Consider the following 55693-nt stretch of genomic DNA (forward strand, 5'->3'; position numbering starts at 1 on the left):
CAAGGGCATTCCGTTCTTTTTCGTGCGGGTCGATCAGGCGGGCACAATCACCAAGCGCCACTCGGCCACCAGACTACAATTTGCGCGGTTCGGGGGTGCCTGCCCGCTGTGGAACGTTCACCGCGCCTTTGAAACCCCCGGCCATTTCCTTCGACAACTGGCAGAAACGCCCGACGGCGTGCGCTATATCTCACTGGCCAGAGATGTATCAAAGTCCGGTGGCTCATTTGGCGCACCTGTGCGCCGCTATGCCATCGCGCTTGGCTGCGAGGTGCGTCACGCCGAAGCGCTGGTCTACGCCGATAACCTCGATATAAACAACGCCAGCGCCTATGAGCCGATCGGCATCTCATGCCGAATCTGCGAGCGAAAGAACTGCCATCAACGCTCGGTTCCACCACTAGAGCGCCGTCTTTCGATTGACGCCCACACGCGCGGCACGTTGCCTTATGAAGTCACCTGAACTTTGGCATATGTGACAGGACCGACGCAGAGTTGCGGATTGCAGCGGCGGGGACGCGGCCCCGCCCAAGTCTTACGCATTTGACAAAATCGCCCAGATCTCATCCTTCAGCGCAGCACGTTTCTTGCGCAACTCACCTTCGGCCAAATCTTCCATTGGCTCTATGTTTGCTTCGGCGCGATGCACGGTGCGGTTGATCTCGTGATATTCATCCGCAAGCCTTGCGAAATGCGCGTCGGATTGCTTGAGCTGGCTCATCAATTCGACTTTGTCCGGAAATTCTTCGGCCAGTTCATGCGGGGTGTGGGACATTCCTGTTCGCTCCTAAAAGATGTCGTTGCTACCCCGGTTTATACGCCTGTCGCACGCCCCACTTTGACGCGGATCAAATCACCGCTGCGCTGTCGCCCATTTCGGATGAATCCATGGGCGATTGTTGGCCCGTGGCAGAGCCTCTTTCCCAAGCAGATGATCTGAAACTTTCTCACCCACCATGATGGACGGCGCGTTCAGATTGCCGTTGGTGATCTGCGGAAAGATCGAGCTGTCGGCAACGCGCAGCCCATCCACGCCGATCACGCGGCTTTGGGGATCGACCACCGCATCTTTGTCGTCGACCTGCCCCATACGGCAGGTACCGCACGGGTGATAGGCGCTTTCGGCGTGTTCGGCGATAAAGCCGTTCAGCTCCTCATCTGTCTGCATATCCGCACCGGGCTGAATTTCCTTGCCCGCATAAGGTTTGAACGCCTCTTGTCCGAAGATTTCGCGGGTCAGGCGGATGCATTTGCGAAAATCCTCCCAATCCTTTTCATGACTCATGTAATTGAACCGGATCACCGGCGCGTCCTCAGCCCGGTCCGAGCGCAGCCTGACTGTTCCCCGCGACGGAGACCGCATCGGCCCGACATGTGCCTGAAACCCGTGCCCTTCCGCTGCGGCCTGACCGTCATACCGAACGGCCATAGGCAAAAAGTGGTACTGAATATCCGGATATTCGACGCCCGGTTTCGAACGGATAAACGCCGCGCTTTCAAATTGGTTCGATGCCCCAAGGCCGGTTTTCGTGAACAGCCACTGCGCCCCGATCAGGCCCTTACTGATCAGATTCCAGTGCTTGTACAACGTGATAGGCTGCAATGAGGCTTGCTGGATATACAACTCAAGATGGTCTTGCAGGTTCCCGCCGACGCCGGGGCGATCGGTGACAACGTCAATTCCCATCTCGGCCAGATGCGCTGCAGGACCGATCCCGGACAGCATCAAAAGTTTGGGTGAGTTGATGGACGACGCCGCCAGAACCACTTCTCGCCGGGCACGGATAACTTCCTTTTTGCCGCCACGGATCAGCTCGACACCTGTGGCACGCCCGTTTTCAATCACAACCCGAGACGCCAGACCTCGAACAATATCGCAGTTTTCGCGTTTCAAAGCAGGCTTCAGATAGGCATTTGCCGCAGACCAGCGCCGTCCTTTCCAAACGGTTTGATCCATCGGACCAAAACCTTCCTGTTTCTCACCGTTGTAATCCCCGGTGACCTCATAGCCCGCCTGCTGCCCCGCATCGACGAAAGCCTGAAACAGCGGGTTTTGGCGCGGCCCCCGCGAAACATGCAGCGGACCATCCTTGCCGCGCCATTCCGCATCACCTCCGTGACCACCATCGTGCCATGTCTCCATGCGCTTGTAATAAGGCAGCACGTCGGCATAGGACCAGCCATCGGCCCCCATGTCGGCCCACGTGTCAAAGTCGCGCGCGTGACCGCGCACATAGACCATCCCGTTGATCGAGGACGACCCACCAATCACCTTGCCACGCGGGCAGGCCAGACGGCGGTTGTTCAGATGCGGCTCGGGTTCGGATTGATAGCCCCAGTCATAGCGCGCCATGTTCATTGGATAGCTGAGCGCGGCAGGCATCTGGATAAACGGCCCGGCATCCGTGCCGCCATGTTCGATGACCAGAACTGAAGCCCCTGCCTCGCTCAGACGATAGGCCATCGCGCAACCGGCGGATCCGGCGCCTACAATGACGAAATCTGCTTCCATTTTACAACTCCTAGACCCGCCGCTCCAAATCAGGTGAATTACGGCGGAGTGTGTTTTCTTTGGATGGAAAGGTTATTCGCCGCGCGGGAAGCGCTGGCTTTCCTCGACGATGTTCAAATCCATGTGGTTGCGCATGTAGCGCTCTGACGCTTTTTGAAGGGGCTGATAGTCCCAGGGGTAATAACCGCCCTGCCGCAGCGCCTCGTACACCACCCATCGGCGGGCTTGGCTGGCCCGCACGTCCGCGTCGAACCGATCCAGATCCCAACGTGCCTCAGATTTCGCGCGCAGGGTCTGCAACGTCCCGGCATGCGCAGGGTTCGTGGCCAGATTGACCCGTTCCTGCGGATCAGCCTCAAGATCGAAAAGCTGATCGGGGTCCAGCGAACAGCGGTTGTACTTCCACTTGCCATACCGCAACGAGACCAGCGGCGCATATGAAGCCTCGGCCGCGTATTCCATCGCAACCGGCGCAGTACGTTCGACCCCGTGCGCCAAGGGCACAAGATTTTCGCCATCGGTCCATGGCGCAATTGCTGCCATGTCAACGCCTGCAAGCGCGGCAAGCGTTGGGGTCACATCAAGCGTTGAAACCGGCGTTTCGATTCGACCCTCAGGCAAGTCAGGCGCACAGATCATCAGCGGCACGCGCGACGACCCCTCGAAGAACGTCATCTTGAACCACAATCCGCGTTCGCCAAGCATGTCGCCGTGGTCCGAGACGAATAGGATGATCGCGTCTTGCCGTGTGCTTTCAAGCACCTCAAGGATTTCGCCGATTTTGTCATCCAGGTACGAGATGTTGGCAAAATAGGCGCGGCGTGACTTGCGGATGTCATCCTCGGTGATGTCAAAGCTGCGCCAGTCATTGGCATCGAAAATCCGCTTGGAATGCGGATCTTGGTTTTCGTAGCCCAAGTCCGACACTTCGGGCAGCAGGTGGTCGCAATCTTCGTACAGGTCCCAGTATTTCCGACGCGCTACGTAGGGATCATGCGGGTGAGTAAAGCTGACGGTCATGCACCACGGGCGGTCATCCTTGCCACGGGCCAGATCATAAAGCTTGGCCCTGGCGTGATAGGCAACCTCGTCATCATATTCCATCTGGTTGGAAATCTCGGCCACGCCAGCGCCAGTGACCGAGCCCATGTTGTGATACCACCAATCGATCCGCTCGCCCGGTTTGCGATAATCCGGGGTCCAGCCGAAATCGGCAGGGTAAATATCAGTGGTCAGCCGATCTTCGAACCCGTGCAACTGATCGGGTCCGACAAAATGCATCTTGCCGGACAGGCAGGTGTAATATCCCGCCCGACGCAGGTGGTGGGCATATGTGGGGATGTCGCTGCGAAACTCGGCCGCATTGTCGTACACCCCTGTGCGCGAGGGCAATTGCCCCGACATAAAGCTGGCACGCCCCGGCGCGCAGAGTGGGGACGCCGTGTACGCATTAGCAAACCGCGTCGATCGGTCTGCCAGCTTCTTCAGGTTTGGAGCATGAAGCCAGTCTGCGGGACCATCAGGAAAGAGGGTTCCGTTTAGCTGATCCACCATCAGGATCAGAATGTTCGGCTGTGTCATTTTTCAGCCTCAAGCAAGGTATTGAGGACACGCAAGGCATGGTTCACGGCCAGTTGCGGTTCCTTCGGTGCTGTAAGTGCCGCGCGAATATACAAACCGTCAATCAGGGCAATCATGTTTGCCGCTGCCTCGACCGGGTCCTGCATCAACGGACGCAGCGCGTCGACCAGATTGGACCGCATACGGGCCTGATAAATCTGCCACAGGCGCAGCGCGTCGTCGTTCGTTTGTGCCAGAACATAAAACGTCATCCACGCGGTGATGACATCAGGCGTAAAGCAGGACGGTGCAAAGCAAGCACGAATAATCGCTTGCGCCCTTTGATGAGGTGCGGCCGCTTTAAGCTCGGCCCGAGCCTCATTCCCGAAGTCGGACAGGATTCGCCGCATCGCAGCCAGAAAAATCTGATCTTTACCGCCGAAATAGTGATGCGCCAGCGCGCTGGACATTCCAGCCCGTTTGGCAATCTGGCTGACGGTCACATCCAGGGATTTCTTTGACCCAAGCTCGGCAATCGTCGCGCGAACGATCGCATCACGACGGATTGGTTCCATTCCGAGTTTTGGCATAGCCATCCCCTTCTCAACAATTGCCGAGGAGACGCTACGGTAATTTTATTGACTCGTCAATCAACAACAAAGTTACCGATGAGACGACTACAGCTTGGGCGCAATACTGGGCGTGGTCAGGTTGCTGCGATTCAGAACAGCTTCGCGCCAAGCGATAAAGCTGACAGCCGTCAGAATGAGTGATCCACCTGCGACAACCCATATGTCGACGCTTTCGTGAAAAACCAACGCGCCCATGAGCGTAGCCCAGATCAGCTGTAAAAACGTTACCGGCTGGGTTACGGCCACCGGGGCTGCTTGCAGCGCCAGCGTCATCAGATAGTGGCCCCCGGTGGCAAAGCAGGCGACCAGAAACAACACCCCGATATCGCTCAAAGTTGGAGGCTCCCACACTGCGACGGCAAAGGGTATCAAGGCGAGCGTCACCCAAATCGACAGATGCGCCACAATGACCGAAGGCGGGATATCACGCACCAGCAATTTGGCCAGCAAGTATGACCCGCCAAGCAACAACGCAGTGCCCAGCATCGCCAGGTGCCCGGTCGAAACCTCTCGGAATCCGGGGCGCAGGATGATGACAACGCCGATCAAGGCCACCAGAATCGCGGCGATCCGGCGGAAAGCCAGCTTTTCACCCAAAAACAGCGCAGCCCCTAGTGTGACATAAACCGGGGTCATGTAGTTCATCGCCGTAACCTCGGCTAACGGAATCTGAGTCATCGCGTAGAACCACAGCATGACGGCAATCCCGTGAACGATTCCGCGCAACCCGAACAAGGATAGGTGCCGCGATGACAGGCGGGTTGTCAGGATAGAACGCAGCGCAGGCAGAAGAAACACCAACCCCAGGGCGTAGCGTATGAAAGCCGCCTGAATAGGGCTCATGGTCGTTCCCAAGGATTTGACGAGTGCCGTCATCACCACAAAGGAAATCCCCGCAGCAAACATCCAGAACATACCCGCAAGGGGCCGCGATGATACGGCAAGCGTTGTCATGCGCAATTCTGAACACCGAAATCGGATCAGAGACAACCCTTCACATGGCAATAAGCTTAAACGCGATACCCAGCATGACGATTCCGATCACCGTATCCAGAACCTGCCACGCGCGCGGTCGCGCAAAGACGGGGGACAGCACCCCTGCCCCGTAGCCAAGGGAAAAGAAAAACACAAAGCTGGACAACATCGCCCCTACAGCAAAAGCCATGCGGTCATCATACTGGGCCGAGATTGAACCGATCAGCACGACCGTATCCAAATAGACATGGGGATTTAGCCACGTAAAAGCCAGCACGGTCAGCAAGACCGAACGCAGACTGGCGCGCTGACCTTCTGACACGTCCATCACAGCCCCGCCTCGCCAGGCCGATTGCAGGCTGCGCAGCCCGTACCAGGTCAGGAAAATCGCCCCGCCATACCGCATGACCGTTTCAAACCAAGGCAACGCTTCGGCCAGGGCGCCGAACCCTGCGACACCGGCCGCGATCAGGATCGCATCCGACACCGCGCAGGTCAGGCACAGGGGTAACACATGCTCACGCCGCAGCCCCTGACGCAGCACAAAAGCGTTTTGCGCGCCAATAGCTAGGATCAGGCTGAAACCTAAGGTGAAACCGGCGATCAGGGATGTAGACATGAAACCTCCTGTAGTCTGAGGCGTTGACTACGGATATCGACGCGTTCTATCAAATTAAAGATACTGACTACAGTTAAGTTCAACTAATGTTGCTTGATCCCAATCACCTGTCCGCGTTGTCGTCGATCCTTCGCCACGGCAGCTTTGACGCCGCTGCAGCTGAGCTTTCGGTAACGCCCTCAGCTATTTCGCAGCGGATCAAGGCACTGGAGGACCGCGTAGGTGCAGCGCTGATCAACCGGGGGACGCCCTGCACCGGGACCCCCGCAGGGATGCGCATCGCCCAACATGCCGAGGATATTGGCTTGCTTGAGGCCAAACTGGCCCGCGAACTGACCCTGAATCAGGCCACCGGCCCTGTCAGGGTTCGTGTGGCAGTCCCCGCAGATGTTCTGGCAACATGGTTCATTGATGCGATGGCTAAGGTGGATGGGTTGTTGTTCGATCTGGTGGTCGACGATCAGGATCATTCAGCGGAATGGCTACGCCGGGGCGAAGTCAGTGCCGCCATAACGGTGGGCGGGCAGTTGGTTTCGGGCTGCGATGCCACATCTCTGGGGGCGTTGCGCTATGTCGCGACAGCCAGCCCCGAATTCATAGAAAAATGGTTCGCCAAAGGCGTAGACGAACACACATTGGCTAGCGCGCCATGCCTGACCTTCAATCGCAAGGACAGGCTTCAGAAAGCCTGGATTGCCGAACAAACGGGCCAAGCGGTTTCTCCGCCTTCACACTTCCTGCCTTCGCCGCAGGGTTTTGTGGATGCGGCAATCGCGGGGATGGGCTGGGGCATGAACCCTGTCGGCCTGGCGCAACGCGCGCTGGACGATGGCAGGCTGCGGCCTCTGGTACAGAACGCGCCGTTGGATGTGCCGTTGACGTGGCAGGTCGGCCGCGTCTTATCTGCGGCCTTGGCGCCGCTAACCAGTGCGGTCAGACAGGCCGCCCGCACAGCGCTGCTTCCTCCGTGCAGCGAACAATCCAGTTTTTGACCAGTCAGCGCTATGGGAGTTTGAAAAAGCTCCTCGACATCAGAAGGTGGTGATGGCGCAGATCAAAGCTGCGCCATCACCTCGTCCGATGCATCGAAATTGGTGGTAACGCGCTGTACGTCATCGTCGTCTTCTAGCGCATCGACCAGCTTCATCAGCTTTTGCATGTCTTCAAGACCCAACTCTGTCGTGGTGGTGGGTTTCCAGACCAGTTTGGTGGACTCGGATTCGCCCAGCGCGGCTTCCAGCGCGTTGGACACATCGTTCAGATCGGTATCTGCACACCAAATGATGTGGCCATCGTCCGAACTTTCGACATCTTCGGCACCGGCTTCAATAGCCGCTTCAAAGATCGCATCCGCATCACCTGCGGTCGCGGGATAGACAACTTCGCCCTTGCGTTCGAACATGAACCCGACCGAACCGGTCTCGCCCAGGTTGCCGCCGTTCTTGGAAAAGGTCGACCGCACGGTCGAAGCGGTCCGGTTGCGGTTGTCCGTCATAGCCTCAACAATCACGGCCACGCCGTTCGGGCCGTAGCCCTCATACCGGATTTCTTCGTAGTCGTCGCCCTCGCCCGCAACCGATTTCTTGATCGCGCGGTCGATCACGTCCTTTGGGACCGAGTTCGACTTGGCCTCTTTCACGGCCAGACGCAGGCGCGGGTTCTTGTCAGGATCGGGGTCGCCCATTTTGGCGGCGACGGTGATCTCTTTCGACAGTTTGGAAAACAGCTTGGACCGCGCGGCGTCCTGACGTCCCTTGCGGTGCTGGATATTGGCCCATTTGGAATGGCCTGCCATGTTGCGTCCTCGTGATAGTGATTGCGTATTCGGCGCTCATATAGACGTTTGCCGGGCATGGGATCAAGAGAGCGGCTTGCCCAAGCCCGGCTTGAGGGTATGGTGGCGGCATGACGACAGATCAGATTATTCTTTTTGCCCTTTTCACCACCGTGTTCGGAATGCTGCTATGGGGGCGGTTTCGCTATGATCTTGTGGCGTTTTCCGCCCTGCTGCTTGGGGTTATTCTTGGGGTTGTTCCAGTGGACAGGGCTTTTGCCGGGTTCGGGCATCCCGCAACAATTATTGTGGCGCTTGTTCTGGTTGTATCGGCTGGCCTTGTCCGCTCGGGCGCTGTGTTCCTGATTACGCGCACCTTGGTTGACGCCTCGCGGGGGTTAGGGGCGCATATCGCCTTGATGGGTGGGATCAGCGCGATTCTGTCGGCCTTCATGAACAATGTGGCCGCGCTGGCCTTGCTGATGCCGGTCGATATTCAAACGGCTCGCAAGGCGGGCCGGTCGGTGGGGCTGACGCTGATGCCGCTGAGCTTTGCAACCATACTGGGCGGCATGGCAACACTGATCGGGACGCCACCCAACATTATCATCGCCTCAATCCGGCAAGAGACATTGGGCGAACCGTTCGAGATGTTCGATTTCGCCCCGGTGGGCGGGGTGGCAGCCATCGCAGGCTTGGCCTTTGTCTCGTTGATCGGATGGCGCCTGATCCCGGACCGCGGCCCACAGACCGAAAGCACCGAGGCGCTGGCCGAATACATCGCTGAACTGACCATTCCGCCCGAGTCGGCTCATATTGGCAAACGGGTCAGCGAACTTTACGCAGCAGCCGAAAAATCCGACGTTGCGATCATCGGCCTGATCCGCGACGGCAAGCGGCGCTATGGCCGCTCGGCGCATGCCACGCTGCAAGAGGGCGACGCACTGGTCCTTGAAGCACGGCCTGAAGCACTGGATGAGTTTCGCGCGGCGTTGAACCTCGATTTCTCAGACACGCGGCGGCAGGAATTACTGACCGCCGAGGGCGATGGGCTAGAAGTGATCGAAGTTGTCGCCACCGAAAGCGCCCGCATCACTGGCCGCACCGCACAGGGTCTTGGCCTGGCGTGGCGGCAAAGTACTGTTCTGATGGGTATTTCCCGCCAGGGCCGCCGCATCACCGAACAGGTTCGCAAAACCGAGGTCGAAGCCGGCGACATCCTGCTTCTGCTCTGCCCGCGTGACCGCAGCGCGGATGTGACGGAATGGCTTGGGTGCCTGCCCTTGGCCGCGCGCGGGTTGAACGTCACGGCCAATGACAAGGCATGGCTGGCCATCGGCCTGTTCGCAGCAGCGGTATTGGCGGCCAGTCTTGGGCTAATCTATCTGCCGATTGCATTGGGGCTTGTTGTGGTGGCCTATGTGCTGACCAAAATCATGCCGATTGCGGACCTCTACAACCATATCGAATGGCCAGTCGTTGTGTTGTTGGGCTCGATGATCCCTTTGGGCAGCGCGTTGGAGACGTCTGGCGGTACCGAGTTGATCGCCAATGCGCTGGTGCAATTGACCGACGGCTTGCCCGCCTGGGCCATTCTGACCGTGCTGATGGTCGTCACGATGACCCTGTCAGATGTTCTGAACAACACTGCGACGGCCATTGTTGCCGCGCCGGTTGGCATCCAGATGGCACGCACGCTTGAGGTGTCTCCGGACCCGTTCCTGATGACCGTCGCCGTGGCGGCCTCGGCCGCGTTCCTCACGCCCATCGGACACAAGAACAATACGTTGGTGCTGGGACCCGGAGGCTACCGGTTTGGCGACTATTGGCGTATGGGTCTGCCGCTGGAAATCCTCATCGTCGCGGTTTCAATCCCCGCCATCCTTGTCTTCTGGCCGCTTTGACGGGTAAGGGCAGCGCATGAAACGATTTCTGATCCTGCAACTGCGCCCCGAGACCGAGGCGTCGGATGCCGAGTACGCCTCGATCCTGGACAAGACCGGCCTTGCGCCGGACCAGACCCACCGTATCCGGCTGGACTGCGAAACTCTGCCCGAAGGGTTGGACGTGACGGATTACGCAGGCGTTATCGTTGGCGGCGGTCCCGGCTGTGTCAGCGATGATCCCGCAACGAAATCCGCAAGCGACGCGCGGGTTGAGGCATCAATCATGGATCTGATGCCCCAAATCACCGCAAACGATCACCCGTTCATGGGGTGCTGCTATGGTTTGGGCATTCTGGCCGCGCATCTGGGCGGGCACGTCAGTAAGGACCGGTTCGGAGAACCCGTCGGCCCTTCGACCTGCCACCTGACCGATGAGGGTGCGCGCGATCCACTGACCGCCGGGCTGGGCGAGAGTTTCGATGCGTTTGTAGGCCACAAAGAGGCGGTGCAGACGCTACCTGAAGGCTGCGTGCACCTGCTGGCCTCGGACCCCTGCCCGTTTCAGATGATCCGCTGGGGTCAGAATGTTTATGCCACCCAGTTCCACCCCGAAGCCGACGCGCGTGATTTCGAACAACGCATCAAAATCTATAAGAATTATGGGTATTTTCCCCCCGAAGACGCGCAGCGCCTGATTGATATTTGCCACGCTGCCAAGGTTACAAAACCCGGTGAAATCCTGCGCCGTTTCGCCCAGCGCTATATGTGACCTAACGGCGCTGTTGCCTGCGCCGCAATCACTCGCTTAGGCTGATCCGAACGGCTTTGGGAGGAGTTGTTCTTGGATCTGCTCATAAATGTCGGCCTGCCACTTTCGCTGGCCATTATAATGTTGTCTCTGGGCGTCGGGTTGCATGTTGCTGATTTCAAACGTGTGCTGAGCCGGGGATATCCCTTTGCCATCGGCGCGCTTTGTCAGGTTATCTTGTTGCCGATAGCGGCGTTTATCACAGTTACTGCCTTCGCCTTGCCGCCCGAAATTGCGGTGGGATTCATGCTGCTTAGCTTTTGCCCGGGCGGAGTGACCAGCAACATCCTGTCTAAGCTGGCCAAAGGCGATGTTGCGCTGTCGGTCAGTCTGACCGCTGTCATCAGCTTGCTTTCCATGATCACGGTCCCCTTTCTGGCAGCATGGTCAATCGCTCATTTCATGAGAGACGACGCACCCGAGGTTTCGATCACTGGCCTGGCCATCGCTTTGTTCCTGATCACAACTCTGCCCGTCGCAATCGGTGTCAGCCTGCGCCACTTCGCAACCGGGTTTGCGGAACGGGTCGATGCCCCGCTGTCCAAACTGGCAACCGCCTTGTTTGTCCTGATTGTCCTCGCCGCGCTGGCTGGGAACTGGCAACTGTTCATCGACAACCTCGGGGCTATGGGTGCTGGTCTGGTCTCACTTAACATCGCATTGCTGGCAATCGGGCTGGGGATCGCGCGTGCCGCGAAACTGTCGTGGAACGAGAGTAAAACGATCTCAATCGAAACCGGCATTCAGAACTCGACACTCGGGATAACGCTGGCCGCGCTGATCACAGGGACGGAAAGCGGGTTCAGCCCATTGGCCCTTCCCTCTGCCGTTTACGGGATCATGATGTATGTCGTGGCCCTGCCGTACATCGCCTGGCTGCGCGGCCGCTGAAAGGACAAGTCATGACCACTAACACTGCCGATGCCATTGTGGTGGGTGCCGGTTTGGCTGGCCTCGTAGCTGCGGCCGAGTTGGGGGATCGCGGCAAGAAAGTCATCGTGCTGGATCAGGAGCCCGAGCATTTTCTGGGCGGGCAAGCATTCTGGAGCCTGGGTGGTTTGTTCATGGTCGATACCCCGGAACAACGCCGGATGGGAATCAAAGACAGCCACGAATTAGCCTTACGCGACTGGATGGGCAGCGCGCAGTTCGACCGCGATGAAGACGCCTGGCCGCGCAGATGGGCCGAGGCCTATGTGGAATTCGCCGCCGGAGAGATGCGCCCCTGGCTGCATGAGATGGGTCTGCGCTGGTTCCCCATTGTCGGCTGGGCCGAGCGTGGCGGATCATATGCGGATGGTCATGGCAACTCGGTGCCGCGGTTTCACATCACATGGGGCACCGGGCCGGGCGTTCTGAAACACTTCATCCGCCGTGTGCAGGACCATGTCGACGCCGGGCTGATCGAGCTGAAATTCCGTCATCAGGTCAGCCATATCATCATGCAGAACGGCAGCGCCAAGGGCGTTTCAGGCGAGGTTCTGGCCGATGACACTGCCCCCCACGGTGCCAGAACCAACCGCGATGAGGTGGGTGAGTTCGAGGTCTATGCGCCTTCGGTCATCGTGACCTCGGGCGGGATCGGTGGCAATTTCGAGATGGTGCGCAAGAACTGGCCCCGCAACCGACTGGGTGAGCCACCAAAAGAAATGGTCGCAGGCGTCCCCTTTCACGTCGATGGGCGTATGATCGGCATCAGCGAAAAAGCCGGCGGTCACGTCATCAACGGCGACAGGATGTGGCATTACACCGAAGGCGTACGCAATTGGAACCCGATCTGGCCATCACACGGCATCCGCATCCTGCCCGGCCCAAGCTCTATGTGGTTCGACGCGCGCGGCAACCGGTTGAAACCACCCTGCATGCCCGGATTCGATACCCTTGGCACGCTGAAGGAAATCCTGAAAACCGGATATGAATACAGCTGGTTCGTCCTGACACAGAAAGTCATCAAAAAGGAATTCGCGCTTTCTGGTTCGGAACAGAACCCCGACATGACAGACGGAGGATGGAAAGAGGTGCTGTTTCAGCGCGTCCTGACCGGGTCAAAGGCAACGGCACCGGTCGAGGCGTTCAAGGAACATGGCGAAGATTTCATCGTCGCCAACACCCTGACCGAACTGGTCAGCGGCATGAACCAGTTGGGCGGAGGCTTGATCGACGAGGCACATCTGAGGGCTCAGATCGAAGCGCGGGATTCGCAGGTCGACAATCCGTTCACCAAGGACGCGCAAATGGCTGCCATATTGGCCGCGCGCAACTACCGGGGCGACAAGCTGATCCGCACTGCCAAACCGCATAAATTCCTCGACCCGGCCAATGGCCCGCTAATTGCAGTAAAGCTGCATGTGCTCACGCGTAAGACGCTGGGCGGGCTGCAGACGAACCTGGACAGCCAGATGATTGGCGCGGACGGTCAGGTGGTCCCCGGTCTGTTCGCGGCCGGAGAGGTCGCCGGGTTTGGTGGCGGCGGTTATCATGGCTACAACGCCCTTGAAGGCTCGTTTCTGGGCGGCTGTATCTTTTCGGGCCGCAATGCCGGACGATCAAGGGCCGTCGCGTAACCTCCAAGCGTTATTGGGTGCGGGTGAAAGTGACAATCGGTTCACCCGCTGCGTCCAGAAAAGCCATCGCATCCCCTTCCATTGCGTAGGTGGTAACCTCTTGCAGCAATGAAAAGAACTTGCGCTCTACCTCTTCAAGGTCCGGGGGACAGGCCATAAGCGTCGCCGCCATATTGTCCGGGAATGAGATATTCGAACCCGAGATTTCAGCCTGTCCGTTGAACCGGTTGCACCCGCCGCTGCCGGAAAAAGCCCCGCCCTCGGCAAAGGAAATCTCGGGGCGGCGCTCTGTCTCAACCTTCGTGCCACTCAGGGCGACGGCGGTCCATTGCGTGTTCTCAAGCATGGCTGCCCCTTGCACCTGCACCAAAACCAGATCGGTAGAGTTTCCCGCACCGTCCGTCAGAACAGGATATGCCGTATCCGTGGTAAACAGCAGCTTGCCGCCCTGGTTGATTGAAGCGCGCACAACATAGCGGCGACCGTCCTTGATCAGGTTATCGTCGAAAACCAACTCGAACTGCGCAGGCACGCCGCTCATCGCGTAGCGTTTGGTGGCAAGCGACACTGCGGGCGCATCCGCCCGCGAAACGTCCTGAAGTTCGACATACAGCGTGGCATCTGGTGGCACAGCGATCCGTTCGCGATAGGTTGCTGTCCCTTCGATTGTACCCGCGGTTGCGGCGGCGCTTAGCGCAACCGAAAATGAGGCGACTGCCAATGCTGCCTTACCGGTTCCGAGCATGGGGATGCTCCCTTCTTCATAATCACTTGATGAAACATTGTATTTGCATGTGATTTTACAAGGACTGTGCCGAAAAACCAGCGGTTCCGCGCTGAGGTCACAGCGGCCAGAGCAGCGGAATCAATAGCGATGCCAAAAACCCAACTGTCAGGTTCAGTGGAATTCCAACTTTCATGAAATCTAAAAACCGATAGCCACCCGGGCCATAAACCATCATGTTCGTCTGATACCCAATCGGCGTCGCAAACGAGGCCGAAGCCGCCACCATCACAGCAACCACCAACGGGCGCGGATCGATCCCCACCGCCTGCGCCAAGCCGATGGCAATTGGCGTGACCACCACGGCCACAGCGTTGTTCGAAACCAGCTCTGTCAGCACCGAAGTCAGCAGGTAAACGGCCCAGACAATCAGGAACGGCGGCAGCTGACTAAGGCTTGGCGCAACCGTTTCGACGATCAGCGACACCGCGCCGGATTTATCCAGCGCCGCGCCGATCGCGAGCATCGAAAAGATCAGCGCCAGCAGGCGGCCTTCTATAAACGAAAACGCCTCATCCGCGTCAATACAGCGGGTCAGCAGCACAACCGCCACCGCCAGAACCGACAGTAACAGGATGGGCGCCACGCCCAATGCGGCAAGCGCCACAATGCCAATAAGTGCGCCAATCGCAATCGGCGCATGCGATCGCCTGAACGCGCGCGCCGACGGTTGGGTCACATCAACCATTTCCATATCGGCGGCCAGTTTCTGAATATCCGCCGGAGCGCCTTCCAGCAGCAAGGTATCACCAACCCGCACAACCAGTTGATCGAGCTGACGCCCAATATTCTGGTTTCGACGGTGCACAGCCAGCACATAAACACCATAGCGACGCCGCAAGCGCATCGCGCCCAACGTCCGCCCGACCATGCGACAGCCTGGCGTAATCAGAACCTCAACGGTCTTGGTCTCAACCGCAGAAACCTGATCGACACGTTTTAGTTCCTTATTGCGCTGAAGGCCCAGGAGTTCGGTCATTTCGGTACGCAGAACCACCCTGTCGCCCAACTTCAACTCCACACCCTTCAGGTTGCGGCGCAGCGACTCGTCCCCACGGATCACGTCGATCAGCCGGACACCCGGGCGTTTGAACAGTTGAACGCCTGTCACCTCGCGCCCGATCAGGTTGCTTTCGGGGGGAATGACGGCTTCGGTAAAGAATTTCATTCTGGACCGATCCGACAGAAGCGAGGCCATGCTATCACGTTCCGGCAGCAGGCGCGGCGCAATGAAGCGCAAATAGATCATACCGTAGATCACCAGCGCGACGCCCAGCGGAGTGACCTCGAATATCGTGAAGGGCTGCATCCCTTGCGACCGGGCCACGCCATCCACCAAAAGATTGGTCGAGGTTCCGATCAGGGTCAAAGTACCCCCCAGAATCGCTGCATAACTCAGCGGGATCAGTAGTTTCGAGGCCGCCACGTTCAGCGTACGCGCGATCTGCACAAAAACAGGGATCATCACAACCACGACCGGAGTGTTCGACACAACGGCAGAGGCCAGCACGACGAAAGCCATCAACAATCCAATGGCAATCCGCGGATTCACCTGCGCCTGTTTCTGAGCGACAGATGTAAACGCATCCAGCGCACCGGTGCGGACGAGCGCACCCATGATGATGAACATCGCCGCAATGGTCCACGGGGCTGGGTTAGACAGCACCGCCAGAGCACTCTGATAGGGCAAAATCCCCGTAACCAGCATGAACGCAACACCACCGATGGCGACAACCTCGGTTGGGTACACCTCGCGCAGGAACAGCGCGAACATGCCAGCGACCACCAAAAGCGCCAGAACTGCGCTGCCCGTTTCTGTCAGTAGAAGGAATTCCATTCTTGGTATTCTGTCCGAACCCTGGTCAGGCTTACGCGCCCATCGGGCAGTTTCACGCATTGCGCGCGACAGAGCAAGCCTGACGTGACCCTATTGCAGTCTTGTCTCTTGCAAACGCCCGCCCACACGCACCATCTGTACGGATTTTGCCTGCCCATCACGATCATCGGTCTCGACGAACACGCCGCTCAGCGTCGCCTCGCCATCAGCAGGAGAGAACCGCGCTTTAGGCATGCCCGTAATAAAGCGGCGCATCGGCTCGACCTTGTCCATCCCGATGATCGAGTCATAATCGCCGCACATCCCGGCATCTGTCAGATAGGCCGTACCACCGTTCAATATCTGCGCATCCGCAGTCGGTATGTGGGTATGAGTGCCCACGACAAGGCTGGCGCGTTTATCGCAATAGTGCCCCATGGCCATCTTCTCGGACGTCGCTTCGCAATGCATGTCAACGATGATCGCCTGCGCCTGACCGCCGCGTGGGTGGGATTTCAGGATCGGTTCGATCGCCGAGAACGGGTCATCGAAGGGCCGCTTCATAAAGACCTGCCCAAGCACCTGCACCACCAGAACCTTGCGCCCGCCCGGCGCAGTATACAGGCGATGCCCCCGCCCCGGTGCACCCTTGGCAAAGTTGACCGGGCGCACAATCCGGGGCTCATTCTCGATGAATTGCAGCATATCTTTCTGGTCGAATGCGTGATCACCCAGCGTCAGGCAATCTGCGCCTGCGTCCAGCAACAGCTTGGCGTGATCGCCGGTCAGACCCATGCCGTTTGAGGCATTCTCGCCATTGACGACAACGAAATCCAACCGCCATTCATCGCGCAGACGCGGCAGATGCTGTTGAACGGCCGCGCGTCCCGCACGACCCATGACGTCACCCAGAAACAGTATTCTCATTCCACCTGTCCTACGTGTGGCATTATCCGAGTACAAGCGCTTAAGCTGCCTGTACAAACCACCAAAGCGAATTGAAGGAAGATTCTTGATGAGCCGCGCCCTGATAGCCTTGATTGGACTGACTACACTCGCAGCGTGCGATGACACCCCGCCCCCCAATACAACCGCCGAATTGGCAAACCCTGCCGCTACGTTCTGCGTCGAAAGCGGCGCGCAATACGAAATCCGCGACGGTGAGAACGGGCAGTCAGGCGTATGCATCCTATCCGATGGGCGGGAAGTTGATGCCTGGGAGTATTTCCGCGAAAACAACCCGGACTGAAGAGATCAGGCAGGAAAGGTCAGAACCCTACTTTCAGTAACGACCATGTCCAGCGGTTGATCCGTAGGCTCAAGGGGCAGCCCGTCCGACTCTTGTGCGTCAAAGGCAAACCCGATTGCCAGCGTGGGCCGCTTGGCCCGCAATCCTTCCAACGTTCGGTCATAGAAGCCGCCGCCATAGCCCAGCCGCCCGCCCTGCGCATCAAACGCGACCAAAGGGACGATCAGAATTTCGGGATCGAAATAATCATCAACCTCGGGGATCTTAGCCCCGAACGGGCCGTTTTTCAGAATGCCGTCGGGCGTCCAGCGGGAAAACTTCAAAGGCTGACCCGCTGCCTGAATCACCGGCACGCCAACGGGTCCATAAGCCGAAGCTTCGGCCATCGCGGCCAGCGGATCAATCTCGGTGCGGATCGGCATGTAGCCGGACAGCGGCACGCCCCGGTGCCCTGCCAGCACCTCGGACAAACGGCCTGCCGCGCCGGGCGGGTGCGCGTCAAACGCGGCTTTGCGGCGCGCAAAGGCCGCCTTGCGCGCGGCGGCCTTGATTACAGTCATATCGGTCACAAGAGTACCACGCTGGCAAGCCCAAGGAACAGGAAGAACCCCATGACATCCGTTGTGGTCGTCACAAAGGTACCGGACGCAAGCGCAGGGTCAGCACCCAGACGGTCCAGCACCACAGGTATTACCGTACCAACGAAACCCGCGATGATCATGTTCACGACCAAAGCTGCCCCTATCACGACACCCAGCAGCGGAGAGTGGAACCAAAGCATGCCGACCACGCCCATCACGATTGCAAAACAAATCCCGTTCAGCATCCCAACCAGCAACTCCCTGCGGATCACGCGCAATACGTTTGCACCCGTCAGGTCACGCGTTGCCAATGCGCGCACCGCAACCGTCAGCGACTGTGTTCCCGCATTGCCGCCCATCGACGCCACGATCGGCATTAAAACGGCCAGCGCCACCAACTGATCAATCGACGCCTCGAACTGCGAAATCACCAGCGAGGCGCAAATCGCCGTGCATAAGTTTACTGCCAGCCACGGCAAACGCCGACGACTGGTTGCTGCTACGCTGTCCGAGATCGAGCTATCGTCGCTCACACCCGCAAGGCGTAGGATATCCTCTTCGTGCTCTTCATCCAGAACGACCATCGCATCGTCGATGGTGATCACGCCAACCAACCGCCCATCCGCGTCCACCACGGGGGCTGAAATCAGGTGATACTGATTGAAGGCATAGGCCACGTCTTCCTCGTCCTGGTCGACGGGGATTGTGTGAAACTCATCTTCGGCGATGTCCCGCAATGCAACCTCGCGCCGCGTGGCCATCAGCTTACCCAGCGTGACCTGCGCGACGGGTTTGAGCCGCGGGTCCACCAGAACGACATGATAAAACTGCTCGGGCAGATCATCATTTGCGCGCATGAAGTCGATGGCCTGTCCGACCGACCAATGCTCGGGGGCCATGACCACCTCGCGCTGCATAAGTCGACCGGCCGAATTCTCGGGGTATGAAAGCGCCTGCTCGGCCGCGACCCTCTCAGAATCCTCCAGCGCGCGAAGGATCGCTTCTTGTTGCGGTTCCTCAAGATCCTCCAGCAGGTCGACAACGTCGTCGCTTTCCATCTCGCGCACGGCGTCGGCCAGAACGTCCGGACGCAAAACACCGATGACTTCTTCGCGAATTGCTTCATCCAGCTCTGACAGGATGTCACCGTCGAATTCCTTATCGTACAGACGAATCAGGCGGGCGCGGTCGTAGGCGTTGATCTGTTCCAGCAGGTCGGCGATGTCAGCCGGGTGCAGCGGCTCCATCAGTTCGACCAGTTTGTCGCGGTCGTCTACATCGACCGCGTATAAAATGGCCGCCACGGTCCGCCGATCCAATGCGTAGGCGGCCTCGTCACTGGCGGACTCGGTTGCGGGTTTTTCATAGCCTGTCGTCATATCCGCCCCCGTTTCTTCGGTCATTGCCCCCTAATTAGAGGAAGCAGCTACCGGAAAACAATGACAATGCACCGATTTACCGGCAGGTTTCGCGAGCCTATGCTGTTTCGCAGTCCCATACAGGCGGAGATGACGAAAAATGGCGCAAAAAACGCTGCTGAAAGGGCGCGTTCTAAGCTTTACGGGGTCCCCTTTCGAAGGTGAACCAACCGAAGCCGTAAAAATCCACGAGGCGGTTCTGATCGAGGGCGGCCGCATATCCGCAGTTGCTGATATCGCCAGTCTACGCGCTGCCCATCCAGACGCAACCGTTGTGGACCAAAGCTCGCACGTGATCATGGCCGGTTTCGTGGATGCCCATGTACATTACCCGCAAACCGCCATGATCGCCAGCTGGGGCAAGCGCCTGATCGACTGGCTGAACACCTATACCTTCCCCGAAGAGATGAAGTTTGGCGATCCCGACTATGCCTCTGAAATCGCCAACCGCTACCTGGACCTGACAGCGGCGCATGGCACCACGACCATGTGCAGCTTCTGCACCATTCACCCCGAAAGCGTCGACGCTTTTTTTTCGGCTGCTCAGCACCGCAATCAGCGTGTCGTCGCGGGCAAAACCTGCATGGACCGCAACGCGCCCGATGGTCTGCGGGACACGGCGCAAACGGCTTATGACCAATCCGCAGCCTTGCTTGAGAAATGGCACGGCATCGACCGCTTGTCTTACGCCATAACGCCACGTTTTTCGCCCACCTCGACGCCAGAACAGCTTGAGGCGATGGGCGCGCTTTGGGCCGAGCATCCTCACTGCCTGATGCAGACCCATCTGAGCGAGCAAACCGATGAAATCTCATGGGTTCGCGAGCTGTTTCCTGAGGCACGGGATTACCTCGACACTTACGAGAAATTTGGCCTTCTGGGTCCAAATGGCGTTTACGGCCACGTCATCCACCTTGAGGCGCGTGAGCGTCATCGCCTGCGCGAGGTTGACGCCGCGCTGATCCACTGCCCGACCTCGAACACCTTCATCGGCTCGGGCCTGTTCGACATGGACGGGCTGATGCGCGACGGGCACCGGGTTGGGCTGGCAACGGATACCGGCGGCGGGTCGAGCTTTTCGATGCTGCGCACAATGGCGGCGGCCTATGAGATCGGACAATTGCGCGGGGCACCGCTGCACGCTGCGCAATTGTTGTGGCTGGGAACTGTCGGATCAGCACGGTCCCTGCGCTTGGATGATTGCATTGGCAACGTCGCACCAGGGATGGAGGCTGATCTGATCGCCCTCGACCTCGCCTCAACCCCCGCCATCGCCCAGCGCGAAGCCTGTGCGGAGGACCTGTGGGAGGCGATCTTTCCCACCATCATGATGGGTGATGACCGCGCTATCGCTGCCGTTTGGATCGGTGGAGAACGCGTCACGCTGTGAAGTGAAGGGGCGTCCAAGCCGCTGGGCTATAGCTTTAGCCCCATTTTTCGGGCCCTTCGTTTCTTCTGTGCTTTGAACCTGTCGCCCTTCAGAAGGCCTCTGTCGCCAGACATCGACCACCACTCGGATTCATCTGGCCAACTGCGCCAGATCGACCCGTCCGGCGCGACCACGTGTTCGATACAAACAACACCGTCTGATTTTGAACGTATGGACTCACCTTCAGGCCAGTGCCATGTGATTTCACGGCAAACGCGTGCGTTGCGGTCAACTCGCCATGTCCCAAGGGCCACGATGTGTTTGTGTTTTCTGCACCATGCGCTCGCTTGCCCGTCGGTTCCGTAGTACAAACCGCCCCCGCAGACTTTCCAGATTTGTGTTTTGCCCCGATACAGTTCGACAACCCTATTGGGGTCTGCCGCTTTTGCGCCCCTTGGTTTCGGATCGGCCCACGCTATTCCGTGGGTGAAAACAGTCACAACAGCGGCATTCACTAAAAGAACTCGTAAAAACATCAAACCTCACCATCACTACAGAGCAGAAAGATACCATGAAGCGCGCCGTTTCCCAAAAAACCACTGCAAGTATGGCCAGAACTCGCAGGTCACATGGCATCTTGCTTTGCAGGCCGGACATGGGCCAACCACTTGGCCGGGAAGACAAATCGCCCCTACTGTTGAAGCGCGCGGGCCAGAGAGTTTTGGCGTTCAACCGTTTTTGGCAGGTCTATCGTTGCTATCTGCCCGTCACGCACGATCTGGCGACCTTCGACAAACAAGTGCTTCACTTTCATCGGCCCGGCAAGCAAAAGCGCCGCTGGGTCCCAACTGCCCGCGCTTTCAACGCAACGTGTGTCCCAGATGGCTATGTCAGCGCGTTTCCCCGGCTCCAGACGCCCGCAATCAGGACGGTTTAGAACGTCAGCCCCGCCGCGTGTCGCAATTTCCAACGCTTCCCGCGACGACATCGCGTCGGCACCATTCACAACACGCTGAAGCAGCATCGCCTGCCTTGCTTCGAGGATGAGACTGCCGTTGTCATTGCTTGCCGAACCATCCGCACCCAGTCCAACCGGCACACCATGGTCGCGCATGGTTCGAACCGGTGCAACACCCGACCCCAGACGGCAATTCGAACACGGGCAATGGGCGACGCCGGTCTGCGTTCTGGCGAATAGATCGATTTCAGCCCCGTCCAGCTTGACGCAATGGGCGTGCCATACGTCTGAACCGGTCCATCCCAACTCTTCGGCATATTGTCCGGGCCGACATCCGAACTGCGCCTGCGAATAGGCGATATCCTCGTCATTCTCGGCAAGATGGGTGTGCAGCATGACACCCTTGTCCCGCGCCAGAACGGCCGCATCGCGCATCAACTCGCGACTAACGGAAAACGGAGAACACGGTGCCAGACCAACCCGGCACATTGCGCCGTCTGACGGGTCATGAAACGCATCAACCACGCGGATCATGTCATTCAGGATTGCTTCTTCAGCCTCAACCAAAGCATCCGGGGGCAGGCCGCCATTGCTCTCACCTATGCTCATCGCGCCGCGTGTCGGATGAAACCGCAGGCCGATCTCCGCTGCGGCGGCAATCGTATCATCCAACCGGGCACCATTGGGATACAGGTAGAGATGATCGGAACTGAGCGTGCAACCGGACAGTGCCAGCTCGGCTAGGCCAATTTGGGCCGAAACGAACATTTCCTCAGGCCCGAAATGGGACCAGATGGGGTAAAGCGTTTTCAACCAGCCGAACAACAGTGCGTCTTGCCCACCGGGAACTGCACGCGTCAGGTTTTGGTACAGGTGGTGATGGGTGTTCACCAGACCCGGCGTCACCACGCAGCCCGCGGCGTCATGCACCTCGCCCGTCGTTTGCAGACCTCGGCCCACCTTGTCGATCTGCCCGTCGCGGATAAGGATGTCTGCGTTGGACAACTCGCGGCGCGTGTCGTCCATCGTCAGGATGGTGTCTGCATTTTTGATCAGGATTTCGGTCATTTCCGGCCCCTTGCAACAGCCCGTTTCGTGCAAGATGGCAAGGGCTGGCGGAAAACGGACGTAAGAACCAGCCTGTTAGATCATATTCGACCAGCCCAAACCCGGCAACCAGTTTCAGGCGTCGCGTAATAGCGCCAGCGCAGCCGCGTGCAGGCTTGCATTCGCTGCGGCAAGCACGCGCCCGCCTTCATGGGCCGGACCGCCCTGCCAATCAGTGACAATACCGCCTGCAGCGTGGATCACAGCAATCGGCGCATGAATGTCATAGGCGTTCAGGCCAGCTTCGATCACAAGATCCACCTGCCCTGCTGCCAACAGAGCATACGCGTAGCAGTCCATTCCATATCTCGTCAGCCGCACCCTTTGTGCAACGGCTTCAAACCCTGAGCGTTCGTCAGCCGTGCCAACTTCGGGGAACGTGGTGAAAAGAATGGCCTCGTCCAGGTTTAGCGTCGGACGGGTTTTCAATGACATCGACCCTGCCGGGCCGGTTGCTACGGCGATATCGGCGGACCCAACAAAACGCTCACCGATGTAGGGCTGATCAATGACACCCATCACCGGACCATCTTGGGTGCTGAGTGCAATTAGAACGCCCCACGTGGGCGTGCCGCTGATAAACCCGCGCGTCCCGTCGATCGGGTCCAGTACCCAAGTCCGGCCAGAGCTGCCTTCAACACGACCGAACTCTTCCCCGAAGATACCGTCATCCGGGCGGTGCAAGGCCAAGACATCGCGCATCGCTTTCTCGGCATTGCGATCAGCGACCGTGACCGGATCAAAGCCTTTTGACAGCTTGTTGACTGTTTCGATGTTCGATTGCCTGAAAAACGGCAGAATGGCCGCGCGCGCAGCGTCGGCCATTTCTTCCGCAACTTCCAAATCGGTCAGAGTGGTCTCATGCATGCGCTACCCGTGCGGTCCGCGCGCAGCAGAGTCAACCCCGTTCGCTTATGCAACGTCGCTAAGGACCCTTGCCAGCTCGAACAGGCGGCGGCGCTGGTTTTCGGGAATCGCATAGTAAGAGCGCACCAGATCCAACGCCTCTTTGTCGCCCATCAGATCCGCGGGAACCGATTTCTTTCCGGACGCATCTTTCTCAGGCTCTTCAAGGCCCTCGAAGAAAAAGCTGACGGGCACATCCAAGGCTTCGGCAATGTCCCACAGGCGTGACGCGCTGATCCGGTTGGCCCCCGTCTCATATTTTTGAATTTGTTGAAACTTGATACCAACCTGTTGCGCCAACTGCTGTTGGGTCATGCCAATCAGCCAGCGGCGATGCCGGACGCGCTTGCCCACATGGACATCGACGTGATGGGTCATTGGTATTCTCCTCTAACTAAACACACAACCAATTCGGGCGTGCGACATGCATCCACTACCGCAACACTAGCAAGCCGCACTCTACCAATCCCTAATCAGGACGATGCCCCCCAAATTAGAACTTCACACAATATTGCGCTTTTTAGGTTTTTTTTCAAGAAGGTTGAATCTGTTTTGGCGAACAAAGGACTGCGGTTGTGTCAGATTGACATGTTGCACGTGGTTTCCGTCAGGGCAGCTTCCACGACTGGCCGGACCGACTTTTCAAGCCCCAAGAGGAAGTGATTGACATTCACCAAACCGCACGAACCATTGCGAACAGTGACAGGAGCACGCGTATGCTGGCGTATCGAATTGCTACCAAAGGCGAGGCACCCAGGCTTTGCGAAATCGACCTGCCCCACCCGCAGGTTGGTCAGGTGCGGGTTGCAATCAAAGCCTGTGGTTTGAACTTCGCTGATCTGCTGATGCAGAAAGGGACGTATCAGGATACTCCCCCCGCTCCGTTCACGCAGGGGATGGAGGTGGCTGGCGTGGTCGATGCCATCGGACCCGGCGTTGCGCATCTGAAAGCCGGAGATCGGATTGCGGTATATGCCGGCCAGGGCGGTCTGGCGGAGTATGGCGTTTTTGACGCCGAACGCGCGATTCCATTGCCTGATGCCGTGAGCTTTGAAGAGGCTGCTGCCATCCAGATCGCTTATGGCACCAGTCACCTTGCTCTGGATCACCGCGCCCGTCTGCAAGCCGGGGAAACCTTGCTGGTCACAGGTGCGGCGGGTGGTGTCGGGCTAACGGCTGTCGAGATCGGCAAGCTTATGGGCGCGACCGTGATAGCGCAGGCCCGAGGCGCAGAAAAACTGGCCGTCGCTAAAGCCGCTGGTGCCGATCACTTGATTGACGCATCTGAGGACCTGCGCACGCACGTCAAGGAGTTGGGCGGAGCAGATGTGGTCTATGATGCCATCGGCGGCGACGTTTTCAAGGCGGCCTTCCGCGCCACCAACCCCGAAGGTCGCTTGCTGCCAATCGGCTTTGCGGGTGGAGACGTGCCGCAAATCCCCGCCAACCACCTGTTGGTCAAAAACCTGACTGTCATCGGCTTTTACATCGGCGGCTATTTGACGTTCCGCCCTCAGATCGTGCGGGACAGTTTTGAAACGCTGTTTCGCTGGTGCGCCGAGGGGCGGATCAAGCCCCATATTAGCCATGTACTACCGCTGTCGGAGACCGAAAAGGGCCTGCAGTTGCTGCGGGATCGCAAGGCAACCGGCAAGGTCGTGATTACGCCCTAACCTACGACTGCCTTCAACGGTGAACTGCCCAGCATGCGGAAGTTCTGGCGGACTAAAGTCGCCAGCGCCTCAAGCAAAGGACCCCGGCCAGAGTCCCCTCCGTACAGGTTGATCACATGCGCGGGCAGCTTGGGCAACGCGCCGCCATCGTCAATCTGGACCAGATGCGCAGCTTCGGTTCCGTCCAACACGGCGTGAATCGCAAGGTCAGCGGCCACGGTGGCCTCGATGGTTCGGTCATTCTCGGTTTCTACCGCCAGCTCCCACGGGATGCCAGCCTCATCCAGCGCCGCGATAACCTGCGGCCGGAACATGCAGCGGCGGCCCATGGCAATTGGGATTGGCCGTTTGCGCCACGCCGACCCGCCCGGCGCCCCTATCCAGCGCAACGGTAGCTGGGCAACGGTTTCCGCCGCCTCATTGCTGTTGGCCTCGGTCGTCAGGATCAGATCGCATTCGCCGCGTTTGTACATTTCTTTTAATTGCAGCGAGTAGGAAGACACCAACTGCACGCGCACCCTAGGGAAATCCACGTTGAAACGCTGCAAGACACGAGGGATCGCGGGATAAACGATATCGTGCGGCACACCTAGAACGACTTCCCCTTCATACGCCTGGTCAGTCAGCTTCGCGATCACCTCATCATTCAAGGCAATCATGCGACGGGCATAAGCCAAGAGTTGTTCTCCGGACGCGGTCAGCGCAATGGTCCGACCGCTGCGGTCCAGAAGTTCAAGCCCCAAAAGCTCCTCCAACCGTTTCAACTGCATTGAAACGGCGGATTGGGTCAGGTGCAGGAATCCAGCCGCGCGCGTCACGCCGCCCTGATCCGCAACCGCCACAAAAGACCGCAAGGTGGTAATGTCCAAATTTCGCATCTTCACGAATCCTTATGGATCACTTCATAAACATTCATTTTTAAAATGTGTCATGTCGCGCCATATAAATCAAGGAATTTGATGAGAAGCAAGGAACTCATCGAATGCAGATGAAAGGACAAAGACTATGACCCATATTGCAATTCACAGACCGCGTCCGCCGCATCGTGGTTTTGGCCCGTCTCTGTTGTGGGATGCGCTTGCGCTGCGCCATCAGCGCCGCACCCTCGCCAAGCTGGACGACAGAGCATTGGAAGACATTGGAATCACGCGCGAACAAGCGAGGGCCGAGGCCGCTCGCCCAGTATGGGATGCACCGGAATACTGGCAAAAATGACTCTAAAATTCATCTTTTTTCATCAAATGGCGGCCTGCATCTAAAGGTCGCCATTTTTTGTTGCCTGATTTTGGGCGGATTCCACCGCTAAAGCCTTGAAACATTGCCCGCAGTTGCCGATATTTGCGGGGAACGGGGTTTGATTTTCAGACCACGAAAAGAAATATGTGAAGGGAGACCCTTATATGGCACAATTTGACACAATCCGGACGGCGGCCGGTGCGCGCGCTGCCCAGATTGACGAGGGCCTACGCGCCCATATGAATAAAGTCTACGGCACGATGTCCGTGGGCATGTTGATCACCGCGCTTGCAGCATGGGCTATTGCCGGACTCGCCGTAACCTCTGACCCAACCAATGCCGTGGCGCAAATCGGTGCAGACCGTTACCTGACCAGCTTGGGTGGCGCTCTGTTCTTGTCGCCGCTGAAATGGGTCGTGATGTTCGCACCGCTTGGCTTCCTGCTGTTTGGCTGGGGCGCTCTGATGCGACGCGGCTCTGCGGCGGCGGTCCAACTGGGCTTTTTCATCTTCGCCGCTGTAATGGGCGTGTCGATGAGCTCGATCTTCATGATTTTTACCCCCTACTCGATCACGCAGACCTTCCTGGTGACGGCTATCGCCTTCGCGGGTCTCAGCCTGTTTGGCTACACCACCAAGCGTGACCTGAGCGGTATGGGTACATTCTTGATCATGGGTGTCATCGGCTTGCTGGTTGCTATGGTCATCAACCTGTTCTTGCAATCGGGCCCGATGATGCTGGCGATCTCGGCCATTGGTCTGCTGATCTTCGCCGGTCTGACCGCGTTCTACACACAGGACATCAAGAATACCTACGTTGCACACGCAACCCACGGTGATCAGGAATGGCTGGACAAAGCTGCCATTGATGGCGCGCTGAGCCTGTACATCTCGTTCCTGAACATGTTCCAGTTCCTGCTGATGTTCATGGGGCAGCAAGAATAGCGCTTACTGCACATAATGGATAGCGGGCGGGTCGACAACGACCCGCCTTTTTTGTGAAACAAGCACGTTGATTTGTACGCGACAAAGCATCCACTGCTCGAACAAAAAAGGCCCCGTCCGCTTGGACGAGGCCAATGTTACAAGAAAAAAACGACCTTAGCTACAGTCCAACAATACGGCAAACCCCGAGCTGCTGCTGGACGAGCCTTTGCGGAAAACTTCCCCCGCTGGCAGGCAGCCGGTGAATTGCTCCGCATTGCGGCCAAAGCCCGAACCGATCCTGTTATCGACGCGCGTGCTGTTGCTCTCGGTGCGCAAAACGCCATAGAGGGCGCCGTTCACGCTGACCGTGCTTAGGAAAAGGTTGGTGTCTTGGCCAGTCAGGACAACCGAGTCCGTGTCGCTGCGCCCACCATTGTCGATTGCAACCCTGGCAACCTTCTCAGCCTCAACCTGATCCGTCGTCACTGCAATCGTGGGCAAAGCCGCCAGTTCTGCGGGTACGTTTGTTGCAGGGGGGAGGAAGGCAACCGCCCCGGGCACATCTGCCAAAGTGCGCGGCTCACCATCGATCCCGGTGAAACCGATACCTTCACGGTTATACGGGTCCTCACAAGCCGCAAGGGCCAGAATGGTCACTGTGGATAACAAGATTTTTTTCATGACGGCCAACATTTTGGAACGAGTTGTTGAACCGTAGGGGCAAGCCCTTCTAAAAAGCAACCCATGGCAACCCCGATTGGTTTACCCGCTGATGCTTCGTTGCAACGGAGTAATTCGCAAACCGACCAGACCGGTGCTGCGTCGCAAACAAAGAAAAAGGGTCCAGCCGAAGCAGGACCCTTTGGAACTGTCCAAGATAGGCGGCAGATTACTTAATCTTGCCTTCCTTGTACTCGACATGCTTCCGAACAACCGGATCGTATTTACGAATGGTCATTTTCTCGGTCATGGTGCGCGCGTTTTTCTTGGTCACGTAGAAGTGGCCCGTGCCCGCGGTCGAGTTCAGACGGATCTTGATTGTCGTCGGCTTCGCCATGGTTATCTCCTGCGTCCGAAAAGGCAGGGGCCTTTCGGTTGAATTCCTATGAGCGTGCGCTTTTACGCGCTGCACCGCTCGTGTCAAGAGGTATTACACCCTCTGCGCAGGGTAAGGTGGACCGATATTACGCAGGCAGGGTTGGCGCCCCCATATAGGCATGAATCTGATCGCGTTCAGCCTCTGACAGGCCCAAGGCCCCGGCCAGTTGCCTCAGGTAGGATGCCTCGGCCTCATTATCCAGACGAATCGCCGCCAACGAGGTGGCATAGATCTGAGTCTTCATGGGTGCTCCGGAGTCAGCGGCAAGGCCCATCACATCAATCGGGGCGCTCAGTTGCTCTTGCACAAAAGCGCGCTCTTCGGCGCTGATGTCGTCACCCAGCTCTGCTAGGATTGTTTCCTTTTCATGCGCGTCCAATTCCCCATCTGCCTTGGCAGCCTGAATCATCGCGCGCAGCATCAGCTTGGCCTGCTCTTCCATGACAGCACCGCCCGGTGTGCCCTTGAAAACAGTTTCCATCATGTCCACCGTTTGCTGGCTTCCGGTCTTGGCGGCACTTTGCATGGCGTTCATGAGCCCACCCAACCCGGCCGCGCCCGCAGTGTTCGTCATTCCCAGTTTCCCCATCATGTCCTGCAGACCAGCGGCCCCACCGGGCATTCCGAATTGCTCGGCCATTTTGCCAAGCTGATCCATGCCAAAGCCCCCTCCCGACCCCTGCATCATGTCTTGCAAACCAGCCATGCCGCCCATTTGCTTGTATTTCTCCAACCCCTTCGCGGCAGCAAATCCAACAGCAACCGAGGCAAGTGCTTTCATAAAACTCATGACAATCCTCCCGACTTTCAAAGTATCTTAACTCATCCCAGCGGATGAAACTGAACCTAGATTTCCAATCTTCGCCCACGATAGGGGGTTTTAGACATCCAGATCAGACTATCCGAAACATGGCTGCGCGGCGGGGATTTCGAAAATCAGCCTGCAAACAAGCACTTCCCCGCACATATTGGCCCCGAAATTTGAACGGGCTGCGAAATCATGATAAGTTCGTGTGAGTTTTTGGCCAGAAAAACCTTGTTGGGGTTCGGTCCGGAGGCATCACAGACAGGCAAACACCTCTGTCAGCAGAGTGTTAATGCATGTTTTGGGGGCTATCATGACCGAATGGGAAATTCAGGGCGAAGAACTTGCCAATTGCAACTGCAACTTCGGTTGCCCGTGTCAATTCAGTGTTCTTCCATCCCACGGCAATTGTGAAGCAGTTGTCGTGTTCGATATCAAAACCGGTCATTATGGCGACACCGATCTTGCCGGGGTGAGGGCTGCCGGAGTCTACCACTGGCCGGGACCAATCCATGAAGGCAATGGCCAGATGCAGTTGATCGTGGACGAAGGCGCCAGCACCGACCAACGCGCGGCGATCGAGGCTATCATGAAAGGTGAAGACACCGACGAGATGGCAACCATGTGGTACGTCTTCAGCGCGATGGCACCGACCAAGCATGAAACGCTGTATGTTCCGATCGAACTTGACTGGAATCGGGACGAGCGCACGGGATACGCCAAGGTCTCAGGCGTTTTCGATGTCGAGGTCAGCCCAATCCCGCATATCGTCTCTGGCATGCCACACCGCGCCTCAATCCACCTGCCCAACGGATTCGAATACCGCCATGCCGAGGCAGCCTCGGGCAGTGCCAAAACGACAGGTGGTGCAATCAGCCTGACCTTTGATGCGACGCACGCCCATTTGGCGCATCTCAACTTATCAGGTCACGGCGTTCTTGGCGCTTGATCCGGCGCTGACATGGAAACGACCCCACCCCGCACCGGTGTAGTGGACCGAGTGCTGCGACGCGACAGCGGCATTGTACTGATCTGCGTTGCGGTGATCATTCTGGGGGCTTGCTGGTACACGGTTGCGGGCATCGGCATGAACATGACCGCCATCGACATGACCAGAATGGCCGGACCCGTCGGCAACCCGATGCGGATGGCGTCCGAGGTTCGTTGGACACCGACCTATACCATCCTGATCTTCCTGATGTGGTGGGTCATGATGATTGCAATGATGACACCCAGCGCGGCACCAACCGTGCTGTTGTTCACAGCTCTTAAACGCGTCGGACCAGATGCGGCGCGCGCCACAAGGCTCAGCCTGTATTTTCTGGCAGGCTATCTGGTGGCCTGGGGTGTGTTCAGTGCCATCGCAACAGCAGGTCAGTGGGGGCTGGAACTGATCGGATTGTCAGATGGGCCGATGATGACCATCCGGTCGGAGGTCTTTGCGGGATGCGTGCTGATCGCTGCTGGGCTGTACCAGCTGTCCAGCCTGAAATCTGCTTGCCTACGCCATTGCCGCAGCCCTGCACGGTTTCTGGCCGAACACAACCGCCCCGGACCCTATGGCGCGTTTCGCACAGGTGCGTTGCATGGCGCGTATTGCCTGGGGTGTTGTTGGGCGCTGATGCTTCTTCTGTTCGTAGGCGGCGTGATGAACCTCTACTGGATTGTTGGAATCGCTATCTATGTCGCGCTGGAAAAGCTGCTGCCGCGCGCGCGCTGGCTGGTTCCACTGACCGGGGTGGCGTTGATCCTAGCGGGCCTCTGGTTGATTGCAAGGTCGGCAACCGCCGTTGGTTAACAGACGCGGACAGGCCAAGGGACCCGGCCCAAGAAAGGGTCCCACTTCAAACTGAAACAGGAGGTCGACATGCCTATCTTCATTACCTACGCGTCCTATTCGCCAGAGGGTGTCAGGGGCATGCTGAAAAAACCCAAAGACCGCACTGCGCCCGTTCGCGCGTTGCTAAAAAAGATGGGGGGCAAGATGCTGGCGTTTTATATGACCACCGGCGACAATGATGTTGTCGTTATAAGCGAAGCCCCCGATGGAACGGACGCCGTCGCCGTGGGCATGGCTGTTGCAGCCTCAGGCGCAGTGTCGAGGCTCGAGACTGTTCAGGCTTGGAAAGCGAAAGATTTTGCAGCCATCGCGAAAAAGGCAGCCAAACTGACCGGCGCTTACACGCCACCGGGTCGCTAATCAGGAAATACGCGCGGAGGGCCTGTAAGCCGGATCTTGTTCCGGGGTTGCCCCCTTCGATGACCATTCCTCTAGGCCGTGCATTGCTGCGCGGCTCAAGCTGCCAACCCGGTCCCTCTCGGCCAAGACGCGCTTAGCGGCGGTATCGGCTTGCGCCGACCGGCCCGCGCGGGGACCCTATTTGGCATTGCTCCCGGTGGGGCTTGCCGTGCCGCCGCTGTTGCCAGCGGCGCGGTGGGCTCTTACCCCACCGTTTCACCCTTACCCCGGGCCGAAACCCAAGGCGGTTTGATTTCTGTGGCGCTTTCCGTCGGGTTGCCCCGCCCGGGCGTTACCCGGCACCGTTGTCTTGTGGAGTCCGGACTTTCCTCTCGGGCTTACACCCCAGCGGCCATCCGGCCCTCCGCGCGAGGGATCAATTATGCCTCATCTTTCAGCCGGTCAACGCCAAAACGTGCGCCAAGTTCACGCGCCATTGCCAGCTTATCCGGACCGAAGCCCCGGAATGCCGGAGCGAATCTCTGGCAAAACGCATCCAGCAATGACAGAGACGGCAGACCGTCGACAGTATAACCAAAGCGGGCAAGCTCGTTCCCAAACTCTTTTAGTCGCTCTGGTGTAGCGTACCCTTCAACGGCCTCGGCTGCGTTGACCTCTGGCCAAACCGACAGGTTGGCACGCGCCAGTCTTTGCCAGTCGAACTTCCAACCGGGATCTTTCTTTCGGCTCGGCGCCATGTCGGAATGGCCGATTACGGCATCGGGTTCGATGTGCCATCTCGACATAATTTCAACGAGCAATTTCTCAAGCACCGTCATTTGCGGCTCGGAGAACGGATGATCTCCGCGGTTATCAAGCTCAATCCCAATCGAACGCGAATTGATATCGGTTCGCCCGCGCCAACTGCCCGCACCCGCGTGCCAGGCACGTTCTTCCTCGTTGACCATCTGCCACAGCGTCCCGTCCCCACCGATCAGATAGTGGGCCGAGACCTCGTGGGATGGATCACAAAGTCGATCCAGCGCGACCTGAGCGCTGTTCATCGCGGTATAGTGGATCACGACCATTGACGGCACTAAACCATCCCGACGCGGGCCGAAATTGGGCGAAGGGTGCCAGATCGGTGTCAGCGGTTCAGTTGCTGACGGCACTGCGAAACGGGCTTGGATCCCAGCTACACGCATATCCATCCCCATCCGGATCAAGACCCTTGCGATCGCGCTGTGGACCACCGTTTGCCAGGAACTCAATCTGAGCCTGATCGGGCGACGGATACCGTGCGCAGTTGCGCTGCGCCTTGGCTTGCAGGTTGAACCCTGCACGGCTGTACAACTGGGTTCCCACCGGGTTCGACGTGTCCAGCGCGTATTGCACGATATTGGGTTGACCCTCCGCTCCGCGCTGCGGAACGGCAGTGGGTGTGACAACCTCGTAAGTCTGGCGATTCTGCTCGATCCGGGCCGCGTCCGACTCAATCGTGCGACGGCCCGAAACGGCTTCGAAATCCTGTTCGTCGGATATTCCCGTGTTGATGGGGTCTTCGACAGGAGACACGAGGGGAGTGATCGTGGCTTGCCCGGACGTGCTGGCCAATGCCGCTGCTGTTGCCGACGCGATATCCGCATTGTCACCGCTTGGCAGCGTTCCATCTGCACCGGGTGCGCCGAGCGGCTGTTCAGACACGTCAACCGGACCAAGCAGAGGGTTTCCAGTGAACCCCTGCCCCGCCAATTGCGCCTCACGTTGGGCCTGGTAAGCGGGCGTGTTGAAGTCCGTGCCACTCACGGGGGCCACCGTATCACAGGCGGCCAACAATCCGATTGCGGGGATCAGAAGCGAAAAGCGCATCCAGCTGCTCCGTCTTGTGTTGTCTTGCCTGATGTCAGGATTACCACCATTTGGTCGGCTTGGCCACAAATCCGGCGGCGTTTTCGAGCGCATAGGCTGTGTTCAGCAGATCGCCCTCTTCCCACGGACGCCCGATCAGCTGCAGGCCAAGGGGCAAACCCTGCTTGTCGAGACCCGCAGGAACCGAAACACCCGGCAAACCGGCAAGGTTCACCGTCACGGTGAACACGTCGTTGAGGTACATCTGAACCGGGTCCGCCTCGGTCATTTCTCCCAAGCCAAACGAGGCCGATGGCGTCGCCGGGGTCAGGATCGCATCAACACCCGCTGCGAAGGCATCCTCAAAGTCCTTTTTGATCAGTGTCCGCACCTTGCGCGCCCGGTTGTAATAGGCATCGTAGAAGCCTGCCGACAGAACGTAGGTTCCGATCATCACGCGGCGCTGCACTTCGTGGCCAAAACCCTCGGCGCGGGTCTTTTCATACATCTCGGTGATGCCGTCCCCCTGCGCCAACTGCGCCCGGCGGCCATAGCGGACACCGTCGTAGCGGGCGAGGTTCGAGGACGCCTCGGCCGGGGCAATCACGTAATAGGCAGGCAGCGCGTATTTGGTATGCGGCAATGAGATATCGACGATCTCGGCACCCGCATCTTTCAGCATCTCCGCGCCATCGGCCCAAAGCTTTTCGATCTCGGCGGGCATGCCGTCCATGCGGTATTCCTTGGGGATACCGATTTTCTTGCCCTTGATATCGCCGGTCAGCATCGCCTCGAAATTCGGGACAGCCAGTTCTGCGCTGGTGGAGTCTTTGGGATCGTGACCGCACATCGCCTCAAGCATAATGGCCGCGTCGCGCACGTTCTTGGTCATCGGACCAGCCTGATCCAGCGAGGACGCAAAGGCCACGATACCCCAGCGCGAGCAACGCCCGTATGTCGGCTTGATGCCTGTGATGCCGGTGAAGGCAGCAGGCTGACGGATTGAGCCGCCGGTGTCGGTGCCAGTTGCAGCCAGACACAGATCGGCAGACACCGCTGACGCAGACCCACCCGACGAGCCACCCGGTGTCAGTTGAGCATCGTCGTTGCCGCGACGCCACGGGCTGACCGCGTTGCCGTAGACTGATGTCTCGTTGGACGAGCCCATGGCAAATTCGTCCATGTTCAGCTTGCCCAGCATGACGGCACCGGCATCGGCCAGTTGCTGCGACACGGTGGATTCGTATTCGGGCTTGAAGCCTTCCAGAATCTTCGAGGCCGCTTGCGACGGCACGCCCTTGGTGCAGAACAGATCTTTGATGCCGATTGGCAAACCGCACATCGACGGAGCATCACCACCCTTGATCCGCTCATCCGCAGCCTTGGCACGTTCCAAAGCAATCTCGGGCGTCTTGTGAACGAAGGCATTCAGCGCATCGGCAGCGTCAATCGCCGTGAGGCAGGATTCTGTCAACTCGACCGAGGTCACTTCACCCTTGCGCAGCGCGTCGCGGGCCTCGGCCAGGCCCAGTTTGTTCAGATCGCTCATGTCTTACTCCACCACTTTGGGGACTGCGAAAAAGCCTTCGCGGGCGTCGGGGGCGTTCGCTAGAACCTTGTCCTGCTGGTTGCCATCGGTCACCACATCCTGCCGACGTTTCAGACGCATCGGCTCGACTGAAACCATCGGCTCCACACCCTCGACATCCACTTCGTTCAGTTGCTCGATGAACCCAAGGATGGTGTTGAACTCGGACGCCAGCGCAGGCAGCGCATCATCCTCGACCTTGATCCGGGCCAGTTTGGCCACCTTGGCGGCAGTGCTTTGGTCAATCGACATCGGAAAACCTCATATGCGTTAGGGGGCGTTTACCCGTCTGGTGGCCCGGTCGCAAGAGCGTGCAGTGGTGGATGTAGCCCCCTTGGGCTGGGAAGCGGCGGTCAACCATTCAAAATTGAATAACCTTTAAACGTAAAAATAAACCGAACAGTTCAGTTTATTACTTGAAAAACTAAACTGTACTGTTCATTTCATCCCTATGGCACAGCCGAAACCCGGAGAAAGACAATGAAATCCTTCCTGACCGCAGCCCTTTTGACCGCAACCATCCTTGGCACACCGGCCATGGCCTTTGGCGTCAGCACGCATAACTTGATCCCTAACCTTTCTTTCCCGACGTCCGACGCACAAACGGTCACTCAGGACTCCGCCAAAACTGGCAAATAAGGGGACAACACGGCCGGGTCAGATTTCCCCACTGGCCCGGTCAGGATGCAATTGACTACTGCATCCGACAGAGCACACCGCTACGATGTGAAAAACTAAGCCGGACTGCATCAAGTCCGGCAATCCAACGGAGCGGAACATGAGCGCACGCAAACAAGCGGTTTTCGACGCAATAGATGCGGCCAATAAGCAAGACCCTAATCTTGAAGACAGCCAACCCGCCGAACTGCTTTATGGTCAGCGAATGAGCGCGGAACTGGACAGGCTTTTCCCCGGCGCCTCAGAAACCTTGCAGATCGCCGCACGCGGCCAGCACGTGGAACGCTGGAAACTGGCGCGCAGCGAATACCCCGACGGTCGCGCGGGATACCTGGCCTGGCGCAAGGCGCAGGGTGTCCACCATGCCGAAGTCGTTGCAGAGATGATGACTCAGGCCGGCTACAGCGCGGAAGAGGCCGAATCTGCCTCACGTATGCTGCGAAAGCAGGGCATCAAACGCCATGATGATGTTCAGGCGCTGGAAGACGTTATCTGTTTCGTTTTCCTCAAGTGGTATTTCGCACCCTTCGCGAAAAAGCACTCCGCCGAGAAAATCCAGCGAATTGTTGAGAAAACTGCACGTAAAATGTCGGCAGATGGTCGGGCACGGGTTTTGGCTGAGTTCGATCTTCCGGACCAGCTTGCCGCGGCGTTTCAGGACTGAGGCGCATGGGCCATGTGCCTGCGATAAACCTCGATCATCCAACCCAGCATAGTGGCATTCAGGATGTGCCACATGAAATGTGTCCCCAGTGGCACTTGTGCGCAGATCGGTTCGTCCAAAGCGCGAAAGGTGATCGATGCGATCAGGATCGAAGCGCCGATGGCCAACCCTCGGGCGGTATCTGGTACGCGGTTCCGCAGCAGAAAGGCGTAGATCAGGATCAACAACGGCACCGGTACATAAGCCGCTGATCCGCCAAGCCCCGGAACGTATTGAAACAACGGGACGGTTGCTGCGGCATAGGGAATGAACAGACTGGTCACGATCCCGGCTGTCAGCGGTTTCATATGCCAAACGTCGCGGTTGATCGCGAATATGTAGACCAGAATGTACAACAGAATCGGCACGACATCCGCCATCGCGGCCCAGACCTGCGCATGCGTGTGGAACAAATAGCTGCCGACTCCAATGGCAGCCAGTATCACGACCAACACCATCGCCAGCGGCGTTCCCTGCCCCCGCACCCGCCGCCACATGACAAAAGCCGCGATCAGAAAAGCTGCGTTTGTTACTGCGTTGATCGGTTCAGCCCAATAGTCAGGCGATAACCGTTCACAATACCCGTTAATTTCCTGAAACCAATCCATGAACTTTTACATAGCTGATGCTAAGTTGATGCCAACAGTTTGTTTTGGGAGGACGATTCATGAATATAATCTGGCTGGGGCATGGCAGTTTCCGCATTGAAACCGGGGGGCAGGTTTTGCTGATCGACCCCTGGCTGACCGGAAACCCAGTGCTGCCAGAAGATCACCACGACAATGCCGTGGATGGCGCAACCCACATCCTGCTGACCCACACTCATTTCGACCATGTGGTCGACGTCCTTCCGCTGGCCAAGCATCTGAAGGTGCCGGTTGTCGGCCAATACGATCTTATGGGCTATTGGAGCGAGGCCGAGGAACTGGAAACCATCGGTTTCAACAAGGGCGGTACGGTGAACCTGAACGGTGTGATGGTGTCGATGGTGCCTGCCTCGCACAGCTCGACCTTTTCCACGCCCGACGGCCTGCGGACCGGAGGCAGCGAGGTCGGCTTCATGATCACCTCAGAAGGGCACACGCTGTATGTGTCTGGTGACACCGATATCATGGCCGATATGGATTGGATGGGTGATTATTACAAACCAGACATCGGCATCTTGTCGGCGGGCGGGCATTTCACCATGGACATGAAGGGCACGGCCTATGCAGCCAAACGGTACTTTGACTTCAAGACGGTGATCCCCTGCCACTACAAGACCTTCCCGATTTTGGAGCAGTCTGCACAGGCGTTGATTGATGGTCTGCCGGGGGTGGATGTGATTGAGCCGGAAGTGATGAAACCCATCACTCTCTAGGGTCACGCCGCTCAGCGAAGAAGGTTTTCAGAAGTTCGGCGGACTCTTGGCTGGCGATACCGTCGTAAACTTCGGGAACATGGTGCGCTTGTTTATGGGTGAATACCCGCGCGCCATGCGCCACCCCGCCTGATTTCGGATCGGCTGCGCCGTAATATATGCGCCGGATACGCGCCGCGGCCAAAGCCGCCGCGCACATCGCGCAGGGTTCCAGCGTGACATAGAGATCATGACCGGGCAGCCGTTCGGACCCGGCATCGGCGCAGGCCGCGCGCAGGGCCAGAATTTCGGCATGGGCTGTCGGATCGTTCAACTCACGCGTCCGGTTCCCGGCTGCCGCCACAATACGACCGTCTGGTGCAACAATAACGGCCCCTACCGGAACCTCGCCGCGATCTGCGGCAGCGTGCGCCTCGGCCAGCGCCTTGTCCATATGCGATTTGAACACCATGCCCCTCACTGCATCAGAAACCTGCCTTTCGCAAGCGAGCGGGATGCGCTATGGGCTGCGGATGACCAAAACCCCTCCTCCCGGCGACCGGATCGCCAAAGTCCTTGCCCGCGCGGGCATTGCCTCGCGCCGTGAAGCCGAACGCATGATCGAAGCCGGTCGTGTGAGTGTGAATGGCAAGACCATCACCAGCCCTGCCCTGAATGTCACTGGCAAAGACAAGATCACCGTGGACGGCAAACCGGTGTCCGAGCCCGAACCCTCGCGCCTTTGGCTGTATCACAAGCCGCCCGGTCTGGTGACGACAACGCGCGACGAGAAAGGCCGCGCAACTATCTTTGACAACCTGCCCGAAGACATGCCCCGCGTCATGAGCGTTGGGCGGTTGGACCTGAACTCGGAAGGGTTGTTGTTGCTGACCAATGACGGCGGCATCAAGCGAAAGCTGGAATTGCCCTCGACAGGCTGGCTGCGCAAATACCGCGTGCGGGTAAACGGACGCCCCAAGGACGAGGATTTCGCGCCTTTACGCACGGGGTTGGTGATCGACGGCGAGCGGTTTCTGCCTATGGAGGTCTCGCTCGACCGCCAGCAAGGGGCAAACGCGTGGCTGACCATCGGTCTGCGCGAGGGTAAAAACCGCGAGATTCGCCGCGCGATCGAAGATATCGGCTTTGCCGTGAACCGCTTGCTGCGCGTGTCCTATGGCCCGTTCCAACTGGGCAGCCTGAAACCCGGCGAGGTCGAAGAAATACGCCGCCGCGTGATGCGGGATCAGTTGGGGCTGGACGCGGAACCCGGTGACAAACCCAAACGCCCGCCCCGACCGCAAAGAAAACGGGCACCGGTGGGTAAGAAATCACGCAAGTGACGCCGGTTTCGCAACCTTCCCCCTAGCGCCAAGCCCGCGCATCCTCTAAATTTTCTGCAAGCTGCTGTTCAGGGGGGCGCCATGTCTGGAACCGGAGTGCAAAAACTGGCCTACGCGGCCCTTTTGGTGCTGCTGTTTGGTGTCTGCACCGGCGTGCTGGGGGGCCTGTAGCACATGGCGAAACGGTATGGCGGAAAATTCAGCCCCGAAGGCGGCGGATCAAATGATGATCAGTCGCAGCGTGGGCAGTTTCAAGGTGCGCGGGTTGAACCCGCAGGTGCCCGAGCGAACATTCTGTTTGTTCCAGCCATTCCCTTGGTCTTTCTGTCGCTGAACGACGGCGCAATCGGGATGACCATTGGTCTGATCGCAGCGGGTCTGCTAACAGCCGCGGCGTTTCTGTTGCGCGAAGGATTGCGCGCCGAAGCAGAATACAACGCGCGCCGCACCGCGCGTCGCCCGGCGTTTCCTCGCAAGATTTTCGCAAGCGTTTTAACGGGGTTTGGGGCCGCGCTTGCCGCGTACCGAACCGAGTATCTGGATGCCGAGACTACCGCGCAGGCCAGTCTGCTGGCTCCGATCCTGTTCGGATTGGTCGCAACGGCATTGCACTCCGTGTCTTTCGGCCTGGACCCGATGAAAGATAAGGGCATGGAAGGGATCGACACCTTTCAGCAGGATCGCGTTGTCCGTGTGCTTAAAGACGCTGAAACGCACCTTTCCGCGATGACGGACGCGGTCAAACGGGCGGGCGACCGGCGGGTTGAGGCGCGGGTCGAACAATTCCAGAACACCGCCCGCGATCTTTTCCGTACGGTCGAAGAAGACCCGCGCGATCTGGCCGGTGCGCGCAAATACCTAACTGTCTACCTGCAGGGCGCGCGGGACGCGACGGTGAAGTTTGCCGACGTCTATGCCCGGACCCGTGATCCCCAGGCCTTGGCTGATTACACGTCCCTTCTGGACGATCTCGAACAAAATTTCGCGGCCCGCACCCGAAAAATGCTATTGGATGACCGCAGTGATCTGACGGTTGAAATTGACGTGCTGCGCGAACGGCTGCAGCGCGAAGGTGTTCGGCTGGATTAGCCGTACCGTTTTTTTTGAGAGAGGATTTTTCCCATGTCCGATGAGATCAAGAATAAGGCTGTCGAAGCAGAAACGCTGGTGCAGGAGGTGACGGCCGTGGCCCTGCCGGAACCCAAGGCAGAGCTTATCTCGCTTGAAGAGGCTGACGAGCCCGTCAGCGCCGAAATCCGCAAGCGCATGGATGAGATCGACATGGGCAACACCAACTCGATCGTTTCTTTCGGATCGTCCGCTCAGGCGGAGTTGCAGGAAATCAGCCAGGCTATGTTGGCGGATGTCCGCAACAAGGATGTTGGCCCCGCCGGGGACAGCCTGCGCAGCATCGTGACCACTATCCGGGGATTTTCGGTCAGTGAACTGGACGTGCGCCGCGAACGTAGCTGGTGGGAGAAATTGCTAGGCAGAGCCGCCCCGTTCGCCAAGTTTACCGCTCAATACGAAGAGGTTCAGGGCCAGATCGACAGGATCACCGACAACCTGCTTAGCCATGAACACACGCTGCTGAAGGACATCAAGTCTCTGGACCTGTTGTATGAAAAAACGCTGGGGTTCTATGACGAACTTGCACTCTATATCGCAGCAGGCGAAGAAAAGCTGACCGAGCTGGACAGCCATGACATCCCGGAAAAAGAGGCCGAGGTTCAGGCCGCGCCCGAAGACGAACAGGTAATGAAAGCGCAGGAGTTACGCGATATGCGCGCCGCACGCGACGATTTGGAACGCCGCGTGCATGACCTGAAGTTGACGCGTCAGGTAACGATGCAGTCGCTGCCCTCGATCCGCCTTGTGCAGGAAAATGACAAATCTCTGGTGACCAAGATCAACTCGACCCTGGTTAATACAGTGCCGCTTTGGGAAACCCAGCTGGCGCAGGCTGTCACGATCCAGCGCAGTGCCGAGGCCGCCACGGCCGTGCGTGACGCCAATGATCTGACAAACGAACTGCTGACCTCAAACGCGGCCAATCTGCGCCAATCCAACAAGATGATCCGCGAGGAAATGGAACGCGGTGTGTTCGACATCGAAGCGGTCAAGAAAGCCAATGCCGATCTTATCGGCACCATCAATGAAAGCCTCGCCATTGCGGATGAAGGCAAGGCCAAGCGCGCCGCAGCCGAGCAGGAATTGCAGAAGATGGAGGCCGAACTGCGCGACACTCTTGCAGCTGCAAAAGCACGACAAGACGGGATCGGCGAAAATGCCGGCACGGCAATTCCAAGCTAACGGCGGGCGACGGGTGCGGGTATCGGGATATCACAAGCCATTTCTGGGCTTGGCGTTGCTGTTGGCCCTGGCCAATTGTGATGAAGCGCTGACGTCTTCGGTGGCTCCGCAACCACGCCCGGTTGCTCTTGCGCCTGAACCGATTGCCTATGTCCCTCCCTCTGCGGCCAGTCAGGATCTGGCCCGGTTTTATCAACGGGTCGAGCGTGATCTGCTGACTCGCGGCCTTTTGCGCATAGATGGTGGTGGCCCGGACGCGCCTTATGATGCCGACGATCTGGCGCGCAACTTTGAGGTTATTGCCTTCTACAGCGAATATCCCGACCATGCGGTGACCGTGTCATCCCGGCAAACAGACGGGCAACTCAGCCGCTGGACCGGTCCGGTGCGCATTCAGGCCGAGTTCGCCCCGTCCGTTGCACCCGCCGCGCGCGAACAGGATGCCGCACAGATCGAAGCCTATGCCGCGAGGTTGGCCAGGTTGACGGACCATCCGATTTCGGTCGTGAATCGCAAGGCGAATTTTCACGTGTTTTTCGCGGGCAAAGATGACAGCGCGTTCGTGGTAACGCGCCTCAAACAACTGATCCCGAATATCAGTCAGGCCTTGCTGGACCTTGTCGCCAATCCGCGCGCGAACATTGACTGTTTTGTTTTTGCCTCGGCCACCAGCACCGCACCGCACCGCTATGTACGGGCGGTGACGCTGATCCGGACCGAGTTGCCCGACCTGCTGCGACAAAGCTGCATTCACGAAGAGATCGCGCAGGGTTTGGGGCTATCGAATGACAGCCCTGCTGCGCGCCCCTCGATTTTCAATGATGATGATGAGTTTGCGCTGCTGACCAGCCATGACGAGAAACTGCTGACAATGCTCTATGACCCGCGCCTTCAGCCGGGCGTGACGGTTGAGGCCGCCCGCCCCGTGGTTCGGATCATTGCGCGAGAATTGATGGGCCAACAGCTCTGAGCCCAAGCAAAGGAGATCCAGATGGGTATTTTCGATTTTCTGAGTGGAGAATTTATCGACGTCATTCACTGGGTCGATGACACCCGTGACACCATGGTCTGGCGGTTTCAGCGGGAAGGCCATGAAATCAAATACGGCGCCAAACTGACCGTGCGCGAAGGTCAGGCCGCGGTTTTCGTGCATGAGGGGCAACTGGCGGATGTATTCACGCCGGGCCTTTACATGCTTGAAACCAACAACATGCCGATCATGACAACATTGCAGCATTGGGATCACGGCTTTCGGTCTCCGTTCAAGTCCGAGATCTATTTCGTCAACACGACCCGGTTCAATGACCTGAAATGGGGTACAAAGAACCCGATCATGTTGCGCGATCCGGAATTCGGCCCAACGCGTATTCGGGCCTTTGGCACTTACACCGTCCGGGTCAAGGATCCCGCCCGGTTCATGGTCGAGATCGTGGGCACCGATGGTGAATTCACGATGGATGAGATCAGTTTTCAGATCCGCAATATCATCGTGCAGGAATTCAGCCGCGTAATCGCCGGGTCGGGTATTCCGGTTCTGGACATGGCTGCCAACACAGCCGATCTGGGCAAGCTGATCGCGGCCCAGGTTTCACCGGTTCTTGACGGCTACGGCCTTGAAATGCCTGAGTTCTACATCGAAAATATCTCACTGCCGCCTGCGGTTGAGGCGGCGCTGGACAAGCGGACATCGATGGGGTTGGCGGGCGACTTGGGCAAGTTCACCCAGTATTCCGCCGCTGAGGCAATGACTGCGGCCGCCAACAACCCGGGCCAGAGCGGTGGCATGGGCGCCGGTCTTGGCATGGGTATGGGGATGGCGATGGCCAACCAGATGTCAAACATGGCAGCGGGTCAACCAAGCGGACCATGGGGCGGTTCCGCGCCCGCCGCCCCGCAACCGGCAGCGCATGCGGCCCCGCCGCCTCCTCCGCCAGTTGAGCATGTCTGGCACATCGCGGTGGATGGTCAGACCAGTGGCCCCTTCTCGAAGGCCAAGATGGGACGGATGGCAACCGACGGGGAAATCACGCGCGACACCCATGTCTGGACCGCTGGTCAGGACGGGTGGAAAAAGGCCGGAGATGTGCAGGAGCTGGCGCAGTTGTTCACGATCCTGCCGCCACCTCCGCCCGGAGCCTGACCTTTCAGACGTCAGCGCAAGAATAGGGCTGCCCGATGACCGAAGAGCACAGATTCCCTTGCGAGCAATGTGGCGCTGATTACCGGTTCAACCCCGGTGACGGCAGTCTGACTTGTGACCACTGCGGACATACCGAGGCAATCGGTGCCGGCCCCTGGGGTGGTGCCAGCCTGAAAGAGCTGGATTTCGATGCGGCCATTGCGGATCGGTTACCGGACAGTGAGATCGAGGAAACCCGTGTTCTGTCCTGCCCCAATTGCGCGGCGCAGGTCGAGTTCGACCCTGCCACCCACGCGGCTGAATGCCCGTTCTGTGCAACACCTGTGGTTACGGATACCGGGGTCAATCGACACATAAAACCAAAGGGCGTATTGCCGTTCGCCTTGGATGAGCGTGCGGCACACAAGGCAATGGGGGATTGGTTGGGCCGTCTTTGGTTTGCACCCAACGGGTTGAAGGACTACGCCCGCAAGGGTCGCAAAATGCAAGGTATCTACGTCCCCTATTGGACGTTTGATGCAGACACGCAGTCCAGCTATCGCGGTGAGCGTGGCACCGTTTACTACGAAACGCGCACCGTCATGCGTGATGGAAAACGCGTACAGCAACAGGTGCCCAAAGTCCGCTGGTCGCCGAAATCCGGGCGGGTAAAGCGTTTCTTTGACGATGTTCTGGTTCTGGCGTCCCAATCTTTGCCAAAAACCTATACCGATGCGCTGGAACCCTGGGATTTGCCCGCGCTGGAGCCTTATCAGCCAGAATATCTGGCCGGGTTCCGCGCCGAGGCCTACACGATTGAATTGCCGGACGGATATACCGAGGCGCGCGGATACATGGCGCGGGTGATCGAACGAGACGTTCGTTTTGACATTGGTGGAGACCGTCAGCGCATACACGCGATTGACACGGATGTGCGCAACGTGACCTTCAAGCACATCCTGTTGCCCGTCTGGATGGCCGCTTACAAGTTTCGCGGTCAGACTTATCGGTTTGTCGTAAACGGGCGCACTGGCCGCGTTCAGGGCGAACGGCCCTGGTCGGCGATCAAGATCACTATCGCGGTTGTACTGGGGCTGCTTGTTGCCGCTGGCATCGGCTATCTTGTGGCAACGGGCCAATAAGGCTGGCGCGACCCGTCGCATCTGAAACAAGCGATCTTGGCGCTTGAACTTCTCGTGACCCAGGGCCATTCTGCGCCGCGTCAACGCTGAGGGAGACGCCAGAGTGACGCTATCTGATCTGAACCGATTGCTGACCGCGCGCCACTCGTGCAGGGCGTTTCTCTCTGACCCGGTTCCGAAAGATCAGATCGAACAAATTCTGAACAGCGCGACACGCGTTCCCAGTTGGTGCAACGCGCAACCTTGGCACGTCATCGTCACCAGCGGGGAAGAGACCGATCGGTTCCGGACAGCCATGCTCGCCGAGGCGGCAGATGGCACGCAATCTCCGGACCTGCCCTTTCCGACTTCTTATAGCGGTAAGTACCGGGACCGCCGCCGCGCTTGCGGTTGGGCTTTGTACGAGGCGGTAGGCGTTGAGCGTGGTGATCGTGCAGCCTCGGCCCAGCAGATGATGGAGAACTTTTCGCCGTTTGGGGCGCCTCATTGCGCCATTCTCACCAGCCCGGCAGAGCTTGGGGGCTACGGTGCGCTCGATTGTGGCGGTTTCATCACCGTTTTCTGCCTGGCCGCGCAAGCGCTTGGAGTGGCCACGATCCCGCAGGCAGCACTGGCAACCTACAGTCCGTTTTTGCGGCGGTATTTCGATATTCCGAAAGATCGAATGATTTTGTGCGCAATATCATTTGGCTATGCGGATGCAGACCACCCGGCCAACGGTTTTCGTACTGACCGCGCTGATCTGACCGAGGTCGTCGATTGGGTTGGGTAGAATAAACCAAGCGGAGAACGCCCGTGCGCGCAGTTTTACAAAGAGTTTCCAAGGCCATTGTATCGGTTGACGGTCAGGTAGTCGGTCAGGTCGGGCCGGGTCTGATGATCCTTGTCTGTGCGATGCAGGATGATGATGAGGCCAAGGCAGAGCAGCTTGCCGCCAAGGTATCCAAGCTGCGGATCTTCAAGGATGACGCCGGAAAAATGAACCGGTCGGTGGTTGATGTCAAAGGCTCGGCTTTGGTGATCAGCCAGTTCACACTGGCCGCCGATACATCACGCGGCAACAGGCCCGGCTTTTCCGGGGCTGCGCCGCCGGATATCGGCAAACACCTGTACGAAGTTTTTGCACAGCGGCTGCAGGCCCACGGCATACCTGTCGAAACAGGGCAGTTCGGCGCGGATATGGCGGTTGAGCTGGTCAATGATGGACCGGTCACCATTTGGATAGAAAGTTAATGAACAAAAGAGAACAGGCAATTCGCATCTGGCAGGCTGGTGTTGACGCTGTTGGTGGCCACGCCGCGACAAGCAAGGTTTTGCAGGGCATCCCTGAACCGGATCAGATACTGGCAGTTGGCAAACCCGCAGCCGCCATGGCACGCGCGGCGCTGGAACAATTTGGAGCGCGCCCGACATTGGTTGTCACCAAGGACGACCATGGGCGTGACTTGCCAGACCATGTCACCGTGATCGAGGCCGCGCACCCCGTCCCAGACTCCCGCAGCCTTCAGGGCGGTCGGGCCTTGCGTGAAGCGGTCGAGGCCATGGGTCCGGACTCGCATCTGCTTTTGCTGGTGTCAGGCGGTGCTTCGTCCTTGGCCGAGGATCTGCTGCCGGGAAAAACGTTGGCCGATCTTGAGCAGTTGAATAAAAAGCTGCTGGCCGAAGGGTTGGACATCACTGCGATGAATGCAGAACGCCGCAAGTTGTCACGGATCAAGGGCGGTGGGCTGCTGTCGCATTTCAAGGGGGAGCTGGCGACCGTTCTGGCGATTTCCGATGTGCCGGGTGATGATCTGAATGTTGTGGGTTCAGGAATTGGCGCGCTACCAGATGAGTTTGGCTTTCAGGCCAGCACGCAGATTGTGGCGTCGAACGCGCATGCCCGCGCGGCTGCGGTTGAAATGGCGCAGAGCGAAGGCCTAGCGGTGCGCGCCAATGAAGAATGCCTGCATGATGACGTCCTACGCGTCGCCGAAACGCTTGGAAAACGCCTTCGCGACATGCCAAGCGGTGTCATGGTGTTTGGCGGAGAGCCTACGGTCGTCCTGCCAGAAAATCCGGGGCGAGGTGGGCGCAACCAAGCCCTTGCGCTTGCCTTGGCGCGTGAGATTTCGGGCTGTGATGGCATAACCGTGGTGGTCGGCGGCACAGATGGCACAGACGGCCCAACCCGGGCCGCGGGCGCGGTGATTGATGGCACCACTTGGGGCGACGGCGCGGAAGAGGCTTTGCAGCAGGCCGACAGCGGCACCTATCTGGACAATGCGGGTGCATTGCTGGTGACCGGGCCAACGGGAACGAATGTGATGGACCTGCTTGTCGCAATCCGTGACTGATCTGGCGATTTTGATACCACCCAGATCGAAAACCATCGGGAGAGTAAAGCAATGGCGGCACCTGTAAACAAGCTCCGTAATACCGAAGACCTTCCCGATGTCGGCATTGAAATGCCTGATGGCTGCCGCTTGTCCGCACGAGTCTGGCGTCCGACGGATGCGGTGGAAAACCCGGTGCCGGCTATTCTGGAGTTTCTACCCTACCGTAAACGCGACGGAACCACAGCTCGGGACGCGCTGACGCATCCGTGGTTCGCTGAACGCGGCTATGCCTGCATCCGTGTGGATATGCGCGGCAATGGCGACAGCGAAGGGTTGATGGAGGATGAATACACCCAGCAAGAGCTGAACGATGCTGTTGCAACCATTCAATGGCTGGCCGCACAACCTTGGTGCACCGGGCATGTCGGCATGATGGGCATAAGCTGGGGCGGTTTCAACGCCTTGCAGGTTGCGGCGATGCGACCCGAACCGCTGAAGGCAATCATAACCTTGTGCTCGACCACCGATCGTTATGCAGACGATATCCATTATAAGGGCGGTTGTCTGCTGAACGAAAACCTGGGCTGGGGCGCGACCATGTGGTCGTACTCATCCCGCCCGCCGGACCCGGACCTGCGCCCGAACTGGCGCGCGCTGTGGTTGGACCGCCTTGAACACGAGCCCTTTCTGCCATCTGTCTGGCTGCGTCATCAAAGACGGGACGCGTATTGGAGACATGGTTCTGTTTGTGAGGACTTTGGCGCGATCCAGGCGGCGACCCTGGCTGTAGGCGGCTGGGGCGATGCGTACAAGAACACCGTACCGCTGCTGGTCGAAAAGCTGGATGCTCCGGTCAAGGGCATCGTCGGCCCCTGGGTGCATAAATACCCTCATTTCGCGGTTCCGGAACCAAGGATCGGATTCTTGCAAGAGGCTCTGCGCTGGTGGGATCACTGGCTGAAAGGTCTCGACACTGGTGTTGAGAATGACCCCGACTATCGCGCCTATCTGATGGACGGTGTGCGGCCGCAGCGTTGGTACAACGAACGGGCGGGGCGCTGGATTACCGAACAGAACGGCGCCACCTCTCACCTGCCGGGCCTGACGTTGCAATTGTCGGATGTTGGTCTGGGTCAGGACGGCCCTCTGGATGTAAAAATAAGCTCGCCGCAAACCTGCGGGATAGAAAGCGGTGAGTATTGCGCCATTTGGCTAGGCCCGGACATGCCGGGAGATCAACGTACCGACGACGCACTATCGGCGTGTTTCGATGGCGCCCCCCTGACCAAGGATCTGGATATCGTCGGCGCGCCGCGTGTTCGCCTGCGCCTCAGTTCGGATCGGCCGCAAGCGCAAATTGCCGTACGACTGAACCATTTACATCCCGATGGCGCTTCGACCCGCATCACATATGGTGTACTGAACATGACCCATCGGGACAGCCATGCTGAACCTGAACCTCTGACGCCGGGCAAGGTCTATGATATCTCACTGGAGCTGGACCATATCGCCTATCGCGTACCCAAAGGTCATCGGTTACGGATTGCGATCTCCACCGCTTATTGGCCGCTCATCTGGCCTTCGCCTGAAAAGACCGAACTTCACCTGACCGGGGGGGACGTGACCGTGCCGCAGCGTCCTGCGGGCGATGACTCATATGTCTTCGCACCTCCGTCATCTGCTGCGCCGCTGGAACAGACGATCTTGCGCGCCTCGCAAAATTCAAGACGGGTTGAGGTCGATATGAACTCGGGCCAAACCCATCTAATCATTGAAGACGATTTTGGTCTGGTTCAAAACGAAGACCACGGTTTGATTCACGGCGGCACAGCGCATGAGCGTTGGGAAATACACCCCGACGATCCCCTTTCAGCGCGCGGCATTTGCAGCTGGACGCAAGAGATCCGCCGAAACGACATCCATCTGCGCACCGAGACGTCCTGCGAAATGTGGGCCGACAAGACAACCTTTTACCTAAAAGCAATGATGAAAGCCTATGACGGCGAAAACCTGGTCTCAACAAAGGAACAGGAGGACTCGATACCGCGTGATCTGATATGATTTTCGGGCCAATCCGGGCCAGAGATTTCTCCTTGCCCGCCCGACCGAAATACGCCTACTTTGACTCATGCGTCAAAAAAAAGCCCATCAAGGGCTCATAATCCATTCAACCGGGAGATCTTTGAATGAACGAACAAATCACTCACATGGCCGAACAGGTTACAGCCGGTAAGCTGACCCGCCGCGAATTCATGGGTAAAGCGACGGCTCTGGGTGTCTCGGCGGCGATGGCCAGCACGATGTTCGCAAACGCCGCGCGCGCGGCTGGCCCAAAGAAGGGCGGCGACCTAAAGTTTGGCCTGCAAGGCGGTGAGTCCACCAACTCACTGGATCCGGCAACCTATGCCAGCTCGGTTCCGTTTCAGAACGGCAAGCAGTTCGGTGACCAACTGGTCGAGGTTGCGCCCGATGGCTCGATCGAACCCCGCCTTGCAGAAAGCGTGGAAGGCAGCGCCGATGCCAAGGTCTGGACGTTCAAGCTGCGTCAGGGTGTTGAGTTCCACAACGGCAAAACCATGACCAGCGAAGACGTGCTGAAGACTATGGAGCGTCACTCGAACGAAGACTCCAAGTCTGGTGCTCTGGGCATCATGCAGGGCATCGAGTCGATGAAGGCCGACGGCGACAACTTCCAGGTTACGCTGACTGAGCCAAACGCCGACCTGCCCTATCTGATGGCAGACTATCACCTGATCATTCAGCCAAACGGCGGCATGGATGACCCGGGGGCCGGTATCGGTACAGGACCATATAAGGTCGAAGTGGACGAGCCCGGCGTGCGTCACCTGTATACAAAGTTCGAAAACCACTGGAACCCGGATTTCGGGAATTTCGACAGTGTCGAGGTTGTCGTGATCAACGACGCAACGGCCCGGACGGCAGCGTTGCAGTCAGGGCAAGTACACGCAATCAACCGTGTGGAGCCAAAAGTCGCTGATCTGCTGGGTCGTGCGCCCAACTTGACGGTGCACTCGACGGCGGGTCGCGGTCACTATGTGTTCATCATGCACTGCGACACGGCGCCGTTTGATCAAAACGAGTTGCGTATGGCGCTGAAATTCGCAATCAACCGTCAAGATTTGGTTGATAAGATTTTGCGTGGGTACGGAACTGTGGGCAACGACATGCCTGTAAACGCGGCCTATCCGCTGTTTGACGGATCTATCCCGCAACGCGAGTTCAACCTTGAGAAGGCAGCCGAGCACTACAAGAAGTCCGGCCATGACGGATCGCCGATCATCCTTCGTGTTGCCGATGGTGCCTTCCCGGGTGCCGTGGATGCCGCAGCCCTGTTCCAGCAAACCGCTGCTCAGGCGGGTATCCCGTTGGAGATCAAGCGCGAGCCTAACGATGGCTACTGGTCCGAGGTCTGGAATGTTCAACCCTTCTGTGCATCTTACTGGGGCGGTCGTCCGGTGCAGGATCAGATGTACTCGACCGCGTATCTGTCGACGGCTGACTGGAATGACACCCGCTTCAAGGTTCCGGAATTCGACGAGATGCTGTTTGCAGCACGCGCCGAGTTGGACAACGACAAGCGCAAGGACATCTACAGCAAAATGGGCATGATGGTGCGTGATCAAGGCGGCCTGATTTGCCCGATGTTCAACGACTTCATCGAAGGGGTCAGCAATCAGTTGCAAGGCTGGGAAAGTGACCCGACCCAAGAGATGATGAATGGCAACATGTCCCGCAAAATGTGGTTTGCCTGATACGGAAGACGGATTATGCATCCCATCATCAAACTGGTTTCCCAGCGCCTTGCGCTGGGTTTCCTGTTACTCTTTGGTGCATCGGCTCTGATTTTCGGCCTCACCGAAGCCCTTCCCGGGGACGCCGCGCAAGCGGTCCTTGGTCAAGCCGCAACCCCCGAAGCCCTTGCAAACCTTCGCGAAGAAATGGGGCTGAACCGTCCTGCCCTGACCCGCTATTTTGAATGGCTGGGCGGTATTGTTCAGGGCGATCTGGGGACATCCCTGACCAATAAACTGGATATCGCCGAGTCGGTTGGCAACCGATTGGGCAATACACTGTTTCTGGCGTTCTGGGCTGCTATCGTATCGGTTCCGTTGGCGATCTTTCTGGGCTTGCTGGCCGTGCGCTACCGCAACCGCTGGCCTGATAAACTGATTTCGGCTGTAACGCTTACAACCATTTCGATCCCCGAGTTTCTGATCGGCTATGTGTTGGTCTATTTCGTTGCGGTCAAACTGGGCATGTTCTCACCGCTGGCGATGATCAACGATAGCATGACACTGGGGCAAAAGCTGAACTCGATTGCCTTGCCGGTCATTGTTCTGACGCTTGTTGTGCTGGCGCACATGATGCGCATGACCCGGGCTGCAATCCTGAACGTGATGCAGTCGGCCTATGTGGAAACGGCTGAACTCAAGGGTCTGAGCAATTTTCAAGTCATCTATCGCCACGCCTTCCCCAATGCAGTCGCGCCTATCGTCAACGTGGTGATGTTGAACCTGGCCTATCTGGTCGTCGGCGTTGTCGTGGTTGAGGTGGTGTTCGTCTATCCCGGTATGGGGCAGTATCTTGTGGACCACGTGACCAAGCGGGACGTTCCTGTGGTACTGGCCTGCGGCGTTATCTTTGCCGCGATCTATATCGGGCTGAACATGGTTGCAGACATCGTTGCCATTCTGGCCAACCCAAGGCTGAGGCATCCGAAATGAAGAACATCCCAATCTCGGCTTTAATCGGGCTGGCCTTCACGGCGCTGTACTTCTTTATCGCGATCTTTGCCCCTCTGCTGGCGCCATATGGCATGGCTGAAGTTGTTGGGGATGTGTGGGAACCCTCTAGCGCGCAATTCTGGCTAGGGACGGACAATATCGGACGCGATCTTCTCAGCCGAATGATCTACGGCGGGCGCACGACGATCTTTATTGCCACTGCAGCCACGATCCTTAGCTTTGTAACCGGCTCGATCCTTGGCTTTCTGGCCGCTGTCCTGGGCGGCTGGGCGGATCAGGTTATGTCACGTGCAGTGGACCTGATCATGTCGATCCCTACGCTGATCTTTGCGCTGGTGGTTCTGGCGATGGTGCCTGTAACCGTACCGGTCCTGATCGTCGTCATGGGTTTGCTGGATTCAACGCGCGTCTATCGTCTTGCCCGAGCGGTCGCGGTCGATATCGCCGTCATGGACTATGTCGAAGCCGCAAGGCTACGCGGCGAAGGCCAAAGCTGGATCATCTTCCGTGAAATACTGCCGAACGCCCTGTCGCCGCTGGTTGCGGAACTGGGCCTGCGGTTCATCTTCATGGTTCTGTTTGTCTCGACCCTGTCCTTCCTGGGCCTTGGTGTCCAGCCGCCGCTGGCAGATTGGGGCGGCATCGTGAAAGAGAACAAGGACGGCATCGTTTATGGTATCGGTGCTGCGTTGTACCCCGCAGTCGCGATTGCCACACTGGCGATCTCAGTCAACCTTGTGGCCGATTGGGTTTTGAACCGGACAACATCACTGAAAGGAGGCCGGGGATGAGTGATACACTTCTCAAGGTCCGCGACCTCAAGATCGGCGCGACTGTTTATCCGCCGGGTGAAAAGCCCCATGACATCGAAATCGTGCACGGGGTCAGCTTTGACCTAGAACGCGGCAAGGTGCTGGGGCTGATCGGTGAATCCGGGGCCGGGAAATCCACCATTGGTCTGGCTTCAATGGCCTATGGTCGCGGCGGTGTTGAGATCACCGGCGGCGAGGTCTGGGTTAACGGACGCGACATTCTGAAAACATCTACGGGCGACATCCGCAAGCTGCGCGGGGGTGAGGTGACCTATGTGTCGCAATCCGCCGCGGCCTCCTTCAACCCCGCCAAAAAGATCATGGATCAGGTGGTCGAGGCTGCGGTTGAACAGAAAAAGTTCAGCCGAAAAGAGGCTGAAGCCCGCGCACGTGAGCTGTTTGCAAAGCTGGGTCTGCCCGATCCGGACAATATCGGCGATCGATACCCGCATCAGGTTTCCGGTGGTCAGTTGCAACGCTGTATGACCGCTTTGGCGCTGTGCCCTGAACCTGATCTGGTGGTCTTTGATGAACCCACCACGGCGTTGGACGTGACGACCCAGATCGACGTTCTGATGGCGATCAAAGAGGCCATTGCCGACACCGGCGTTGCCGCGCTCTATATTACTCATGATCTGGCTGTCGTGGCGCAGGTGAGCGATGACATCATGGTTCTTCGCATGGGCAATACGGTCGAATACGGCCACACCGACCAGATCATCAACAACCCGCAAGAGGAGTATACCCAGGCGCTGGTTTCCGTTCGTTCAATCGAACATGAGGAAAAGAAACCGACGCCGGAACCCGTACTCAGCGTCGAAGGTATCACCGCCCGCTACAAAGGGTTGAACTTCGATGTACTGCACAACGTCAATGTCGATCTTCATCCGGGGCAGACACTGGCCGTAGTGGGTGAATCCGGTTCTGGCAAATCGACACTGGCAAGGGTGATCACCGGCCTGCTGCCACCGCGCGATGGCGAGATCACCTTTGCCGGGCGCAAACTCTCAGCTGATTTGAAAGGCCGGACCCGCGAAGACCTGCGTGAGTTGCAGATGATCTACCAGATGGCGGACGTGGCGATGAATCCGCGTCAGACCGTGGGTACGATCATCGGCCGCCCGTTGGAGTTTTACTTCAACATGCGCGGCGCGGAAAAGCGCAAGCGGATCATCGAACTACTGGATGAGATCGAACTGGGTGAGACGTTTATTGATCGCTACCCCGCCGAACTGTCGGGCGGTCAAAAACAGCGAGTGTGCATCGCGCGGTCACTTGCGGCTAAGCCCAAGATGATCATCTGTGATGAGGTGACCTCGGCCCTTGATCCGCTGGTCGCGGACGGCATCCTGAAACTACTGCTGGACCTGCAAAAGATCGAGGATGTCGCATACCTTTTCATCACCCACGATCTGGCGACGGTTCGCGCGATCAGCGACAGTATCGCGGTGATGTATCAAGGACGCGTGGTGCGGTACGGGTCCAAGTCCGAGGTGCTCAGCCCGCCATTCGACGACTATACCGACCTGCTTCTCAGCTCGGTTCCCGAGATGCATCTGGGCTGGCTGGAAGAAGTTGTCGCCCATCGCAAGATGGAAAGCGCAGGGAACTGACGCACTTTTTTGCGACATTGCGACCAGGCATGAAATTCCCGACGTTACACCTTTGGATCGGCGTCGGGAATTTGCCGTTTTGGACGCAAATGGATGACCGCAATACATGCGGTTGCGTAAGATTACCCGCAAGGCAACTGACCAAAGGGCCGAAGCATGGACCGTAAAGTTCTTTTGATCATTCTGGACGGCGTGCCATGGCGCAACTTCCGCCGCTTGTTCGGCAATCTCGAAGGCTGGGTGGACAGCGGCGACGCGCGCGTGTGGAAACACTGCTCGGTGCTGCCGTCAATTTCGGCCAGTTGCTATGCCTCGATCCATACGGGCGTTCCCCCGCAGGAACATGGCTGCACCGGGAACGGCAACGTCTTTCGACTAAGCCACAAGGACGTGTTCAGCCAGGTGCGTGAGGCCGGAGGTGTGACCGGGGCCGTCACCCACAGCTTTTGGTCGCAATTCTTCAACCGTCACCCCTTCGACTACGTCCGCGACATTGAATATGACGAGCCCGAAAGCAAGACGATAAACCACGGCCGGTTTCACACGATGACGGGTTATGGCAAGGCCAATCAGATGACGCCATCGGATGTTGATCTTTTTGGCACTTTGACCAACCTCTGCATGCGTTTCGGATTGGACTACGGCGTACTCCACACGTGCACGCTGGACAGCATGGGCCACCGGTTCTTCCACGATTGCGAAGAAATGGACCACGCCTGTTTCGTCGTCGACGAGATGCTGGCCCCCTTTATCCCCCGTTGGCGCCAAATGGGCTATGAGGTTATTGTGACCGCCGACCACGGTCAGGATGAGCGCGGCCATCATGGCGGGCGCAGCGCTTTGCAACAGGAAACCGCGCTGTACTATTTCGGCGACGCTGACGGCCCCGAGGCAGGTGTAACGATCGACCAGTTGCAGCTTGCACCCACGATCCTGCGCCGCATGGGCGCGCCGATTGCCGATACGATGAAGGCCACGCCTTTCCTGAGCTGAGGGATCAGTCGTAAGGCCAGACCTGCTGGCCCAGTGCCTCGATCGCGACCGAGATGCGTTCAAAACTGTCTGCGGCGCGTTTCACTGAACTTCGTGCGCGCAGGTACCCGTGCACAAGGCCGGGTTCGTTGACCCAATAGGCCCTTCCGCCTGCATTGGTGATCTTTTCACAATAGGTCGCGCCATCATCGCGCAGCGGATCGCAATCAGCGGTAAACACGACAGTTGGCGGCAAACCCGAAAAATCACGATCCTGCAACGGAGCGAATGTAGGGTCATTTTTCGGGACGTCGCCGGCGCAACGCACCTTTTCATAGAAATGAATCTCTTCCAGCGTCAAAAGCGGCGCGTGCGCATGTTCCAGATATGAACCAGCGGTCGCATCCCCGCCCAGCCCCGGATAGATCAGAACCTGACCCAGCAGGGAATCAATCCGCCCTCGCGCATAATGCGCAACGGTAGCAGCCAGGTTGCCGCCAGCACTATCCCCGGCAAAAATCAAAGGCTCGTTGAATTCCTGTTCCGCCCAATTCGTTGCCGTCCAACTGTCTTGAAACTGCGCTGGATGAACGTGTTCAGGGCACAGGCGGTAGTCAACGGCAACAACCCGATATCCGGTCTGAATGCAAATCTCGGCGCAAACGTCGTCGTGGCTTTCAAGCCCACCAACCACGAAACCGCC

At 58.3% G+C, this 55693-nt stretch carries 59 protein-coding genes and 1 other RNA gene (2 of these 60 running past the window's edge); 32 read left to right on the plus strand and 28 right to left on the minus strand.

Features of this window, described 5'->3' with window-relative positions:
* Positions 1-463 carry the 3' portion of a helix-turn-helix domain-containing protein gene (locus AVO44_RS09420; RefSeq protein ID WP_068335842.1) on the plus strand. Its footprint begins 938 nt before the window's first position, so 463 of the gene's 1401 nt are visible here — the last part of the coding sequence; the start codon falls outside the window, past its left edge; its stop codon occupies positions 461-463.
* A gap of 72 nt (positions 464-535) precedes the next feature.
* Here the strand turns inward: AVO44_RS09420 and AVO44_RS09425 are convergent, their stop codons facing one another.
* The 6 genes from AVO44_RS09425 to AVO44_RS09450 all read right to left on the minus strand — a co-directional run bounded on the left by AVO44_RS09425 (position 536) and on the right by AVO44_RS09450 (position 6298).
* Entirely contained in the window at positions 536-775 is a 240-nt protein-coding gene (locus AVO44_RS09425) for an HP1242/YdcH family protein (RefSeq protein WP_068335844.1), read from the minus strand.
* A gap of 78 nt (positions 776-853) precedes the next feature.
* The gene (betA, locus tag AVO44_RS09430) at positions 854-2512 is read right to left on the minus strand and encodes a choline dehydrogenase (RefSeq protein WP_068335846.1); all 1659 of its coding nucleotides are present in this window, start codon (positions 2510-2512) and stop codon (positions 854-856) included.
* Between the two features lie 72 nt (positions 2513-2584).
* Positions 2585-4093, minus strand: a complete 1509-nt coding sequence (gene betC / locus AVO44_RS09435) for a choline-sulfatase (RefSeq protein ID WP_068335849.1) — start codon at positions 4091-4093, stop codon at positions 2585-2587.
* On the minus strand, positions 4090-4662 hold the full coding sequence (betI, locus tag AVO44_RS09440) for a choline-binding transcriptional repressor BetI (protein ID WP_068336376.1): 573 nt from the start codon (positions 4660-4662) through the stop codon (positions 4090-4092). Before betI ends, betC begins: the two co-directional genes overlap by 4 nt.
* Positions 4663-4749: 87 nt before the next feature.
* Entirely contained in the window at positions 4750-5658 is a 909-nt protein-coding gene (locus tag AVO44_RS09445) for a DMT family transporter (protein WP_068335852.1), read from the minus strand.
* Positions 5659-5698: 40 nt separating this feature from the next.
* Positions 5699-6298 carry a LysE/ArgO family amino acid transporter gene (locus AVO44_RS09450; protein WP_068335855.1) on the minus strand — a complete coding sequence of 200 codons (600 nt, stop codon included), beginning with the start codon at positions 6296-6298 and terminating at the stop codon, positions 5699-5701.
* Positions 6299-6384: 86 nt separating this feature from the next.
* Here AVO44_RS09450 and AVO44_RS09455 point away from each other — a divergent pair, with 86 nt between their 5' ends.
* A complete protein-coding gene (locus AVO44_RS09455; RefSeq protein WP_068335857.1) occupies positions 6385-7290 on the plus strand; it encodes a LysR family transcriptional regulator ArgP in 906 nt (301 codons plus the stop codon).
* Positions 7291-7352: 62 nt separating this feature from the next.
* On the opposite strand, the gene AVO44_RS09460 is transcribed toward AVO44_RS09455, so the two are convergent.
* Positions 7353-8093 carry a YebC/PmpR family DNA-binding transcriptional regulator gene (locus AVO44_RS09460; protein ID WP_068335860.1) on the minus strand — a complete coding sequence of 247 codons (741 nt, stop codon included), beginning with the start codon at positions 8091-8093 and terminating at the stop codon, positions 7353-7355.
* 110 nt (positions 8094-8203) lie between these two features.
* On the opposite strand from AVO44_RS09460, the gene AVO44_RS09465 reads away from it, so the two are divergent.
* The 4 genes from AVO44_RS09465 to AVO44_RS09480 all read left to right on the plus strand — a co-directional run bounded on the left by AVO44_RS09465 (position 8204) and on the right by AVO44_RS09480 (position 13330).
* Positions 8204-9976: an SLC13 family permease gene (locus tag AVO44_RS09465; protein ID WP_068335863.1), complete on the plus strand. Its 1773-nt coding sequence runs from the start codon at positions 8204-8206 to the stop codon at positions 9974-9976.
* Between the two features lie 16 nt (positions 9977-9992).
* Entirely contained in the window at positions 9993-10727 is a 735-nt protein-coding gene (locus AVO44_RS09470; protein WP_068335866.1) for a glutamine amidotransferase, read from the plus strand.
* 72 nt (positions 10728-10799) lie between these two features.
* On the plus strand, positions 10800-11657 hold the full coding sequence (locus AVO44_RS09475) for a bile acid:sodium symporter family protein (RefSeq protein WP_068335869.1): 858 nt from the start codon (positions 10800-10802) through the stop codon (positions 11655-11657).
* An 11-nt stretch (positions 11658-11668) separates the two neighbouring features.
* Positions 11669-13330 (plus strand): FAD-binding dehydrogenase, encoded by a 1662-nt coding sequence (locus tag AVO44_RS09480; RefSeq protein ID WP_068335872.1) that lies wholly within the window; start codon positions 11669-11671, stop codon positions 13328-13330.
* Between the two features lie 10 nt (positions 13331-13340).
* Here AVO44_RS09480 and AVO44_RS09485 read toward each other — a convergent pair whose 3' ends face one another.
* The 3 genes from AVO44_RS09485 to AVO44_RS09495 form a co-directional block, all read right to left on the minus strand.
* A complete protein-coding gene (locus AVO44_RS09485; protein WP_068335875.1) occupies positions 13341-14075 on the minus strand; it encodes a YbaY family lipoprotein in 735 nt (244 codons plus the stop codon).
* A 97-nt stretch (positions 14076-14172) separates the two neighbouring features.
* On the minus strand, positions 14173-15951 hold the full coding sequence (locus AVO44_RS09490) for an SLC13 family permease (protein ID WP_068335878.1): 1779 nt from the start codon (positions 15949-15951) through the stop codon (positions 14173-14175).
* Positions 15952-16041: 90 nt separating this feature from the next.
* Positions 16042-16857, minus strand: coding sequence for a TIGR00282 family metallophosphoesterase (locus AVO44_RS09495; protein ID WP_068335881.1), 816 nt, complete (start codon positions 16855-16857; stop codon positions 16042-16044).
* Positions 16858-16945: 88 nt separating this feature from the next.
* On the opposite strand from AVO44_RS09495, the gene AVO44_RS09500 reads away from it, so the two are divergent.
* Entirely contained in the window at positions 16946-17179 is a 234-nt protein-coding gene (locus tag AVO44_RS09500; protein WP_068335883.1) for a putative hemolysin, read from the plus strand.
* 5 nt (positions 17180-17184) lie between these two features.
* Here AVO44_RS09500 and AVO44_RS09505 read toward each other — a convergent pair whose 3' ends face one another.
* Together AVO44_RS09505 and mgtE are read right to left on the minus strand one after the other, a co-directional pair.
* Positions 17185-17748 carry a 5-formyltetrahydrofolate cyclo-ligase gene (locus AVO44_RS09505; RefSeq protein WP_068335886.1) on the minus strand — a complete coding sequence of 188 codons (564 nt, stop codon included), beginning with the start codon at positions 17746-17748 and terminating at the stop codon, positions 17185-17187.
* Positions 17745-19139: a magnesium transporter gene (gene mgtE / locus AVO44_RS09510; RefSeq protein ID WP_068336379.1), complete on the minus strand. Its 1395-nt coding sequence runs from the start codon at positions 19137-19139 to the stop codon at positions 17745-17747. The genes AVO44_RS09505 and mgtE overlap by 4 nt, the downstream gene beginning before the upstream one ends.
* Before the next feature lie 139 nt (positions 19140-19278).
* Between mgtE and guaD the strand changes: the two genes are divergently transcribed.
* Positions 19279-20568 (plus strand): guanine deaminase, encoded by a 1290-nt coding sequence (guaD, locus tag AVO44_RS09515; protein WP_068335888.1) that lies wholly within the window; start codon positions 19279-19281, stop codon positions 20566-20568.
* Positions 20569-20594: 26 nt separating this feature from the next.
* On the opposite strand, the gene AVO44_RS09520 is transcribed toward guaD, so the two are convergent.
* The 4 genes from AVO44_RS09520 to AVO44_RS09535 form a co-directional block, all read right to left on the minus strand.
* Positions 20595-21083, minus strand: a complete 489-nt coding sequence (locus tag AVO44_RS09520; protein ID WP_068335891.1) for a DUF995 domain-containing protein — start codon at positions 21081-21083, stop codon at positions 20595-20597.
* Positions 21084-21238: 155 nt separating this feature from the next.
* A complete protein-coding gene (locus AVO44_RS09525; RefSeq protein WP_068335895.1) occupies positions 21239-22573 on the minus strand; it encodes an 8-oxoguanine deaminase in 1335 nt (444 codons plus the stop codon).
* A gap of 114 nt (positions 22574-22687) precedes the next feature.
* On the minus strand, positions 22688-23479 hold the full coding sequence (gene hisN, locus AVO44_RS09530) for a histidinol-phosphatase (protein WP_082677457.1): 792 nt from the start codon (positions 23477-23479) through the stop codon (positions 22688-22690).
* Positions 23480-23524: 45 nt separating this feature from the next.
* Positions 23525-23896, minus strand: coding sequence for a helix-turn-helix domain-containing protein (locus AVO44_RS09535; protein ID WP_068335899.1), 372 nt, complete (start codon positions 23894-23896; stop codon positions 23525-23527).
* A 338-nt stretch (positions 23897-24234) separates the two neighbouring features.
* On the opposite strand from AVO44_RS09535, the gene AVO44_RS09540 reads away from it, so the two are divergent.
* A complete protein-coding gene (locus AVO44_RS09540; protein WP_068335902.1) occupies positions 24235-25191 on the plus strand; it encodes an NADPH:quinone oxidoreductase family protein in 957 nt (318 codons plus the stop codon).
* On the opposite strand, the gene AVO44_RS09545 is transcribed toward AVO44_RS09540, so the two are convergent.
* Positions 25188-26069 carry a LysR family transcriptional regulator gene (locus AVO44_RS09545; RefSeq protein WP_068335905.1) on the minus strand — a complete coding sequence of 294 codons (882 nt, stop codon included), beginning with the start codon at positions 26067-26069 and terminating at the stop codon, positions 25188-25190. The two genes, AVO44_RS09540 and AVO44_RS09545, sit on opposite strands and share 4 nt — an antisense overlap.
* Before the next feature lie 127 nt (positions 26070-26196).
* Between AVO44_RS09545 and AVO44_RS09550 the strand changes: the two genes are divergently transcribed.
* Together AVO44_RS09550 and AVO44_RS09555 are read left to right on the plus strand one after the other, a co-directional pair.
* The gene (locus tag AVO44_RS09550) at positions 26197-26406 is read left to right on the plus strand and encodes a DUF1127 domain-containing protein (protein WP_068335907.1); all 210 of its coding nucleotides are present in this window, start codon (positions 26197-26199) and stop codon (positions 26404-26406) included.
* A gap of 185 nt (positions 26407-26591) precedes the next feature.
* Positions 26592-27371, plus strand: coding sequence for a Bax inhibitor-1/YccA family protein (locus tag AVO44_RS09555; RefSeq protein ID WP_068335910.1), 780 nt, complete (start codon positions 26592-26594; stop codon positions 27369-27371).
* Positions 27372-27527: 156 nt separating this feature from the next.
* Here the strand turns inward: AVO44_RS09555 and AVO44_RS09560 are convergent, their stop codons facing one another.
* From AVO44_RS09560 to AVO44_RS09570, 3 genes are all read right to left on the minus strand, one after another.
* Positions 27528-28034, minus strand: a complete 507-nt coding sequence (locus AVO44_RS09560) for a hypothetical protein (protein WP_157769958.1) — start codon at positions 28032-28034, stop codon at positions 27528-27530.
* A 208-nt stretch (positions 28035-28242) separates the two neighbouring features.
* On the minus strand, positions 28243-28410 hold the full coding sequence (rpmG, locus tag AVO44_RS09565; RefSeq protein ID WP_037309480.1) for a 50S ribosomal protein L33: 168 nt from the start codon (positions 28408-28410) through the stop codon (positions 28243-28245).
* 127 nt (positions 28411-28537) lie between these two features.
* Positions 28538-29242: a DUF533 domain-containing protein gene (locus AVO44_RS09570; RefSeq protein WP_068335916.1), complete on the minus strand. Its 705-nt coding sequence runs from the start codon at positions 29240-29242 to the stop codon at positions 28538-28540.
* A gap of 328 nt (positions 29243-29570) precedes the next feature.
* On the opposite strand from AVO44_RS09570, the gene AVO44_RS09575 reads away from it, so the two are divergent.
* The 3 genes from AVO44_RS09575 (at position 29571) to AVO44_RS09585 (ending at position 31457) form a co-directional block, all read left to right on the plus strand.
* On the plus strand, positions 29571-30206 hold the full coding sequence (locus AVO44_RS09575) for a DUF1326 domain-containing protein (protein ID WP_068336385.1): 636 nt from the start codon (positions 29571-29573) through the stop codon (positions 30204-30206).
* Between the two features lie 12 nt (positions 30207-30218).
* On the plus strand, positions 30219-31055 hold the full coding sequence (locus AVO44_RS09580) for a DUF2182 domain-containing protein (RefSeq protein WP_068335919.1): 837 nt from the start codon (positions 30219-30221) through the stop codon (positions 31053-31055).
* A gap of 69 nt (positions 31056-31124) precedes the next feature.
* A complete protein-coding gene (locus AVO44_RS09585; RefSeq protein ID WP_068335921.1) occupies positions 31125-31457 on the plus strand; it encodes a GYD domain-containing protein in 333 nt (110 codons plus the stop codon).
* A 9-nt stretch (positions 31458-31466) separates the two neighbouring features.
* Here AVO44_RS09585 and rnpB read toward each other — a convergent pair.
* From rnpB to gatC, 5 genes are all read right to left on the minus strand, one after another.
* An RNA gene (gene rnpB, locus AVO44_RS09590) (RNase P RNA component class A) lies at positions 31467-31864 on the minus strand.
* A 12-nt stretch (positions 31865-31876) separates the two neighbouring features.
* Complete coding sequence (locus tag AVO44_RS09595; protein ID WP_233421966.1) at positions 31877-32641, minus strand: N-acetylmuramoyl-L-alanine amidase; 765 nt, start codon at positions 32639-32641, stop codon at positions 31877-31879.
* On the minus strand, positions 32592-33305 hold the full coding sequence (locus tag AVO44_RS09600; protein WP_068335929.1) for a hypothetical protein: 714 nt from the start codon (positions 33303-33305) through the stop codon (positions 32592-32594). The genes AVO44_RS09595 and AVO44_RS09600 overlap by 50 nt, the downstream gene beginning before the upstream one ends.
* 40 nt (positions 33306-33345) lie before the next feature.
* Entirely contained in the window at positions 33346-34833 is a 1488-nt protein-coding gene (gene gatA / locus AVO44_RS09605) for an Asp-tRNA(Asn)/Glu-tRNA(Gln) amidotransferase subunit GatA (RefSeq protein WP_068335933.1), read from the minus strand.
* Between the two features lie 3 nt (positions 34834-34836).
* Positions 34837-35124 carry an Asp-tRNA(Asn)/Glu-tRNA(Gln) amidotransferase subunit GatC gene (gene gatC / locus AVO44_RS09610; protein WP_068335936.1) on the minus strand — a complete coding sequence of 96 codons (288 nt, stop codon included), beginning with the start codon at positions 35122-35124 and terminating at the stop codon, positions 34837-34839.
* Between the two features lie 228 nt (positions 35125-35352).
* On the opposite strand from gatC, the gene AVO44_RS21030 reads away from it, so the two are divergent.
* On the plus strand, positions 35353-35511 hold the full coding sequence (locus tag AVO44_RS21030) for a hypothetical protein (RefSeq protein WP_157769959.1): 159 nt from the start codon (positions 35353-35355) through the stop codon (positions 35509-35511).
* 139 nt (positions 35512-35650) lie between these two features.
* Positions 35651-36214 carry a DUF4202 domain-containing protein gene (locus AVO44_RS09615; protein WP_068335939.1) on the plus strand — a complete coding sequence of 188 codons (564 nt, stop codon included), beginning with the start codon at positions 35651-35653 and terminating at the stop codon, positions 36212-36214.
* Here AVO44_RS09615 and AVO44_RS09620 read toward each other — a convergent pair.
* Positions 36205-36861, minus strand: coding sequence for a ceramidase domain-containing protein (locus AVO44_RS09620; RefSeq protein ID WP_068335941.1), 657 nt, complete (start codon positions 36859-36861; stop codon positions 36205-36207). The two genes, AVO44_RS09615 and AVO44_RS09620, sit on opposite strands and share 10 nt — an antisense overlap.
* A 59-nt stretch (positions 36862-36920) precedes the next feature.
* Here AVO44_RS09620 and AVO44_RS09625 point away from each other — a divergent pair, with 59 nt between their 5' ends.
* Positions 36921-37613, plus strand: coding sequence for a metal-dependent hydrolase (locus AVO44_RS09625; RefSeq protein WP_068335944.1), 693 nt, complete (start codon positions 36921-36923; stop codon positions 37611-37613).
* Here the strand turns inward: AVO44_RS09625 and AVO44_RS09630 are convergent.
* The gene (locus AVO44_RS09630; protein WP_068335946.1) at positions 37603-38064 is read right to left on the minus strand and encodes a nucleoside deaminase; all 462 of its coding nucleotides are present in this window, start codon (positions 38062-38064) and stop codon (positions 37603-37605) included. The genes AVO44_RS09625 and AVO44_RS09630 overlap by 11 nt on opposite strands.
* On the opposite strand from AVO44_RS09630, the gene AVO44_RS09635 reads away from it, so the two are divergent.
* From AVO44_RS09635 to AVO44_RS09705, 15 genes are all read left to right on the plus strand, one after another.
* Complete coding sequence (locus tag AVO44_RS09635; protein WP_068335949.1) at positions 38063-38935, plus strand: pseudouridine synthase; 873 nt, start codon at positions 38063-38065, stop codon at positions 38933-38935. The two genes, AVO44_RS09630 and AVO44_RS09635, sit on opposite strands and share 2 nt — an antisense overlap.
* A gap of 174 nt (positions 38936-39109) precedes the next feature.
* The gene (locus AVO44_RS09640; RefSeq protein WP_068335952.1) at positions 39110-40024 is read left to right on the plus strand and encodes a 5-bromo-4-chloroindolyl phosphate hydrolysis family protein; all 915 of its coding nucleotides are present in this window, start codon (positions 39110-39112) and stop codon (positions 40022-40024) included.
* Positions 40025-40057: 33 nt separating this feature from the next.
* The gene (locus AVO44_RS09645) at positions 40058-41248 is read left to right on the plus strand and encodes a toxic anion resistance protein (RefSeq protein WP_068335955.1); all 1191 of its coding nucleotides are present in this window, start codon (positions 40058-40060) and stop codon (positions 41246-41248) included.
* The gene (locus tag AVO44_RS09650) at positions 41223-42218 is read left to right on the plus strand and encodes a DUF2927 domain-containing protein (RefSeq protein WP_205626537.1); all 996 of its coding nucleotides are present in this window, start codon (positions 41223-41225) and stop codon (positions 42216-42218) included. The genes AVO44_RS09645 and AVO44_RS09650 overlap by 26 nt, the downstream gene beginning before the upstream one ends.
* A 21-nt stretch (positions 42219-42239) precedes the next feature.
* Positions 42240-43388 (plus strand): SPFH domain-containing protein, encoded by a 1149-nt coding sequence (locus tag AVO44_RS09655; RefSeq protein WP_068335958.1) that lies wholly within the window; start codon positions 42240-42242, stop codon positions 43386-43388.
* Between the two features lie 35 nt (positions 43389-43423).
* Positions 43424-44509, plus strand: coding sequence for a TFIIB-type zinc finger domain-containing protein (locus tag AVO44_RS09660; RefSeq protein ID WP_068335962.1), 1086 nt, complete (start codon positions 43424-43426; stop codon positions 44507-44509).
* A 103-nt stretch (positions 44510-44612) separates the two neighbouring features.
* Positions 44613-45281, plus strand: a complete 669-nt coding sequence (locus AVO44_RS09665) for a nitroreductase (protein ID WP_068335965.1) — start codon at positions 44613-44615, stop codon at positions 45279-45281.
* A 23-nt stretch (positions 45282-45304) separates the two neighbouring features.
* Positions 45305-45742: a D-aminoacyl-tRNA deacylase gene (dtd, locus tag AVO44_RS09670; protein WP_068335968.1), complete on the plus strand. Its 438-nt coding sequence runs from the start codon at positions 45305-45307 to the stop codon at positions 45740-45742.
* Positions 45742-46845: a glycerate kinase type-2 family protein gene (locus tag AVO44_RS09675; protein ID WP_068335971.1), complete on the plus strand. Its 1104-nt coding sequence runs from the start codon at positions 45742-45744 to the stop codon at positions 46843-46845. The genes dtd and AVO44_RS09675 overlap by 1 nt, the downstream gene beginning before the upstream one ends.
* Positions 46846-46896: 51 nt before the next feature.
* Positions 46897-48888: a CocE/NonD family hydrolase gene (locus AVO44_RS09680; protein ID WP_068335974.1), complete on the plus strand. Its 1992-nt coding sequence runs from the start codon at positions 46897-46899 to the stop codon at positions 48886-48888.
* A 125-nt stretch (positions 48889-49013) separates the two neighbouring features.
* Positions 49014-50600: an ABC transporter substrate-binding protein gene (locus tag AVO44_RS09685; protein WP_068335976.1), complete on the plus strand. Its 1587-nt coding sequence runs from the start codon at positions 49014-49016 to the stop codon at positions 50598-50600.
* A 15-nt stretch (positions 50601-50615) separates the two neighbouring features.
* The gene (locus tag AVO44_RS09690) at positions 50616-51572 is read left to right on the plus strand and encodes an ABC transporter permease (RefSeq protein WP_068335986.1); all 957 of its coding nucleotides are present in this window, start codon (positions 50616-50618) and stop codon (positions 51570-51572) included.
* Positions 51569-52384 (plus strand): ABC transporter permease, encoded by an 816-nt coding sequence (locus tag AVO44_RS09695; RefSeq protein ID WP_068335989.1) that lies wholly within the window; start codon positions 51569-51571, stop codon positions 52382-52384. The genes AVO44_RS09690 and AVO44_RS09695 overlap by 4 nt, the downstream gene beginning before the upstream one ends.
* A complete protein-coding gene (locus AVO44_RS09700; protein ID WP_068335992.1) occupies positions 52381-54018 on the plus strand; it encodes an ABC transporter ATP-binding protein in 1638 nt (545 codons plus the stop codon). Before AVO44_RS09695 ends, AVO44_RS09700 begins: the two co-directional genes overlap by 4 nt.
* 156 nt (positions 54019-54174) lie before the next feature.
* The gene (locus tag AVO44_RS09705) at positions 54175-55011 is read left to right on the plus strand and encodes an alkaline phosphatase family protein (RefSeq protein WP_068335995.1); all 837 of its coding nucleotides are present in this window, start codon (positions 54175-54177) and stop codon (positions 55009-55011) included.
* A 4-nt stretch (positions 55012-55015) separates the two neighbouring features.
* On the opposite strand, the gene AVO44_RS09710 is transcribed toward AVO44_RS09705, so the two are convergent.
* Positions 55016-55693, minus strand: the 3' portion of a protein-coding gene (locus tag AVO44_RS09710) for an alpha/beta hydrolase (protein ID WP_068335997.1). Its footprint extends 246 nt past the window's final position; 678 of the gene's 924 nt are visible here — the last part of the coding sequence; the start codon falls outside the window, past its right edge — the gene reads right to left on this strand; its stop codon occupies positions 55016-55018.

The sequence above is a fragment of the Ruegeria profundi genome, from assembly GCF_001507545.1.
GTDB lineage: Bacteria > Pseudomonadota > Alphaproteobacteria > Rhodobacterales > Rhodobacteraceae > Ruegeria > Ruegeria profundi.

Excerpts from the sequence above, each read along its gene's own strand:
- AVO44_RS09425 (WP_068335844.1), bottom strand. The coding sequence starts at position 775 with ATGTCCCACACCCCGCATGAACTGGCCGAAGAATTTCCGGACAAAGTC.
- betA (WP_068335846.1), bottom strand. The coding sequence starts at position 2,512 with ATGGAAGCAGATTTCGTCATTGTAGGCGCCGGATCCGCCGGTTGCGCG.
- betC (WP_068335849.1), bottom strand. The coding sequence starts at position 4,093 with ATGACACAGCCGAACATTCTGATCCTGATGGTGGATCAGCTAAACGGA.
- betI (WP_068336376.1), bottom strand. The coding sequence starts at position 4,662 with ATGCCAAAACTCGGAATGGAACCAATCCGTCGTGATGCGATCGTTCGC.
- AVO44_RS09445 (WP_068335852.1), bottom strand. The coding sequence starts at position 5,658 with ATGACAACGCTTGCCGTATCATCGCGGCCCCTTGCGGGTATGTTCTGG.
- AVO44_RS09450 (WP_068335855.1), bottom strand. The coding sequence starts at position 6,298 with ATGTCTACATCCCTGATCGCCGGTTTCACCTTAGGTTTCAGCCTGATC.
- AVO44_RS09455 (WP_068335857.1), top strand. The coding sequence starts at position 6,385 with ATGTTGCTTGATCCCAATCACCTGTCCGCGTTGTCGTCGATCCTTCGC.
- AVO44_RS09460 (WP_068335860.1), bottom strand. The coding sequence starts at position 8,093 with ATGGCAGGCCATTCCAAATGGGCCAATATCCAGCACCGCAAGGGACGT.
- AVO44_RS09465 (WP_068335863.1), top strand. The coding sequence starts at position 8,204 with ATGACGACAGATCAGATTATTCTTTTTGCCCTTTTCACCACCGTGTTC.
- AVO44_RS09470 (WP_068335866.1), top strand. The coding sequence starts at position 9,993 with ATGAAACGATTTCTGATCCTGCAACTGCGCCCCGAGACCGAGGCGTCG.
- AVO44_RS09480 (WP_068335872.1), top strand. The coding sequence starts at position 11,669 with ATGACCACTAACACTGCCGATGCCATTGTGGTGGGTGCCGGTTTGGCT.
- AVO44_RS09485 (WP_068335875.1), bottom strand. The coding sequence starts at position 14,075 with ATGCTCGGAACCGGTAAGGCAGCATTGGCAGTCGCCTCATTTTCGGTT.
- AVO44_RS09490 (WP_068335878.1), bottom strand. The coding sequence starts at position 15,951 with ATGGAATTCCTTCTACTGACAGAAACGGGCAGCGCAGTTCTGGCGCTT.
- AVO44_RS09495 (WP_068335881.1), bottom strand. The coding sequence starts at position 16,857 with ATGAGAATACTGTTTCTGGGTGACGTCATGGGTCGTGCGGGACGCGCG.
- AVO44_RS09500 (WP_068335883.1), top strand. The coding sequence starts at position 16,946 with ATGAGCCGCGCCCTGATAGCCTTGATTGGACTGACTACACTCGCAGCG.
- mgtE (WP_068336379.1), bottom strand. The coding sequence starts at position 19,139 with ATGACGACAGGCTATGAAAAACCCGCAACCGAGTCCGCCAGTGACGAG.
- guaD (WP_068335888.1), top strand. The coding sequence starts at position 19,279 with ATGGCGCAAAAAACGCTGCTGAAAGGGCGCGTTCTAAGCTTTACGGGG.
- AVO44_RS09520 (WP_068335891.1), bottom strand. The coding sequence starts at position 21,083 with ATGTTTTTACGAGTTCTTTTAGTGAATGCCGCTGTTGTGACTGTTTTC.
- AVO44_RS09525 (WP_068335895.1), bottom strand. The coding sequence starts at position 22,573 with ATGACCGAAATCCTGATCAAAAATGCAGACACCATCCTGACGATGGAC.
- hisN (WP_082677457.1), bottom strand. The coding sequence starts at position 23,479 with ATGCATGAGACCACTCTGACCGATTTGGAAGTTGCGGAAGAAATGGCC.
- AVO44_RS09535 (WP_068335899.1), bottom strand. The coding sequence starts at position 23,896 with ATGACCCATCACGTCGATGTCCATGTGGGCAAGCGCGTCCGGCATCGC.
- AVO44_RS09540 (WP_068335902.1), top strand. The coding sequence starts at position 24,235 with ATGCTGGCGTATCGAATTGCTACCAAAGGCGAGGCACCCAGGCTTTGC.
- AVO44_RS09545 (WP_068335905.1), bottom strand. The coding sequence starts at position 26,069 with ATGCGAAATTTGGACATTACCACCTTGCGGTCTTTTGTGGCGGTTGCG.
- AVO44_RS09550 (WP_068335907.1), top strand. The coding sequence starts at position 26,197 with ATGACCCATATTGCAATTCACAGACCGCGTCCGCCGCATCGTGGTTTT.
- AVO44_RS09555 (WP_068335910.1), top strand. The coding sequence starts at position 26,592 with ATGGCACAATTTGACACAATCCGGACGGCGGCCGGTGCGCGCGCTGCC.
- AVO44_RS09560 (WP_157769958.1), bottom strand. The coding sequence starts at position 28,034 with ATGAAAAAAATCTTGTTATCCACAGTGACCATTCTGGCCCTTGCGGCT.
- rpmG (WP_037309480.1), bottom strand. The coding sequence starts at position 28,410 with ATGGCGAAGCCGACGACAATCAAGATCCGTCTGAACTCGACCGCGGGC.
- AVO44_RS09570 (WP_068335916.1), bottom strand. The coding sequence starts at position 29,242 with ATGAGTTTTATGAAAGCACTTGCCTCGGTTGCTGTTGGATTTGCTGCC.
- AVO44_RS09575 (WP_068336385.1), top strand. The coding sequence starts at position 29,571 with ATGACCGAATGGGAAATTCAGGGCGAAGAACTTGCCAATTGCAACTGC.
- AVO44_RS09580 (WP_068335919.1), top strand. The coding sequence starts at position 30,219 with ATGGAAACGACCCCACCCCGCACCGGTGTAGTGGACCGAGTGCTGCGA.
- AVO44_RS09585 (WP_068335921.1), top strand. The coding sequence starts at position 31,125 with ATGCCTATCTTCATTACCTACGCGTCCTATTCGCCAGAGGGTGTCAGG.
- AVO44_RS09595 (WP_233421966.1), bottom strand. The coding sequence starts at position 32,641 with ATGCGTGTAGCTGGGATCCAAGCCCGTTTCGCAGTGCCGTCAGCAACT.
- AVO44_RS09600 (WP_068335929.1), bottom strand. The coding sequence starts at position 33,305 with ATGCGCTTTTCGCTTCTGATCCCCGCAATCGGATTGTTGGCCGCCTGT.
- gatA (WP_068335933.1), bottom strand. The coding sequence starts at position 34,833 with ATGAGCGATCTGAACAAACTGGGCCTGGCCGAGGCCCGCGACGCGCTG.
- gatC (WP_068335936.1), bottom strand. The coding sequence starts at position 35,124 with ATGTCGATTGACCAAAGCACTGCCGCCAAGGTGGCCAAACTGGCCCGG.
- AVO44_RS21030 (WP_157769959.1), top strand. The coding sequence starts at position 35,353 with ATGAAATCCTTCCTGACCGCAGCCCTTTTGACCGCAACCATCCTTGGC.
- AVO44_RS09615 (WP_068335939.1), top strand. The coding sequence starts at position 35,651 with ATGAGCGCACGCAAACAAGCGGTTTTCGACGCAATAGATGCGGCCAAT.
- AVO44_RS09620 (WP_068335941.1), bottom strand. The coding sequence starts at position 36,861 with ATGGATTGGTTTCAGGAAATTAACGGGTATTGTGAACGGTTATCGCCT.
- AVO44_RS09625 (WP_068335944.1), top strand. The coding sequence starts at position 36,921 with ATGAATATAATCTGGCTGGGGCATGGCAGTTTCCGCATTGAAACCGGG.
- AVO44_RS09635 (WP_068335949.1), top strand. The coding sequence starts at position 38,063 with ATGCCCCTCACTGCATCAGAAACCTGCCTTTCGCAAGCGAGCGGGATG.
- AVO44_RS09630 (WP_068335946.1), bottom strand. The coding sequence starts at position 38,064 with ATGGTGTTCAAATCGCATATGGACAAGGCGCTGGCCGAGGCGCACGCT.
- AVO44_RS09640 (WP_068335952.1), top strand. The coding sequence starts at position 39,110 with ATGGCGAAACGGTATGGCGGAAAATTCAGCCCCGAAGGCGGCGGATCA.
- AVO44_RS09645 (WP_068335955.1), top strand. The coding sequence starts at position 40,058 with ATGTCCGATGAGATCAAGAATAAGGCTGTCGAAGCAGAAACGCTGGTG.
- AVO44_RS09650 (WP_205626537.1), top strand. The coding sequence starts at position 41,223 with ATGCCGGCACGGCAATTCCAAGCTAACGGCGGGCGACGGGTGCGGGTA.
- AVO44_RS09655 (WP_068335958.1), top strand. The coding sequence starts at position 42,240 with ATGGGTATTTTCGATTTTCTGAGTGGAGAATTTATCGACGTCATTCAC.
- AVO44_RS09660 (WP_068335962.1), top strand. The coding sequence starts at position 43,424 with ATGACCGAAGAGCACAGATTCCCTTGCGAGCAATGTGGCGCTGATTAC.
- AVO44_RS09675 (WP_068335971.1), top strand. The coding sequence starts at position 45,742 with ATGAACAAAAGAGAACAGGCAATTCGCATCTGGCAGGCTGGTGTTGAC.
- AVO44_RS09680 (WP_068335974.1), top strand. The coding sequence starts at position 46,897 with ATGGCGGCACCTGTAAACAAGCTCCGTAATACCGAAGACCTTCCCGAT.
- AVO44_RS09685 (WP_068335976.1), top strand. The coding sequence starts at position 49,014 with ATGAACGAACAAATCACTCACATGGCCGAACAGGTTACAGCCGGTAAG.
- AVO44_RS09690 (WP_068335986.1), top strand. The coding sequence starts at position 50,616 with ATGCATCCCATCATCAAACTGGTTTCCCAGCGCCTTGCGCTGGGTTTC.
- AVO44_RS09695 (WP_068335989.1), top strand. The coding sequence starts at position 51,569 with ATGAAGAACATCCCAATCTCGGCTTTAATCGGGCTGGCCTTCACGGCG.
- AVO44_RS09700 (WP_068335992.1), top strand. The coding sequence starts at position 52,381 with ATGAGTGATACACTTCTCAAGGTCCGCGACCTCAAGATCGGCGCGACT.
- AVO44_RS09705 (WP_068335995.1), top strand. The coding sequence starts at position 54,175 with ATGGACCGTAAAGTTCTTTTGATCATTCTGGACGGCGTGCCATGGCGC.